General features: G+C 41.4%; 38 protein-coding genes (1 of these 38 running past the window's edge). 14 read left to right on the forward strand and 24 right to left on the reverse strand.

Annotated elements, in window-relative coordinates; all coding sequences use genetic code 11:
• The first annotated feature begins 615 nt into the window (after positions 1-615).
• The 12 genes from DWX84_RS11735 (at position 616) to DWX84_RS11790 (ending at position 15493) form a co-directional block, all read left to right on the forward strand.
• Positions 616-1152 (forward strand): DUF4255 domain-containing protein, encoded by a 537-nt coding sequence (locus DWX84_RS11735; RefSeq protein WP_022191828.1) that lies wholly within the window; start codon positions 616-618, stop codon positions 1150-1152.
• A gap of 90 nt (positions 1153-1242) precedes the next feature.
• Entirely contained in the window at positions 1243-1998 is a 756-nt protein-coding gene (locus DWX84_RS11740; RefSeq protein WP_005867037.1) for a hypothetical protein, read from the forward strand.
• 19 nt (positions 1999-2017) lie between these two features.
• Entirely contained in the window at positions 2018-3526 is a 1509-nt protein-coding gene (locus tag DWX84_RS11745) for a phage tail sheath C-terminal domain-containing protein (protein WP_005867035.1), read from the forward strand.
• Between the two features lie 37 nt (positions 3527-3563).
• Entirely contained in the window at positions 3564-4016 is a 453-nt protein-coding gene (locus DWX84_RS11750) for a phage tail protein (protein ID WP_005861441.1), read from the forward strand.
• A complete protein-coding gene (locus DWX84_RS11755; protein ID WP_005861439.1) occupies positions 4016-4519 on the forward strand; it encodes a phage tail protein in 504 nt (167 codons plus the stop codon). The genes DWX84_RS11750 and DWX84_RS11755 overlap by 1 nt, the downstream gene beginning before the upstream one ends.
• Before the next feature lie 161 nt (positions 4520-4680).
• Positions 4681-5337: a hypothetical protein gene (locus tag DWX84_RS11760; protein ID WP_005867031.1), complete on the forward strand. Its 657-nt coding sequence runs from the start codon at positions 4681-4683 to the stop codon at positions 5335-5337.
• A gap of 5 nt (positions 5338-5342) precedes the next feature.
• Positions 5343-7100, forward strand: coding sequence for a type VI secretion system tip protein VgrG (gene vgrG, locus DWX84_RS11765; RefSeq protein WP_005867030.1), 1758 nt, complete (start codon positions 5343-5345; stop codon positions 7098-7100).
• Between the two features lie 12 nt (positions 7101-7112).
• Positions 7113-7517: a GPW/gp25 family protein gene (locus tag DWX84_RS11770; protein ID WP_005867028.1), complete on the forward strand. Its 405-nt coding sequence runs from the start codon at positions 7113-7115 to the stop codon at positions 7515-7517.
• Positions 7514-10885 carry a hypothetical protein gene (locus DWX84_RS11775; protein WP_048927986.1) on the forward strand — a complete coding sequence of 1124 codons (3372 nt, stop codon included), beginning with the start codon at positions 7514-7516 and terminating at the stop codon, positions 10883-10885. Before DWX84_RS11770 ends, DWX84_RS11775 begins: the two co-directional genes overlap by 4 nt.
• 63 nt (positions 10886-10948) lie before the next feature.
• Positions 10949-11638 (forward strand): hypothetical protein, encoded by a 690-nt coding sequence (locus DWX84_RS11780; RefSeq protein WP_226766670.1) that lies wholly within the window; start codon positions 10949-10951, stop codon positions 11636-11638.
• Between the two features lie 2 nt (positions 11639-11640).
• Positions 11641-13359 carry a hypothetical protein gene (locus DWX84_RS11785; RefSeq protein ID WP_048927985.1) on the forward strand — a complete coding sequence of 573 codons (1719 nt, stop codon included), beginning with the start codon at positions 11641-11643 and terminating at the stop codon, positions 13357-13359.
• 10 nt (positions 13360-13369) lie between these two features.
• The gene (locus DWX84_RS11790) at positions 13370-15493 is read left to right on the forward strand and encodes a hypothetical protein (RefSeq protein ID WP_121961342.1); all 2124 of its coding nucleotides are present in this window, start codon (positions 13370-13372) and stop codon (positions 15491-15493) included.
• A gap of 1 nt (position 15494) precedes the next feature.
• Here the strand turns inward: DWX84_RS11790 and DWX84_RS11795 are convergent, their stop codons facing one another.
• From DWX84_RS11795 to DWX84_RS11860, 12 genes are all read right to left on the reverse strand, one after another.
• Complete coding sequence (locus DWX84_RS11795) at positions 15495-16802, reverse strand: ATP-binding protein (RefSeq protein ID WP_048927984.1); 1308 nt, start codon at positions 16800-16802, stop codon at positions 15495-15497.
• Entirely contained in the window at positions 16799-17386 is a 588-nt protein-coding gene (locus DWX84_RS11800; RefSeq protein WP_005867018.1) for a DUF4157 domain-containing protein, read from the reverse strand. Before DWX84_RS11800 ends, DWX84_RS11795 begins: the two co-directional genes overlap by 4 nt.
• A 21-nt stretch (positions 17387-17407) precedes the next feature.
• Entirely contained in the window at positions 17408-20536 is a 3129-nt protein-coding gene (locus tag DWX84_RS11805; protein WP_048927983.1) for a contractile injection system tape measure protein, read from the reverse strand.
• Positions 20537-21154: 618 nt separating this feature from the next.
• Positions 21155-21964, reverse strand: a complete 810-nt coding sequence (locus tag DWX84_RS11810) for a hypothetical protein (RefSeq protein ID WP_117678478.1) — start codon at positions 21962-21964, stop codon at positions 21155-21157.
• A gap of 1 nt (position 21965) precedes the next feature.
• Positions 21966-23126: a hypothetical protein gene (locus DWX84_RS11815; protein ID WP_018697426.1), complete on the reverse strand. Its 1161-nt coding sequence runs from the start codon at positions 23124-23126 to the stop codon at positions 21966-21968.
• A 22-nt stretch (positions 23127-23148) separates the two neighbouring features.
• The gene (locus DWX84_RS11820) at positions 23149-26034 is read right to left on the reverse strand and encodes a PD-(D/E)XK nuclease family protein (protein WP_117678479.1); all 2886 of its coding nucleotides are present in this window, start codon (positions 26032-26034) and stop codon (positions 23149-23151) included.
• Positions 26035-26318: 284 nt separating this feature from the next.
• Entirely contained in the window at positions 26319-27626 is a 1308-nt protein-coding gene (gene mobV / locus DWX84_RS11830) for a MobV family relaxase (RefSeq protein WP_018697421.1), read from the reverse strand.
• Positions 27627-27892: 266 nt separating this feature from the next.
• Entirely contained in the window at positions 27893-28864 is a 972-nt protein-coding gene (locus DWX84_RS11835; RefSeq protein WP_018697420.1) for a toprim domain-containing protein, read from the reverse strand.
• A 251-nt stretch (positions 28865-29115) separates the two neighbouring features.
• The gene (locus tag DWX84_RS11845; RefSeq protein WP_026318661.1) at positions 29116-30357 is read right to left on the reverse strand and encodes a primase-helicase family protein; all 1242 of its coding nucleotides are present in this window, start codon (positions 30355-30357) and stop codon (positions 29116-29118) included.
• Positions 30358-30634: 277 nt separating this feature from the next.
• Positions 30635-31018 (reverse strand): hypothetical protein, encoded by a 384-nt coding sequence (locus tag DWX84_RS11850; protein WP_117721561.1) that lies wholly within the window; start codon positions 31016-31018, stop codon positions 30635-30637.
• 12 nt (positions 31019-31030) lie between these two features.
• The gene (locus tag DWX84_RS11855) at positions 31031-32251 is read right to left on the reverse strand and encodes a site-specific integrase (protein WP_122377519.1); all 1221 of its coding nucleotides are present in this window, start codon (positions 32249-32251) and stop codon (positions 31031-31033) included.
• Positions 32252-32350: 99 nt separating this feature from the next.
• Entirely contained in the window at positions 32351-32530 is a 180-nt protein-coding gene (locus DWX84_RS11860) for a hypothetical protein (protein ID WP_122377520.1), read from the reverse strand.
• A 36-nt stretch (positions 32531-32566) separates the two neighbouring features.
• Here DWX84_RS11860 and DWX84_RS11865 point away from each other — a divergent pair, with 36 nt between their 5' ends.
• The gene (locus DWX84_RS11865) at positions 32567-33859 is read left to right on the forward strand and encodes a DUF1080 domain-containing protein (protein ID WP_048927982.1); all 1293 of its coding nucleotides are present in this window, start codon (positions 32567-32569) and stop codon (positions 33857-33859) included.
• A gap of 104 nt (positions 33860-33963) precedes the next feature.
• Positions 33964-36780, forward strand: coding sequence for an NPCBM/NEW2 domain-containing protein (locus tag DWX84_RS11870; protein WP_048927981.1), 2817 nt, complete (start codon positions 33964-33966; stop codon positions 36778-36780).
• Between the two features lie 57 nt (positions 36781-36837).
• Here the strand turns inward: DWX84_RS11870 and DWX84_RS11875 are convergent, their stop codons facing one another.
• The 12 genes from DWX84_RS11875 to DWX84_RS11930 form a co-directional block, all read right to left on the reverse strand.
• Positions 36838-37221 carry a hypothetical protein gene (locus tag DWX84_RS11875; RefSeq protein ID WP_005861419.1) on the reverse strand — a complete coding sequence of 128 codons (384 nt, stop codon included), beginning with the start codon at positions 37219-37221 and terminating at the stop codon, positions 36838-36840.
• A gap of 121 nt (positions 37222-37342) precedes the next feature.
• Positions 37343-38521 (reverse strand): glycoside hydrolase family 172 protein, encoded by a 1179-nt coding sequence (locus DWX84_RS11880; protein WP_048927980.1) that lies wholly within the window; start codon positions 38519-38521, stop codon positions 37343-37345.
• A gap of 33 nt (positions 38522-38554) precedes the next feature.
• Complete coding sequence (locus DWX84_RS11885; RefSeq protein ID WP_048927979.1) at positions 38555-39970, reverse strand: glycoside hydrolase family 140 protein; 1416 nt, start codon at positions 39968-39970, stop codon at positions 38555-38557.
• Between the two features lie 17 nt (positions 39971-39987).
• Entirely contained in the window at positions 39988-41328 is a 1341-nt protein-coding gene (locus DWX84_RS11890) for a glycoside hydrolase family 28 protein (RefSeq protein ID WP_005861413.1), read from the reverse strand.
• A 111-nt stretch (positions 41329-41439) separates the two neighbouring features.
• Entirely contained in the window at positions 41440-43029 is a 1590-nt protein-coding gene (locus tag DWX84_RS11895; RefSeq protein WP_044546750.1) for a RagB/SusD family nutrient uptake outer membrane protein, read from the reverse strand.
• 12 nt (positions 43030-43041) lie between these two features.
• Positions 43042-46218: a TonB-dependent receptor gene (locus DWX84_RS11900; RefSeq protein WP_229103496.1), complete on the reverse strand. Its 3177-nt coding sequence runs from the start codon at positions 46216-46218 to the stop codon at positions 43042-43044.
• Between the two features lie 282 nt (positions 46219-46500).
• Positions 46501-47511, reverse strand: coding sequence for a FecR family protein (locus tag DWX84_RS11905; protein ID WP_048927977.1), 1011 nt, complete (start codon positions 47509-47511; stop codon positions 46501-46503).
• A 68-nt stretch (positions 47512-47579) separates the two neighbouring features.
• Positions 47580-48152, reverse strand: coding sequence for an RNA polymerase sigma factor (locus DWX84_RS11910; RefSeq protein ID WP_048927997.1), 573 nt, complete (start codon positions 48150-48152; stop codon positions 47580-47582).
• 121 nt (positions 48153-48273) lie between these two features.
• Entirely contained in the window at positions 48274-51408 is a 3135-nt protein-coding gene (locus DWX84_RS11915) for a glycosyl hydrolase (protein ID WP_048927976.1), read from the reverse strand.
• Positions 51405-53777 (reverse strand): family 78 glycoside hydrolase catalytic domain, encoded by a 2373-nt coding sequence (locus DWX84_RS11920; protein ID WP_048927975.1) that lies wholly within the window; start codon positions 53775-53777, stop codon positions 51405-51407. Before DWX84_RS11920 ends, DWX84_RS11915 begins: the two co-directional genes overlap by 4 nt.
• 17 nt (positions 53778-53794) lie before the next feature.
• On the reverse strand, positions 53795-57367 hold the full coding sequence (locus DWX84_RS11925; protein WP_048927996.1) for a glycosyl hydrolase: 3573 nt from the start codon (positions 57365-57367) through the stop codon (positions 53795-53797).
• A 118-nt stretch (positions 57368-57485) separates the two neighbouring features.
• On the reverse strand, positions 57486-57671 hold the 3' portion of the coding sequence (locus tag DWX84_RS11930) for a RagB/SusD family nutrient uptake outer membrane protein (protein WP_036632352.1). Its footprint extends 1335 nt past the window's final position; the window shows 186 of its 1521 coding nt (coding positions 1336-1521); its start codon lies beyond the right edge, outside the window; its stop codon occupies positions 57486-57488.

Consider the following 57671-nt stretch of genomic DNA (forward strand, 5'->3'; position numbering starts at 1 on the left):
GGTGCAAAAGTAGTGCTATAAAACATAACTACCAAACATTTTCAGTATTATTTTTCAAGTTTTTTTTCAAGACTTAACAAGTTATATAATGTACGTGTGATAAAGCCATACTACTCGATTCTCACCCTATTGGAGACATCCTGTTATAGAGACATAGCATGCCGCACTTCTACATGGAGGTATATTATGATTTATTGAGTGGCGATGTGATAATTTTCCATACAATAAGTGCGTGAATGATACAAAAATATAAATCACTGAACATTAACAGTTTAAAAATACGATTATGTTTTACCGGAAAGTCGTACATGTTTATGAGAAAAGTCGTACGTGTTTTCGAAAAAAGTCGTACGTGTTTTTCCGAAGTCACATAATAGAAAATAAGAGTAGATAAAAAATACACAATAAGCATAGCCCAATCTCAGGATCAACATTTCTTTCAATCTTTTTCAGGAAACCGCCAAGACGTAATTATCTATGATAATCAAAAAACGATTTTAATTCTTATCACGAATCGAAACGAAGGTAATTTGCTAGAAAGAATTCAGACAATGAAATTATAAAGCTGAAAAACAAATTTATTCCTTACCTTTAGCACAAATAAAGCAAAAGACCATGATACACGTATTAATAAACACACTCGCAGAGAAAATGAACGAATTTCTTTCCAGCTATTATGAACGGGCAGAAATTATAGTGGAAGCCGGAAGTATTGATGCGACTCCAAATGAGGATCAATCGGATAAAATCATACTTTCTATCGTGAATATAGAGCGAGAGACAGCAATGGGAATCTCTGCCCCCTATAGGAACACAAAAAATAACACATTCCAACAAACATCTCCACCATGGTACTTGAATATATATATTATGGTTGCCGCTGTTTTTTCATCTAAAAGATACTTAGAATCTATACAAATATTATCGGATTCAATCTCCTTCTTACAACAAAATTCCATTCTTAAATTACCAGACCAAGGTACCATAACGCTCGAACCCGTAACAATTAGTATGCAAGAGCTCAGCAATATATGGAGTATATTAGGAGGGCATTATTATCCATCAATCCTATGTAAAGCACGAATCATATCTTTTGACGGAACAGAAATCAAGGATATAAAACAACGAATATCAAGTCAAAAAATAAATTAGAAATAATGTTATCAAACATATAGCATTTAATATCATGCCATATTCTTTTTATCTACTTTTGGAATATTATAACTATAAAACAAACCAATGATGAAATTTGACTTTTTAATTAACATTATATTTAGCCATGAATATTATAATGAATGTATTCCTTCTGAAATCTTCGAGATAGAACCCAGGAGAACGAATAGAGTCGTATTAGGAGGACCTAAATATCCTTTTAGGCAAACGGGTCGAAATCAATATGCACTAATTGGAGATCGAGAAGAGCTTCTTGATCACCTTTCAACCTCCCCGGATGGTCTCAACCTTGAGTTTCAAGCACATTCAAAAGATCCGAATTTTTTACTGTATACACAATCCCTGCTACCGGAAGAGCTAAATGATTCAGATATACAATTAAGTGTTATCGATAACCGACTGAATCGGCTCAATGTGATCATTCATGTTACCAAAGAATTATTAAAAACGAAATGCCCAATACAGAAAGAAATCCATTATCACACAAAAGAAGCCTATTGGGATTTTATCTTGATACCTCGTAATCCAGAAAATGCGTCAATGGATATTTTTATGGAGGATAATGGACCGGAAAATATTAGCTTCAAGAATCCCGAGCAAATCCGTTTCATGGATAAGGACGTTTTTCGTATCAGCACAGAATATCCGATAAAGATTAAGGAAGAGTCTTATTACCAAAGAAGATCAGATATCACGATTTACGAGAAAAGAGAATATGCTAAAAGAATGCTATTAAGGCATGTTCCTGTTCCCTCTTTGGGACGTTTTCTTATAAAGGAATTACAATCTACCGAGAATTCTATTATACAAATTCTTTATATCTAAATCCTTAAAAAAATAACGTATGGCACAAATGAAAACCCCTGGCGTTTATATCATAGAGAAAAACGCTTTTCCTAATTCAGTCGTAGAAGTCGCTACCGCCATCCCTGCCTTTATCGGGCATACCCAATTCGCACGGGACGGTAACAAGGATTTGACCGGTATCCCTTTCCGTATATCTTCTATGGCTGAGTTCCATTCGTTCTTCGGTTTCGCTCCCACCTTGCGATTCGGAATTCGTCCGGAAGATTCCGAGAGTGAGGACACCACCAATGACATAAACGTATTATTCCCCGACGGAAGTTGCCAGCTTACTTTGCCAAAAACGTTCTATGCTTTATATTATAATATGTTGTTGTTCTACGCTAACGGTGGAGGACCGTGCTATATCGTCTCCGTAGGAGATTATGAGCATGACTTTAAAAGCATAGACTTTACAAATGCGCTCTTAGCCTTAAAAAAAGAACAGGAGCCCACGTTGGTCGTCGTTCCGGAAGCCGTATATATGGAGGAAGGCGATTGTTACAAAGTTCAAACTGCCGCTTTGATGCACTGTGGTAACGATATGAAAAATCGCTTTGCCATATTAGATGTTTTCAACGGATACAAAGATGAAAACGGTGCGGTTATCAAAAGTTTCCGAGAAAATATAGGTAGCAATTTCCTTGCGTACTGTGCCTCCTATTATCCATGGATAAATACATCTATCGTCACCGAGAAAGATATCACTTTTTATAATATAGAAAAGGATAGTTTAGAGAAATTGGAGGAACTGATCTTGAACGAATTCTCAAAGAAGTCCGGTGTAACGAATGAGGCTGTCAATGAACTTATGGACAAGTTCAAGCTTTTGCTTACCATGAAAGAGGACGAGGCGGAACGTTTCCATACCTTATTATACCAAGTCAGTTCCGTATACCGCTCCATTTTGAGAGAGATTCGCTTGAGGATCAATTTACTTCCGCCTTCAGCTTCGATGGCCGGTCTTTATACTATGGTAGATAACACCCGGGGAGTATGGAAAGCCCCTGCGAATATTTCCATCAATAACGTAGTCACACCCGCACTCTCGATCACAAATGCCGAGCAAGAAGATCTGAACGTACCGATGAACGGAAAAGCCGTAAACGCAATCCGTAGCTTCCCCGGTGAAGGAATCAAGGTTTGGGGTGCCCGCACGATGGATGGTAACTCGTTAGACTGGCGTTATATTAACGTAAGGCGTACGATGATCTTCCTAGAGGAATCGATCAAGAACGCCGCCCGTGCCTATGTATTCGAACCGAATGTAGCAAATACATGGGTAAATATGCGTAGTATGATAGACGGATTCTTACGGGGCGTATGGAAACGAGGTGGATTAGCAGGAACTTCCCCCGAAGACGCATATAGCATTCATATCGGATTGGGAGACACGATGACTCCCGAGGATATTCTGGAAGGTATCCTCAGGATATCCGTATTCGTGGCTATTACCAGACCTGCGGAATTTATCGAGATCACATTCCAACAACAAATGCAAAAAAGCTGATAATTTAAGAATTAAAACCTATTAAAGAAATACGAATATGGCAGGAGAAGCACAAGATAATGTATGGCCGTTACCCAGTTTTTATTTTAAGGTAGAATTAGGTAGCCTCGGGGAAATCGCTTTTAAAGAGGTATCTGGTCTGGATATGGAAGCCCAAGTAATTGAGTACCGACATGGTAATAGCCCGGTTTTCTCAAATATCAAGATGCCGGGACTGAAGAAGACGAGCAATGTCAGTCTAAAGAAAGGGGTTTTCAAAGCGGATAACAAATTATTTGATTGGTTTAACAAGATAAAAATGAACACAATACAGCGAGAAGATGTAACAATCAGCTTACTGGATGAAGCAGGAAGCCCTACAATGGTTTGGAAATTATCGAACGCATGGCCGACTAAGGTTACCGGTGTCAGCTTAAAATCCGATGGAAACGAGGCTGCCATCGAAACCTTAGATTTAGCGCATGAAGGATTGACCATAGAAAACGCTTAATGCTAAGGTTTGATCATATTGTCCCTCCTCCGGTAGCGTTTTATTTCAACGTGACTTTCGAAGGATTGATCGAGACCTCTTTCCAAGAGGTCTCGGGACTACAACTTGAAATGGAGACGGAAACGATTAAAGAAGGGGGAGAAAACAGTTTCAGCTATCAGGTGCCTACCCGACGAAAGCACGGTAACCTTGTGTTGAAACGTTCTTTAATGCCTTTGCCTCATGTGCTAGAGACATATGTGGTTAAAGTATTGGAAAATAATGGAAGTGCCCAGATCGTTCCCGTCAATTTAACTATATCATTGCTGGATGCCGGGCATTTTCCCCTAAATAATTGGTCTGTGCTCAATGCTTACCCTGTAAAATGGGACATTAGCGCATTGAATTCCCAAAAGAATGAGTTGGTGATTGAAACATTGGAGATGGCTTATACTAATTTGATCCGTATGTCGATAAGAGATACAGAAGATACGAAAAAAGAACAATTTAAGCAATGGCTATAACTATAAAAGAAATCCAAGTGTCCGCAAAAGTGACACAACAGAAAAAGGAACCCGACCTCCCTCTCTCCCGTGATTTGATACAACAAATCAAAGAGGAGATAATTCGTGAGGCCAAGAAAGATTTGTCTAACCTTTTTTCTTGTAGAAAGGAGCGGTAAAACATGAACCAAAAGTTGATCATCGAGGCATATAAATCAATTGAATACAAAGGTGGCGAGAAATTGGGTAATATCACCGTCCAAATCAATCCGGATAGCTATAAGTTAAGCAAATCTACCTCCTATAAGAAAGACGAAAGCATAAAAGAGGATAAGCAACTACCGGAGTATAAACACACCAACCCCTCCACTCTCTCTTTTGATATACACTTCGATGGTACCGGTATTATCCCGACGGGGAAAAAAACCGTGACAGAAAGGATCAAGGATTTGGAGAATATCATTTTTCTACCTAGCGCAGAGATCGATCCACCCAGCCCTTGCTTCCTTAAAGTAATTTGGGGGAGTCTCATTTTCAAGGGGAGATTAACCAGCCTAAATTGGGATTACACCTTATTCTCGCCCAATGGCAATCCTTTACGAGCTAAAGGCTCCTTGTCACTAACAGAGGCGATTAGTAGTAGAGAGACACAAGCAAAAAAGAAAAATCAAAAAGCTGAGGGTAAATTCGTTACTTTTAAACAAGGAGACAGTCTAATCGGGTTATGCGCAAAAGAATATAAAAATTCTGGTTACGCTCCAATGATTGCCTCCATTAATAACCTAATCAGCTTTAGAGATATAAAACCCGGAACTCAATTATGGTTCCCTAAAATATAATGAATATGGATAATTCATTTATAATCAAACTATTCCTAAATGGTAAAGATGTAACGGAGCAATACTCCGTAATCAATGCAAAAATATACAGAGCATGTAATAAGATCGATAAAGCAACGATCTCCATCAGCGCTGATATTATCGACAACAGCCAATTTGAAATACCAGACAACAAAATATTCAATCCGGGTACGGAGCTTAAGTTTCAAGCGGGTCCAACAGATAAGGTCAGCACCTTATTTGAGGGATGCGTTACAACCCATCAGTTAAAAATCAATAGCGAACAACAAACTCTATTTGTTTTAGAATGTAGGGGGTTCGCATATCCTGCAACCTTTGGACGTAAAAATAATGTATATGAAAATAGTAAAGATGATGCCGTTATCAAGAAGATTCTGGGACAATACGGGCTTTCTGCCAAAGTAGATAGTACCGGTATAGAAATTCCACAACTGGTACAATATTATTGTACAGATTGGGATTTTGTACTCACACGAGCACAAAATAACGGATTAGTCGTTATCACTGACGGTAAACAAGTCAAGGTATGTAAACCGAATGTATCTGCCTCCCCGGTCTTAACCATCACCTATGGAGATAATTTAATCGCTTTCGATGGTTCTATATCCGCTTCCGAGCAATACACAGATACAAAAGCCTGCGCTTGGGACGTGAGCCGTCAACAAATTATCAAAGCCACCGCCAGCAAACCTTCTCTCAATGCCCAAGGCGATATCGCCGCAAAGGATCTATCCGGTCTGGCAAATGAAGTGATGCTTTATCAAACCAACGCTCCCATCGGCGACGCTTCTTTACATGCTTGGGCCGATGCGCAAGCTTTATGGAGCGGTCTGGCACGTTTTCAAGGCTCCATCACAATTTACGGGAATGCGTCTATTATTCCGGGCTGTATTATCAAATTAGAAGGATTAAGCAAACATTATAGTGGAAACGCATTTGTTCAATCAGTAGAACATACACTACAAGGAGGCGAATGGAAGACACAAGTCTATATGGGTTTCAATCCGGTAGTCATTACCGAAGAGCCCGATGTAGTGGCTCCCGCAGCTAGTGGTTTCTTGCCCGGCATACGAGGATTACAAATAGGGATCGTTAAAAAGATCGGAGATAATAAAGATTTCGAGAATTTTATATTAGTCGATATACCCTTGTTACAATGTGAGAAGACGGAGATATGGGCTCGGCCGGTCAGTCCGTACGCAAGCAATGGGGTCGGCATGTTATTTCTACCGGAAGTCGATGATGAGGTAGTCCTGCAATTCATCAATGAGGACCCCTGCCACCCTGTGATTATCGGAAGTTTGTACAGTCGCAAACGAAAAACGCCGGTTTCTTTAGATCCAAAAAATAATTTAAAGACAATTGTTACAAAAAACCAGTTGAAAATTACTTTGGACGATGATAAAAAGATTATCACAATAGGGACTCCCGGAGAGAACACGCTCATATTGGATGATGACAAAAAGCAAATTCTGTTATCCGATGCTAATAAGAACAAGGTCTGTATGGATAAAAACGGAATTATGGTAGAATCCGGCAAAGATCTCATATTTAAGGCAAGAGGGAATGTCAAGACAGAAGGAATGGGTATCGAATCCAAGTCTAAGCAAGATACCAAGATAAATGGCTTGAATATCGAGGTTTCCGCACAAATGGGAGTTAAAGTAAAAGGGTCTGCCACCGCCGAAATATCCGCATCCGGCCAAACCGTTGTAAAAGGAGGCGTTGTAATGATTAATTAAATCGAATGATTTATGCAGAACAAAAATAGTTTTTTAGGTAAAGGATGGGCATTCCCCCCAGAATTCAGCCATAATGATAATCCCACCCGCATGTCTAATTATGAAGAAGACATCCGGCAAAGCTTGATCATCCTTCTCTCCACTCGCACAGGGGAGCGAATACATCGTCCGGATTACGGTACGGAACTATATCGTTATCAGTTTGAACAATTAGATCTTACCATGGAGACCATGATTAAAAGCGCTATCGAGAAAGCTGTTCTCTTATACGAGCCTAGAGTCTCGCTTGATCGCATAGAAATTAATAAGGCTTCGATTCAAGATGGCATTCTGATTATCGAACTTTATTATACGATACGTATGAATAATGTCCAACAAGAATTGACCTATCCTATCTATTTTGATTCTAACCGATGAATAAACAATGGAATAAAGATGGATTGACAAGAAAAAAATTGGAGAATGATTTCCGGATACATGAGCCTTTTCAAGTACTCGAGAAAAATCTCTCCAATTTATTGGCTCGTGCCTTTTCGAAATCATCCTTTTTATATCATTACCAATCCTTAGCCATACTCAATGAGATCAAGCAAACAGATACAATCGGGATCGAACAGAGTTTCATTTTGTGGCAAAATGAGAACTCACCGGAAAGTAACAGAGAAATCACCTATCTAAGAAACGCTCTATACCATAAGTTCTCTGATTGGTATCAAAGATTGAATCATCGGATCTTTAGAGATTCCATGTCCGATTTATTTCTGGATATGGAGAAATATAACCAGAGACTTCAGCTAATAACCCTATCCAATCCTAAAACGGTTCGTAGAAGTCTCTACCTATTATTACGTATCCTCCGTAATTTACAAAACAAACGAGAGATTTACATCCAAGAAATCGCTAAAAGCGGAGAGACCGATCCCTCATTAGCTGTTTTAATCGCTTTCTTGAAAAACTATCAATATCTGGTAGATCAGTTCAATAAACGCTGGGAAGCTTATCCGTTATTTTATGTCAACCAAATATTGAAGGAATCTCCCCAAAAAGCGATTATTCCTTCCGCTTGGTTTATCGCCGTGAAGAATAATACCGCACAGCAAGCCCAGTTACCCAAAGGTACAGGTATTATAACACAGGTACCATTTCCTGCGCAAGATATCCAATTTTGTTATCGTACGGACGAAGATTATTCGGTCAATGACATGAAAATAACGAGTATACATTCGTTACTATTGGAAAAAGATCCGAAAAAATATCCAGCGAGCCGATTAGGCTTCGTTACGTCCATCTGGCAAAAACAGTTGAATGACAGGATCGGAAACGTTCCTTCTAAGAAGCCCAATCTGGACTCAGAGCTAATCTTTGAGAACCAATCCTCTATACAAGCTGGACTGATGATCGAATCTCCCATGTTATTACTTCGGGAAGGACATCGGGATATACATATCACATTCGGATTAGAAGAAGACTCCATATCATATTTCAAAGAATTAATCGCTACCACGGAACAATCTTCCCACGAAACCGGGCGTGTATTAAACGACGCTTTCCTATTGGAGTTAAGCACAGAGAAAGGTTGGGCCCCGATATACGCCTACACCTTGACATTCATCAACGAAAACTCCTTTTATCTGAAATTCGTCCTTAATGAGAAATTCGACCCTACAACACCTTGCTCTGAAGCTCATGGTTGCCAAACACGGAACCCAGCGCTCCGTATATTGATGAACACGGATGCTTGGTTATTCCCCTACTCTTGGGTACACCGTATTTTTATTACTAGCTTAAAGATAAAGGTACATGTATCCGGCATGTCATCCTTGAAAATCTATAATCCTCTGGGAGAAGTAGACGCAAGCGTACATTTCCCTTTATTCGGGTTAGAAGCTCAAAAAGGCTCATGGTTCGCATTCGGTAATTATGAGATAGCGATCAAGCCTATCCAATCCATGGGTATTACTTTGCAATGGGCGGATCTACCTTATTCGGAAGGAGGTTTCTATGATTTGTATCAAGCATATAAGACACCTATCGATAATACCACCTTCAAAATTGAATGGGAAAAACTAACAGACCAGAAATGGGTAAAATTACCGGGAAGTACATCTTGTCTTTTCAATACGAAAAACAAGCATACTTCCCCTAGGGGAAAGCTCTCGGAGTACAGCGAGATCGTTTACGACAAACCGTTCAAAAACATTACGGTCTCCACGGAAGAAGAGCAATATCAATATACGAAAACCCAGCAAGGCTTCTTCAGGATTAGACTCACAGATCCGAACGGCGGATTTGGGCAGACGGAGTACCGGATGCTCTTTGCGGATATCATGATAAGAAACAGCCATACCCGTAAACAGACCCCGGTGCCCAAACCTCCTTACAACCCTATGATTGAAAGTATAGGTATCGGTTATAGCGCCGAGGAAGAATACTTTTTCAATGGCGATACCCCAAGAGATAGATGCCGTATCTATCATATCCATCCATTGAGGCAAAAGGAATTACATGAAATCGATCTACGTCATCCGTTCCCAATGGTGGAAGTTCCCACAGAAGATGGGATTATTCTATTCGGTATTGGTAACTCGATCGGTAACGACCAGATCCGTTTATTCTTCGAGATGGCTGCCTTGAAACGGGAAATCGGAAAAGAATATCTTCCTTGCGTACAATGGTCTTTCTTCAACGGCAAGCAATGGGAGTTTATCAAACCGGGTAATTTACTTTCCGATACAACCGGGAATCTGTTGAATACAGGTTTGGTAGACGTCCTGCTTCCCTCACCTATTAGCGAGGAAATGCTAGACATAAATGGAGATTTCTGGCTTTCGGCAAAAGTATCTTGCCACACGCAAAATTGTTCATCCATACGAAATGTCTATCTAAACCCAGTGAAAGCCCGGTTAGAAATCCCCGAAGAAATGGAAGCCCTGATCAGTGAGGAACTCGAAAGCTTCACGGGACTCGTTTCTTTCGAGAAAAGTATGCCGGGACTTACGGATATTTACCAAATCATACCCGCTAAAGGAGGACGTTCGCCGGAAACGCCAGAGGATATGCGGCTCCGGATCACCCAAGAGATGTCCCATCGGAACCGGGCTGTATTGCCTAGGGATTACGAGCAAATAACATTGGCTCAGTTCCCCGAAGTTGAAAAAGTACTTTGCTTGCCCGGAATAGACAGTAAAGCTCAAAACAGGAGCCCGATCGTAACATTGGTCGTGATGCAAAAGGAGAAAGATAAAAAGATCTTGCCTTTATGCGAACATAGGCTACTCATGCGAATCGAAGATTATATAGGTGACAAGACAAGTCCGTTCATTACCGTTGACGCTATCACTCCGGTCTACGAGGAAGTAACCGTTTGCTGTAACCTCCGGATAAAGCCCGGATATCCCGTAGGAGATATACTCCGCCAGACAGAGGCACGCATTAATAATTGTATCGCGCCTTGGCGAGATAAGGAAGAGATCCCGGTATTTGGGCTTTCGTTCTCATCGACAGATCTTTATAACTCCATACGAGAGTGTGAAGCCATCGTGGACATTGATATATTAAGCGTAGCGCATGTCGTATATACGGCAAAAGACCAACAAAAGAGCTATTATCTAAACCGCTACCCGGAAGAGGCAAGGCAAAATTTCAACGTTAGCCCTTCCCAACCTTGGTGCATATTAGTTCCTTCTGATAGGCATTTGCTATATATTGACCAAAAAGACGAACTACTGGAACAACTCGGACTCGGATATTTAGGAGTTGGAAGTAATTTTATTATTAACAAATAAAACAAACCGGATATGCCTCGTACAAACAGAAATACACTAAAAGAATACTTTAAGCGCGGAAGTATGCCCAACCAAAAGCATTTCTACGAATTAATCGATTCCATGGTCAATATTTCCGACGACGGGATCGATAAAAATCCGGATGATGGCTTACGGTTAGCTCCTTCCAAGGAAAACAGTCCCGTCATCAGCTTATTCACGAACATACAAGACAATATTCCAGAGTGGAAAATATACCTAGGTAACAATAGCCAACTCCATATCATACGTCAAGGGCAAGATGAACCGATACTATCGCTTCATCCAAACGGTCGCATCGAGATGAACCAACCCGGTATGGATATACGTATCAACGGCAGTCTTTCCGCAACCCGCTTCGACGGTGCGATACGGGGTAAATTTCCCGCAGATGGCGAATGGCATACCCTGCAAATACCAACGGAAGGATGTCGTGCCTACCGCATCATGGCTGGATGCGGTAAGTTAAAAAGCGGACAATACGCATTAGTGGAAGCCACGGCTATCCATTGTTACGGAAAACATCGAAAAATCCGTACGAATCAATCCTGGTTCGGTTCCTTTTTTAACAAGATCAAATTCCGTTGGTACGGCCCCGGACAAAAATGCAAGTTGCAAATACGTAGCGGACGGGATTATGGAGACAACATCTTTGTTTGTTTCCAGATAACCGATTTATGGAAAGATTACCGGATGGACGCCTCCGACCGGAGAAACACCTTTAATCAAGAATAGCCATGGATGATCTGCCCAACCTGCAAGAGCTAAAAAAGGAGGAATCCATATTCGATAGCCTCCAAAAGAATGCCTTGGAAACAATCCGGGAGCTTTCAGGGCAACTGTGGACAGACCATGCCCCACACGACCCGGGAATCACGACTCTGGACATCTTAAATTACGCCTTAAGCGAATTGGATTACCAAATGAGTTTCCCATTAGAACAATATCTCACCGGATCGGATAATCGTTTCAATCCGGAGGATTACGGCTTGTTCAGTCCTGAACGGGTTTCCGGGATGGCCCCTGTGACACCCAAAGATTACCGAGACCATTTTTTAGATCAATTAGATAACACTGACTTCTTAGTTAACTTATCGGACATACAAATCCATCCCTATAGATCCAATGATCAGATCTGTCACGGATGGTTCGACATATTTATAGAACTCTCGTCCTTTATCTCAGAAGATCAACACAAACAGGAAGAAAAGAAAATCAAGGAAAAGATTAAGAAACTATATCACGCAAACCGGAATTTAGGTGAACACCTACACGCAATCCATTTCGTAAGAAGGAAACCTTTATTACTCATTGGAAATATCGATATAGACGGTAGCATCTCTCCGGAAAAAACCTTGATCGCCATTTATACGGAGGCGATTCAATTATTCGCACCGGGAAGTCATTATACAGGTAGCGCACTTCCCATATACAAGCTTTTCAAAGGGATCAAGCAGATACAAGGGGTTCTATCGATACACTCTTTGGAATTTCAAGGTTTTGAAGAGGGTGAATACGCCTATACATTGGCATTATCTTCCCCTGAGCAAATCAAGATACGACTTTACCAAAACCAACAAGCGGTAGAGATTAATGCCACAAAAGTATTGAATCGTTTGCATTCGCGGAATAATATCAACCATGCAATACGAGAACAGAAAAAACAAGCCAAATCGATCCTCATGGACAGTCGCCATATCCATCTGAATGATTATAGCGTCACAAATGATTTCCCGATTTGCTACAAGGACTCGTTTACCGATTCATTCAAGGCATATCTTTCTATATTCGACCATCTCTTTTCGGAGGGACATGAAGAAATGAATCACCTAAAAGATTGGATGGCCTTAAATATGGAAACACCCGGTTCCGCTTCTATGGAACAAAACAAAGATCTGCTATTGGATACGTTGGATAAAATCTACGGAGAAAATAGCAACCTGCCTTTTCTCCGCTACTCCCATAAAGAGATAAACCGTCAACGAAGAGTCCGGTTCCTGCGACAACTACCGGAACTTATCCGGGACCGGTATCTGGGCTGTAATCTATTCGACGCAGACTCCCTTTCCGGATTGGAAAGATATCTCTATTCCATACTCGGATGGGAAGATGCGGAAGAGCAAATTTTCATTCTGGAAAACATACTCCTGCATTCACCGGAGGCGACTGATCATCCAGTCCCCTCCCGGGAATTTACCTTAACGGCAATCCTCTCGCAAACAGAACGTACGCAGCAACGGCCGGATTTTCAGCTTCGTCTTGAAGAATTCTTGCGAGAGAAGATACCGGCACATCTACGATTCACGGTTCATTGGCTTCCTCCGAAAGAGCTAGCCCTATTTGTCAAGGACTATAAGGCATGGAGAAAAGCTTGGGCCGATAATGACGACAAAGAGATTGGCCGCACTGGAGAAGTCTTAAAGAATAATCTGATACGAATAAATATCGAACTTTAAATTTACCCTTATGTCAACCAGATATCGAACTACCTACCACGGCATTTTATTGGGCTTATTGCTTCATGTAATCATGGCACAAGCCGTTAACGCCCAAAGAAGTCTCTCGGAGCGATTGGATTATTTCCGGAGTTTAGGAGAGCGGAACGAGTTAGAACTGGAAGAGATTCGTACCCCGATCGTCTCTTACCAGACTCTTATGGACTCGATCACCCAGCGTATCTTAACGGAACAATGCGGTTATATCGTTTATCCCGCTGAATTGGGGAATGCTTTCACTTTCGTAACAAACCCGGACGCAAACCAAGCGATCTCACGTTTGGGTTATTTACAGTCCCCAAGTTCTTTATTACCCGATCATGTAGAGCAATGCGCATATACACCTTGGCTGTTCGGAAACGAGTTATTAACCGCATCCAAGAATAAAGCCAATGCGGATCCTCTCTGCCGCTTCTTCGATGAAAAGCTTGGCCCAGTCAAAGTAACGCAAGCTTTGTGGTATTATTTCAATAAAAGAGAACCGGAAAAGATCTTGCCTCCCCCTACCGTCGAGAATATGTATTTCTTCAAAGGTAAAACCGGAGATCTGGATAATATGCAATCGTTGCTCAACTCCGATAAACAAGGCTATATCATTTGTCCCGTATGGACAGAAGATGTTACAGGTGTTCTGGACAACCCGGACGAGAATCCTTCTATCAGAGGAAGCGGAACGATTGAGTTTTTCATCAAGGAAGCTCCCCTTTCCATCGCCCTCAACATCACGCCTTGGGAAGAAGACGCCATTGGATACCGAGAAACCGATTTCATCCCATTCGTTTACGACACCACTTACACGCAAGCCGTAAAGAACTGGTTGCTATCCGTGCGTGAGCTGCGTCCCTCCACGATTCGTACGTTCTTCTGTTATTTCGATAAACGTAGCAAAGAAGAGATCGCCGCACAAAAGAAAAAGGGAAATTGCAGTATTCCCGTATTCAAGGTAGATGGCGCATCATCAGAAACCAAACGCCTATCCGAACGCCTAAGTCAATACAACCAACGAGCTTTTCCCATCGTGCCGTATTGGTTGCAATCCGTATACGAGCAATTACCGGCAGACCTTATCCGGAAATTCAGCCGGATGGAATATCTAGGGTATGTAGTGGATACAGAAAGCGGGCAACCTAGCCAAGTAAGCGACTGGCAACAACAGGAGTGCTTGATAGATATGCCCGTTTATTCGGATACACCCGTCGATTTACTAGTCCTATTCCGAAACTCAAAAGCGACGAATGATTTCTTAAGATCGAAAGAATCCCAGATGGCTCTTTTAAATAACTTATTCACAAAGGGTACCGGTACGATCAACCGAAACCCGTCTCTCCGGAAACTCAACGGATTGACTCTTTACTTCCCTGATTTCGATTTTAAACTGGAGAACCGGAGAGAACTTGTACAATTCGTGAAGTCCACTAGTTTCGTAATCGATTCCTTTTGCGTGGATGGTAATAAAATATATAAAAACTACGATCTAAATGTCATATTCCCTATCAAGGAGAAAAAGCATATCGGTTATCTATCCATTCTATTGAAATACCAATTGGTAGACCGCCTTTGTTTCGTCGATTACGATGAAATGGGCGTTCCCGTAACTACTTGCGAAAATCGAGAGAATAAGCAAGAACCAGTACTCAAGATGGTCATGTATGAGGAAGAATGCGAGGTATCCTTACTAGATAATCTTTTCAACTCTTTATTCTATTTGCTAAATCCTTTTCCGCAAGGCGAGCAACTCACCTGTTGCTCCGATGATCTGGCGCAACTGGCAAATACGGAATTCTCCAACCCGATGCTTATTTATTTCGTATTGGGTGATATATTCCTATTTCTCATACTATTAATCCTAATCACCCTGTATATGACATCCAGTAAGTTCTACATGTTGGCACAACATTATAAGCGATATGTCTTGCCTCTATTACTGGTATTCATATCCGAGATCGTATTGGTATTATACCTAATCACCAATATCGTATCCTCGCGGGAAACTTTCGACATATGGACCCAAATGATACTGTTGGCGCTCCCACTCTTCTTTTTTCTCTTAATCATCGTACCGATCGGGCACCGGGAAAGAGAGCCGTTGCCTTAAATCACCACCGGCCCTCTTTATTCAATTCCCGGCGGATCGCCATAGATAAGATATCGGAATCTAGCCGGGGAGTGTCTTGCTTTAGCAACCGAAGGGCACAACGCCGGATCACATTCGAGATGGAGCCACCCGATAACTCATAAGTAGCTGCCATACGGATCATTTTGTCCGCATCCGCAGGTAGCCAAGAAGAGGGAAGCATTCTACGCCATAATTCCTCACGTAAGTCTTGATCCGGCATCGGGAAATAGATAATAGACTGGAAACGACGGGAGAAAGCTTCATCAATATTACTCTTTAAGTTTGTGGCTAAAACAACGGTTCCCGGGAAATCCTCGATCCGTTGCAGCAAATAAGCGATCTCTTGATTCGAATGGCGATCATTAGAAGTGTTCGTCGAGGTTCGTTTACCGAATAAGGCATCCGCCTCATCGAAAAAGAGAATCCAATTTCGGTTTTCCGCTTGGTCGAATACATTCGCAAGGTTCTTTTCAGTCTCGCCGATATATTTGGAGACAATCATGGAAAGATCGATACGATATACATCCATCCCGTTCTTCTTGCCGATCAAGGTTGCGCAAAGCGTCTTACCCGTTCCCGGCGGGCCATAAAACAAAGTGCGGTAACCGGCCTTCAAAAAACGACTCAATCCCCAGTCCGAAAGGATGACCCGATGCCCCGTAATCCAATTATTTATCTCCTCCAACTCCTCACGCACATAATAAGGCAATACGGCATCTTCCCAATTCAAAGCCGTACTAATCCGTTTGGCCGGAAAACCCATATTATAGTCCGGCTTATATTCTCCCTCAAAAGATAAACGGTACAAGAAATCCTCCGATATACGCAGTTGTCCGCTCAAGAACGGTTCACCATTCCCGGCTCCTTCCAAGCCAACGACGTGATACATATGGAACCAATGCTCCTCACGAAATAGACGAACCACTTCCAGACGGCGTTCCACACGATCGCCCGCCAACAGGAAAACGGCCGTCTCGCCCGTTGGCAAGAATCCTCCGTGCGATAGTCCTTTCCAACCGCCAAATTCCGTATAAGGACGGTCAAAATTCTTATTATGCACAAAAAAAATATCCAACATCTGCGGAGAAAGATGAGGCATTAAGGCCAACATCAACACCATCCACTCGTCGAAAGTAGGATCGACCTGTTCCGGCAACAACGCCTTCCAAAGCGGTCCTGCCTTCGGGAGTGGGATATCATAGACGGAAGATAAATCGCACTCCTGCCGGAAATACAAACGAATGGAGACATCCAATACCCGCTGGAACCAATCGATCCACTCGTTCATAAGACAGAAGCAGCTTTAGCACCCATCACATCCGCCTCGTGTTCCAAGGATAAATCATCGTTAACGGCCATTCCACCTACCTCGGTAGTAGGCTGTACACGTCCCTCGGCTTGCTGGATGACGTGTGTCAACTCATGTCCCAATAGCTGCTGTCCGGCAGACGTATCCGGTTTGAATTGTCCCGGGGCGAAATGGATATCCGTACCTTGCGTATATGCCAAAGCCCCAACCTCCGGCGCTTTCGATGAATCCGGGTGTACACGTACCGAGGAGAAATCCGTCCCGAAGGAAGACTCCATGCCTTGGATTACATGATCCGGAATCCCTGTCTGGTTCTTAGTTTGCCGTTGGGCCACAAATTTTCCTTGAAGAAGCTCATCCTCATCTTCCACATCCCGCTGAACGGCGAACTTACCTTGCAGCAAATCATCCTCATCCATTGCGTCACGTTGCATAGTTTCCACCATTTTAGCCTGCAAGGCAGATTGTACCCGGTTATCTTCCATCAATTGTGTTGATTCACCTTTACGGTTTTGAAAGACCCGCGAAGGTCCTTCTTGAATCTGTATCCGATCCGCATTCATAATGTTATCTTTTAATGTTATTTACCGCCACTTTACTCTAAGTATTTTTTCCATCCATGGAGTTTTAATGAACCTGAAGTTCCAAGCAATCGAATCTAATAAGACGTCAAAAGCTCTCTCCTCGACCGTTAGCGTCCAATTATTCTTCTCCATCTTTAACACTCCCTTTCTCCGGATAAAAGTACTTTGAAGACCTTCCCAGCTCGTATTCCTCATCTTATCCCAATTCATAAGTACCGCTTTCTTCAATTGCTCTATCATCTCTAATTCATTCTCAGTTAAATCACACGAGCGAGGAAGCGGTTCCGGACTATCATAGCCCGTCAAGACTTTGTTTAAGAATAATTCTGGCTCCGGGATTTCCTTCTCATCCGTTACAAAACGTTGAGACGCAAAAATGGCCTTCACTTGGCATTCTCTCGATTTAAAGCCACGTCTGTCATCACTCAAGTAGCCTAACCTATGAAAAAGTATTGGCAGATAGACGGCTATGATCGTCAAGCCCGCATTGTTAATAGACACGCCATGATCTTCTAACTGGCCATTCAAAACATCCATATCCATATTATTTTTAAGTTGATATATAAAAACTGACAATTCAGATAAATTAGTTGTATGTCGACATATAAAAGTCTCTATCTTATGTAATTCCTCCTCTGACACAGACTCCCTCAAATGCTGCCAAAAGAGGAACAACAATCCATCTTTGGAGTAATTCCGGTAAACGTTGCCGGAAAGAGCCTGTAACCACCCCAACCAAACGTTCTCTTCCAACCCGAAGTTATTGAGACGAAACAAGCGGATTACCTCCTCGACAAGCAAACGCAAAGCGGGAGTCGCCCCTGTATATAATTCCTCCAATAATTCCATCTTTTGAGAATTGAACGGATAGATAGCGGGAGAAATCGTACGGATGGGAAGCTCGGGCACTTTCCCCTGTTTCATACCCAGTAAAGCTTCCATAGTACGTGCGAACGCATCCATATCCTCCAACATACACTCATGTAATAATAAGCGCAACCGAGCGGCATCCCCAAAAGTACGGTTCTCTTTTACATTCGTAAGATATTGGATCAAGGATACTTGATTCGGAAAAGCCAGACCGTATTCACGGATGACAAACAGTAATAAGGAAGCGAAGATACGAGCGGCCTCTATCGGCTCTTCAACCCTTATTCCGGATGAAGGAATATCCTTCAATTGCCGTAATTGGTTCAGTAAGATTTTCGGGTTCGTCTTCTCCAAACCACTCACGTACTCGAATAGATCGCCCAGCGGTTCATCGGAACGGCCTGTGATTATAAATTGTCCCAACCGATACGCTTTCCTCTCCTCATTCAACCAAACAGAGAATAAAAGCTCGGGAGATTCCTTATCCATATCCTCGTACAGCAGGTCTATTATCTCACGTAACTCTTCCGGAACCCACGGATATTCCCCATGTGTTCCCTCATGAAAATAGGAGATCAACTCCCGCACCGTGATATTATAATGAGCAGAGAACTGTCCCAACACCGAACGTACGAATTGTTTCCGGCTAAAAGCGGTTAATGGCCCGCTAAACAGTACCAGAAAAATAAACTCCCATTTCAACAGCCGGAACTCGCCGCCCACCCTTCCTTCCAAACGCCCTTGCTCTTTCCCCTTATCCAGCGTCTGCGCATACCGGATAATGAAATGGCTTTCCACCGGAACGATTTGCCTAACCACCGAATAGATTTGCTCCTCGCGCAAGGAACGGATAAAGCGACGGCACAAACCGGAATTAGACAACCGATCTTTCAAATCTTCCGGGTAATAAACGGATATATCGGAGGGAGAATCATCGAGAGCATTCAAGTACAAAGCAATGATCAATTCCCGAACGGCTGGATAAGCCGTTAGCAGCCCACTTGCCAAGGTACGGTAAAAATATCCCAACAACTCCATTACCGTCAGATTGTAATGCGCCGCCAATTCCTTTAACACGGAGAAGGCGAACTGATGGCGGGAAAATACGCTCCCCCCCCTACCGAGAATAACCTCGAAGATAAACACCCATTTCAGTATCCTGAAATCATTCCCGGCTTTCCCTTCGAGCATACCCAATTCCTTCTCCTTATCCAACGCTCTCGCATAGTCGATGACAAACGGACTCTCCGCAGGGATCACCTGTTCCACGATCTGGTAAATCTGTTCCTCATTATACCCGGATAAGAAAGTCAAGCTCTTCTCCCGCCGCACGAGCAAAGCCTTCAATTCTTCCAGAGAAAAAAGAGAGAGATTTTTAGTGAATTCCTTTTCCGATAATGTCTCTAGCCGGATATCCTTCAAGAGCGACAATAACTCGGGCATGAACAAGCGGGTAGAGGCGAACTTATCTAAATCATACGTCAGCATCCCCAGTAAATCCACAAAAGAAATGGAATAATAGCCGGATAATTCCCGCAGCGTGTACGTCACCATTTGTTTCCGGTTGAAATAGCCTTGATCCTGAGATAATAAATATCCCCATAGGATTATCCAGATAGCGTTTCTGTAATCATTCTTCCCTATCTCCGGACGCTTTATCTCGGGATAAGAGTCTTGCAAGAAACGGGCATAAGCGTTTATAAACGAGCTTTCCGAGGGTGCCACCACATGTACCAAACGTTCTTGATAGATATCATCCAATTGAAAGACCAGACGTTTACGAATGGTAAGCGCCTTTCCCTTCTCACGCAGGAAATGACTTAATTCTATCGGGGATATTCGTACTAATTTATCTAGAAGTTCCGGTAAGGTGAGCCTCTCCTCTTCCAGCCAAGGCCAATATCCGTGCGACATATAATAGGTAAATACTTCCAGCCAAGATTGCTTGATGGGAACAACAGCGATTCGGTCGGGATGCTCTTCCTTACTTCGCAAATAAGAAGCGAAAGTCTCGTCCAGTCTCTCCGCCAGTCTACGGGGGAATTGCTCATAGAATTCATCTTCTTCTAGCCCACCTAGATCCAAGTCTAAACTCTCGATCCGGATCAACTCATCTTCCGTATCATAACGGCTTAAAATCTCATCCACGATCCCTTCTAAAGAGGTTCGGTTAAAGGTATCCCAACGACCATATAAATCATGAACGAAAGGTTCCCGATCCGCAACTAAATCTAGTTTTAAGGTGCCTATTGTTATCATATGGTTTGCAGGGTATTTCAGTCTTTATTAGATGCATGCAATATCTATATTATTCTTCGATTAAACAAGTATTATCCAGATTCTTTTCCACAAAAACATATAAAAGTTGATTGTGCCAGAATAAAACTTATGCGTACCTATAGGTAAGCCTGATCGGTACCTATTCTATTCTTAAATTATCGCCACTGATTTTACAATCAGCGGCGGCATTTGTATATTCAGCGGCTGTGAATATAAATTCAGCGCCGCCAAATTAAGAAATAGAGCTTATTCGACAAAGAATATATAGGCTCTTGGAGAAGTATTTCCTAGGGAGAGAAGCGTTTTTCCTCCAACAGAGAGAGATATCAAAGATATTTACGTAATTCTGGAAAACTTTCGTTAGTGCCTTATACAAAGGACTTTGGGAGAATTACCCATTTTTGAGGTAATGACTTGGCAACTGTGCAATCTGCTGCGTTCTACCTTGAATTGCTTACAAGGAACTCTTATTTTGTTGCAAAGATACGAATTTTACTTATATATAAAAAGCACTGTACTATTTATTATGTCCCTTAGATAGTACAGCACTTGAATATTTGTCTAATTTCTTTTGATATAGAAAAAATGTTTTAAAGGCTATTCTTTGTGATAAGAAACCATATCTCCCTTATCATTTCGATACATCTCTATATAATCCAAACAACTTGGCTTTAATGCGCCATTAAAGTGGAAAACAAATGTTCTTCTTCCATCATTTGATTCACAACGTAGAGTTGATTCATCTTGTTTTGTTACACGTCCTACAACAAGAGGATTGTATGGTGGTATCATAAATTCAAACGTGCCCTTGCTAAATTTGTAGTAGATGTCTCGTTGGGTTGGACTATCTATAGTTTTTTCTCCATTTCTCCATAAACAGTTTCTTGGTGAACTAAAGTGATTATAATCTTGCCCTGAACCGATTTTATGTGCTCTTATAAAATAGCTCTTCACATAACTACCATAATCAGAACACATTTGAATATTCATTTTATAACCATTAATACCATAATCCCGTTCTTCTACTCCATAGTGTCCTTCTCCATATTTTACCATGTATGAAAACACCTTATCAGCAACATTGAAGTTTCTTGATGGGATCTTATCAATAAGACCTTCCGAGAAGTAATCTAATTCAAAGTCAATCTGATAAGAACCTTTCAGATAAAGATATGCTGCAAGATAAATAGCTTCTGCTTCAAGGTCTTTTGTATTAAGAGGCATGTGTTTTTTCAGGTCTGTTACACTTTCCTTTACATATTGTTCTATAGGGTCCATAGATGGAGCTTCTGATTGCAGAACTGACTTTATCGTAGATTCAGACTTACAATTGTTTACACTTGAAGATGATTGTGAACTCACATTTTTATCTTCCTTTTTACCGAATAAAAATTCAAAAAAATCCATGTTATTTGTATGATTTAAAGTTTAACACTCTTTTTCTTGTTTCTTTGTAATTGTACCTACATTCATATTGTAATATCTTAAATAAAGATTCAATATTACGACTTGTTAATTTGCCATCCTCCGCACAGATTCCTGTATAAAACAACAAAGCTATTGATTTTGCCTGCTCGTGTTTTGCTGATACAATTTCATTATATGTTTTTTCTTCAATATCAACATATCCTCCCGTATCATTAGGTTTAATAGATGCGTGTTGATAATAGGTAAGTGATTTCATATTATACTTCCATCCCGAAGATATTGATATTTGGGTTGCTAATTCATTACAATAATGCGCATAGTACATATCAGAAATGTACAACAAGTCAGGATTGATATTTATTGGAATTATATACCTTGCCATAGAATCCATAGCAATAGATGCCCTATTTACATAAGCTTCCTGTTGAAAGATTTCATCATTTGTTGTACAGGCTAATTTTGTCAAATATAGATAATCATATGAATAAATCTTTCTATATAGTTCCATATGGTTTTTAGGGCACATCAATAGTAATAATCTAAAAGTATTTGCTGCCCCAGCTAATCCATAATCACTATTCCAATATCGATTCGGGAACATTGCAAGTTGATTTATACTTCGATAAAGATAATTTAGCCCTTCTTCGAACTTTTGCCCATACATATACATACCTGCTATATCAGCAAGTATATATGGATGCTCTGTATCTTTAAATTCAAATATGATAGAATTTAATACAAAAGTAGGAATTTCATATAATGCTAATGAAATTCCCCTTGTACGCCAAGGAGAATTTAAATCTTTGAATTTAGGCTTGTCATTTTGTGCATTTTGAACTTTGAGGACATAATTATCCACAAACGAATCATCTATGCACAAACTTCTATCAATCATAGTAATTTCAGACATTTCATAATTCTTACATTTATTGTGTAGATACAGTCCCAACTCTTTAAGTAAAGATATGATATACTCATTGTGTATTTTATTCACATAAAAATCAAACATCATAGGAAAGAGCCAATTGCCCTTTTTCTCTTGAAAACAAATGGGATGTTCATGTGCAAATTGACTGAACGATTTTGGGTCAGCAGACTCAATTTTCTCAAGGAGAGTTTTGATGTAATAATTATCTTCCATACAAAAAACTTAATTATCAATGTTATGATAGATTTTCTCCCTGTAATGTTATCAACCGCTTCTTAACAGTCCCGTTCTTACAGGATTTTACTATAGAAATTATGACTTCATCCATACGTGGCACTTCCAATTTTCTGTATTCATTTGTATCATCACAGAAAACCACAAGATACATCTTTTCGATAATTATGTCATAATTTCTTTCGAGAATATAGCGATATAGGTTCTGTTGAATACAATAATGCCAATATGGCGTATCCTCAATTTGATTGAGTTCACCTAACCCTTTCTCGCCATAGTTGTTTACCGCAATCGGTTTACCCCAAAAATCGACAATGCGATGACTACGTTTCCAATCATATATGTCAAAAACATCTCCACGTTTATGTATCATATCTATTGTACCAGCAATTTTTAGTTCGTCATCATATATAGCCCATTCTGTTCTAAACGGTTTAAATTTGTGGTTTTCGAGAAACTCTATGAATTGCATATATTCAAGTTCAAGAGAAATTTGTTCTTCTATGTGAACATATTTTCCGTCATATTTGAAAGAGAATTCTTGTTGATATGGAAGTCCCTTATAATAGTTTTCTATTTGTTGGTGCATAAAAGTTCCGACATCACGTGAACACGCACCTTTTGAATCCCATTCTTCAAGAATCTGTCCTTGTGATATATTTCGTTGATTAGCTTTATATTCTGACCAATAGTATGAATCAAATGGCTTAAAGAAACAAGATATCACACTGCTGACAGGAATAAATTGTTCCTGTCCATCATATAGATAAATATGTTCTTGTGGATAGAATTGAATATGAACGTCTTTTTCGCAAAAAACAGGTTCTCCTATTTTATAGTTTACTTTTCTATTTGAAGAAAACACCAATGGTTTCATTCTCTTGGCACAAACCCTTTCTTTTTCCGTTTGTGTTATGTCTGCAATTTCAAGTTTCTCATTGTCAACAATACCAAATTCATGGTTCAAGTATTTCTCGCGAGTATTTTCACTTGCCATAACTTTGGCTTCGATTTCTGTCCATCGTTCAATTTCCTTTGGAGTAGAACATGAGAGAAAATCGATTGGTAAAACCATAGAGGGTTGTATATAATGAAGAACTTGTGCTATAAAAGCCGCACATCCCTTAGGATTGGAAAAAACTTGATATTCAGTAAAACGAATAACAATCCATCCGATATTATTCAGAAGTGCATCACGAAAATCATCTCCACATCCTATATAATGTATAGGTTTTCGTGTAAATGCAGCATATGGTTCGTCTATTTCAATGTCTATTCTTATAGATGGGTGCTTTTTGCATATAATCGCTATATCTGGTTCAAAAGGCCTGTTATCTTCTACAGGAAGTATATTGCAATCACCGAGTATAAGTAAATCACATCCCCTGAAAGTATCTTGTAGATAATTTTGGAATTTAGCTTCACTGAACCCTCTTCTTGCTATAGCTTTTCTTCTGTATGGAAAAACAATACAGCCATCTTCAGGATATTTAGTTACTGGATATTTCCAGTTACTCTTATCTTGGACAACTGATGGCATCAAATAATCAACATATTGAACATCAAAATCATCAACCACTCCAACAGCATAATCACTTTCTATTTTTTTCTCTGTTTTGCAAATGACATCTATCAATTCTTTATCTACGCTTTTAGACAAAGCAAAATCTTTAACCTTCTTGACTTTTTCTTTTGCCGTCTCAATATCAGCAGACTTTAATGCATTAGAAATAGAATTGATTTCATCTTTTATTTGTTTTTGTTGCTGCACTTCTATGTTCTTTTTATCAATGAGTTTTTGCATCTCTTCCCGAGAAAACTCTTTCATTAAAGAAATATAAACAATACAGGGCTTTTGATGCTTAAATTTCTGTATTACAGATTCGCATCTTTTTACAAACAAGTCTTGTGTTGTTACTCCATCAATAATAACAACATAGTTTGAAGATAATTCATCTATATGATGGAGAGCACATGATTGAAATCCAAGTACAGCCAAATCAAGAGTTAAAAACTGAACTTGAAGATTTTCATCGAATTCAGCCCCATATGCGATTACTTGCACAGGGACACCCAATGATTTTATAAAGTTACTAATCTCTATGTTGATATAAGAAGGGGTATTTATTTTTCCCTCCTTATATTTATCTATATTAATGTTATTCTCTTGCGTCTGTTTAAAATGAGTGTAATCTAAATCGGTTGCAGTGCAAAAACTTGAAAAAAAGAATTGCCATATGCGATATTCTCCTTGTATGATATTTCCTTTATAGTCGGTTTTTTGAAAATTCATGTTATAAAAATAGCAACCAGAATGTGGCGTTGTAGATTTTTTGCTACGACATAACTTACTAAAAGCTATTTGTGCCTTTTCCCATTCTTCGGTACTTAAAAACTCTTTTTGCCGCCTATCGAAATCTATTATTTCCGTAATATTACTTATTATTATTGATTTGTTTGCAGAAGGATGTTCTTTTTGCCAACAAGTAAGTCCATCTGAATAGTTGGCTTTAATCATATTATATTCAGTTGATACCTGCTTTTCTCGTTGTATTCTTTCCAATTCGAGCTTTTCTCTCTTTTCCCATTCAACTTTAGGGAATGAGAGGAATTTATTTATATCTTGTTTTGTAAGATTGTTTTCAGACTGGAATATTCGTAATTCTTTTCGAAAGAAAGAGTATGCATTAGGATATATATCTTTTTGATGCTTAAATTTCTTTATTAAACGCTTGGTTGATAAATTTGATATAAATATAAAAGCTATAAGAATGGCTATTAAAATTCCTATAATTATGCATACGACTTTAAAACCTTGAGTAAGTCCCCAAGTTATAAGTGCTAGTAGGGCATATCCAATACAACCCCATTTTTTTTCTGAATCCATAATTCTTACTTATAAATATATAAAGCGTGAACTGCACAGCCACGTCTTTATTTGGAGGTCGTAGGAAACCTTGCATACAGATGTAGTAATAGCAGCCCACGCTATAGCGTGAGAACCACTATGCCATCTGAGTATGCAATTTGAAAATTTCCTACGTTTCCAAATACTTGATGCGCATAACGCTTCTTTCTTATCTAATATGTTTTGGAAAGAGTTACCTCAATCCGATACAAAGGTAAGAAAAATCCGTGATCTGCCATTCAAACATCACGGATTTTTTTGATTTACAGTTTCATACTCCTATTCTGTCTTGGTTTCGGTATTCCGATAGCTTCTCTAAACTCATTCATTTTCTTTCTGAACCAGTTCACGTGTGAAACCCCGTCTATCTTGAAATCGAATCTACCGTTTTCGTCCTGTCTGATGGAACAGACGGAGTGTCGGGTATCAAAACTTCGGTTAAATTCGGAAGAATAGAGTTCGCCTTTTATCCCGACCTCCTTGAACTCGCACAGTCTTCTGATTATTCCGTCATTGAACCCCAATCGGTCACGCAGGAAGTTTATTACAGGCATCAGCTTCTCCACATACGGGAAATAGCGTCTGACAAAATCCGTAAACTCCGACAGCTTGCGGTGCTGTTGCTCGTAAGCGTTTCTTATCTCCTGTATCTGTTCGGCTTGTTGCCGTTCCCGTTGTCGGGCTTCGTCTTCAAGTTCAAGGATGCGGTCTTGCAAGTCCTCGTTCCTGCGTTCCAACGATTTCATTCTTCCACTTCCGAAAAGAGAACCCACACTGCTTGCAAGGGCGGTTGCCGTATCGGTGGCTGCGCTTTTGAGCTTGTCGGTGCGGATTTCCGCTTTTACCTGTTTCAGTTCCTCCTGCGCCTCGGCTTTCTTCTCCTGTAACAGTCTGGTTTCGGTTTCAAGGGTTTCATTTTTCTTTTTCAAGTCCCGATAATACTGCATGGTGGTAGTGTGCCGTGCTTCCGAGCCCCGTACCCCACGTTGCAATCCGTATTTCGTCATCACCCTTGCGTAATTGTCGTGGTAGGCAATCAGGGTCTGGCGGTTGAACAGGTCATCGGCACACAAACGGACGGAATTTGTTTTCTTGCGGTACTTGCGCTTACCGTCCGTCTGTTCTTTCTTGGCTTTGCGCCTTTCACCCGTCACGATAGGAACAACGGCTGCGTGGATGTGCGGAGTCTTCTCGTCCATGTGCAGATGGGCGGCAACCACATTGTCTTTGCCGAATGTGGCTTGCAGCCATTGGATGCTGTCGTTGCACCATTCGTCGAGCTTTCCTTTTTCCTGTATGTTCATCATGTCCTCGTGCGTACCCGACAAAACCACCCGGACAACGCGGACTTGGTCGTGCGTGATTTTCCGTCTGATGCCTGCCGTGTTCAGCCTGTGGGCAATCGCTTCATCCCTGCCGTGAACGCCATCAGGGTATTCGACAAGCACCCTGTTCAGATGTGTTCTTGTCGGGTCTGCGTTTTTAGGTATTATCTTTCTCTCTATATGGTCGGACTGCGTGGTGTCCGATGTACCCTTTGCCTTCTTAATGTCCAATGAAAAATATCCCATATCATTACTGTTTTTGCGGTTATCGTTATGTTTCTTCTCTCTGCCTGTGGCATCGGCTCACAGGGTTTATTATGCAAATGAACCATTGCAGCACTCGGCATAATCCAAACGAGTTTGGCTTCTGCTCTCGTTTGCACAGGGTTTCCAAAGGGATTTCCCTTTGGCTCGATAGGGTGTTTTTAGCGTTACGGAGTAATGCGTGAAGAAAACGCCCTATTGAGCTATGGTATTTCTGTCTAAATACCTTGGGAGAGCGGACGTGCATATTACAGATGAAATCCCCCTTTCTTTTTCGGTGGCTGCATCATCCGCCTTGCGGATTGGACTTGCTTCTTCTCCTTTATCGGCTCTGCCGATTGGGACAAGGGCTTACCGCACAGGTAGTCGTTCAAGTCCTTATAATCACGATAGTACATTGACTTGTCAAGCATCCGTTCCCCGAACTTCTCTTTCAGCTTCTTGCAGGTGCTCCGTCCAGCCGTGTCGTTGTCAAGGAAACAGCCGATTTGGGTGTAGGTTTCCAATAAGCTTTCCGCTTTCGCAAGATTGGAAACGGAGTTCAGTATGACATAGTCCTGTGTGTCCAATCGCGGGTGTTGCGGATTGTTTCTTACTCGGATGGTAAGGAATGAGAGGTAATCCATGAACCCCTCGAACAGGTAACACATACATCGTTGTCCGTCCTGCTGTCGGATATGAGTGATGTCTTTCGGGGCGACACATCCCTTGAAGTATCTGTTGCGCACTTCATATCCTCCTGCCATGTTCGGAAAGCCGATGGCAAAATAGGGTTTGTCGGCATTCATAAACCGAAGCTCCCTGCATTCTCTTTTGGCAAGTCCGATGTTTATTCCCCTTTCTTGCAGATAGGCTATAAGAGCAGGAGAGGACAACTCACCAACCCTTAATCCCTGATAAGGCTGATTGTCGGAATGCTGTCTGCCAAAAGAGAACGATGCAGGGCGGATGTATGCTGTCTGCTCCTCTATGCGTTTCAGCAGATAGGCTACATCTTCCGAACGGTAGAGTTCCGCTGCCAATGCAATGATATTACCGCCTTTGCCGATGCCGAAGTCGTACCATTTTTCAAGCTCGGTGTTTACCTTGAACGATGCGTCCGTTTCTTCCCGTAACGGTGATTTGTACCACAGGTTCCTGCCTTGTTGCTTTACAGGCGTATAGCCCAGACTTTGCAGATAGTCTGCCAGTTTGATTTGCTTTACATCTTGGATTGTCATATTACATATGGTTTTGAAGTTGATGAAAATTTGTTGATTTGATGAATTGTCAATGTAATATATTTATATACAGCCTCGTAACCTCTCAACATCTTCTCAACAAACCACTCGCCAAAAGAAAAATCAACAAACGGGTGTCGGTGGTCTCTCAACTTCTCTTTTGGCTTGTTGAGATTTTGTTGAGAATGTATATCGTTTATTGTCAGTGTATTTATACCCATATTCAACAATTCAACAGAAAAATGATAATATTACAGGGATTCAAGTTGCTCCCTTGTGACGGTGTAGAAGCGTCCCACTCTCCTTATCGGCTCATACCGACACTCCCGATTGCAGTTGAACTGGTAGGTGGTATAAGTCAGTCCGTTTGGCGCAGGGGTCAGTTTCCAACATTCCTGCAACACTTTTCGGACTTGGTGTTTCTCCACCTTTACCTGTGAGTGTACCAGCAAAAGAAGAATGTCGCTGTAACAGAAAGAGAATGTATCCGTGCCGACACTGTCCATGATGTCAAGGACAAGTTCGTGCATCTCTATCTCCAATCGGTTGCGGTTGCTGCGGATAATCTTCTGCAAGGCTTCTGTATGCAGCAATGTGGGGTTGAACCACATCCGGCTTTCCTTATCGGTGGATAGCTGTCTGTATTGCAGGAAATGGAGAAAGGCGGGTATCTCCGCTTTCAGTTTTTGCAGGAAGTCGGTGTCATCGGACTGCAAGCGGTCTATTTTGCGCACCCAATAGCGTGTTTCCCCTGCGTCTATGATTACGGGCAGATACTCGTTGTTGGAGCACAGCACGAATTTGGCGAAGAATGCAATCTCGTCACGGTCTTTGCCTTTGGCTTCCACCTTGTAGGATAAGGTAGTGCTGAGGTTTTTCAACCGTTCGCTGTCCTCCCTGCGGTTGAGCAACACCTCATCCACCACGATAAGGAGTTTACCCGCCCAATCGGAATTGAACTGGCTGCGGAAATCCTCGTTGGTGTTGAAAGTCACATTGTTCTGAAAAAGGGCTTTCAGAAAGTTCAGGAAGGTGCTTTTGCCCGTGTTGCGTTCTTCCGACACCAACAGCAGGATAGGCAACTTCTGAATCGGTTGCAGGTAGAGCAGTTGCAGATAGTCCATCCCCAACTCGTATTGTTCCCCGAAGATGTGATGCAGCAATGAACGGATAGAGGGGAAATCCCCTTGTCGGGGTACATGGTCTATCGGTTCGTAGAGGTTAAGGAATTTGCCGACCACGGAACGGTAGCCGATGTGTTCGGGTACTGTGCAGAAGCCGTCATACTTGGGAACGCTGCCGATGTAATCCTTGCCGTAATCCTGTCGCAGGGTCTCGTTGTTCCATGCGATGCGTTTCTTCACATACCCTCCGTTCAGTCTCGGTTGCTCCACAATCTTGTAGAGCATTGTCCCGACACGGATAAATTCTTCCTTTGCCATGCCGCCATCCGATGGCGGTCTGTGGCTGTCCTGTTGTTCGATAGCTGACATAATCAAATGGTTTTAAGTTTGAAAATTACCAGCTGCAAAAATATAATCAATTATCGGATAGGTTGTTATGCAAAACACAGCAGAATGGTGACAAATAGCCCCCGAAACAAAAACTTTCAATGGTTTGAGGCAGGAAACGGGTTGTGCAAACGGAAAAACTCCCGAAAAGCGAATGTCGGATTACGCTTTTCGGGAGAAAAAGTCAGAGCGTCTGTCGTTCTGTCGTACTGACTTAATGAATTACTGACTTACCGAGTGAATAATGTCAGGCATTCAGCTACGAGAAGTATTCGGATTTGGATATACCGTTGGTATTCAGCGAGAAGAAGATGCTTGTTTTCTCTTTTCGCAGGTACAGTCTTTCAAGAACGGCATTACGTACCTGTTCCGCTCCGAATGTGCCGATATGGAAAGCGAGGGCGACTATCGCTTCAAGGTTGTAAACCTCCATACTGCAATTATCGGATACCCGTATGCTTCGCCTTATCCCATATTCCCTTAAAACTCCGCTCTTGCAAAGAGCCTTCAGTCCTGCACGGAATGTCGGGGCGGTTACTCCGAACAGGTCGCAAAGTTCCCATTCGCTCATGGCGGTTGCGCCTATATCGGTCGGCAAGGTGATGTTGCCATTGCCGTCCGTTGTGATGATGCTTCGCTTCATGGCTATGCTTGGTTATGGGGTTACACTTCCGAACGATGCGTTCAGTTTGTTGCCGAACATCGACAGGTCATTGTCAAGTTTCTGTGTGGTTATCTTCGCATAGATTTGAGTCGTGACAATGTTCGTGTGTCCCAGAACACGGCTCACGCTTTCAATGGGCATCCCCTTGCTAAGAGCCAGTGTTCCAAATGTATGACGTGCGCAATGGTAGGAGATTTGCTTCTCTATTCCGCATTCCGCCATTACCTTTTTCAGTTGTTTGCACATCGTCCAATAGTTGATTTTCCCGAAAACCAGCCTGTCTTCCGACAGATACTTGTACCGTTCGATTATCTGCAAGGGAATATCCAGCAGCTTCACTTGGAACGGGACATTTGTCTTGTGCCGTTTCGACAATATCCATTTCTCACCGTTCACCTCCACTATTTCGTCCGTTGTGAGTTCTTTCATATCCACGAAAGACAAGGCGGTGAAGCAGGCGAAAATGAACAGGTCTCGCACCAATGCGAGGGTGGGGTTGTCAAACTCGTGCGCCATGATTCTTTTGATTTCGTCCTCTGTCAGATATTCCCGTTCCTTAACATTCGGGCTGATATGGAACTGCGCAAACGGATTTCTCGGTATCAGTCCGTTATAGTGCGCACGCATGATCACGCCTTTCAGCCACATGCAGTTCAGCCAGATGGTGGCGTTTTTCAGTCCCCGTTCAGCCGTAAGATAAGCCGCAAACTCCTTGATGAAGTCGGGCGTAAGTTCCAGCATGGACATGTCCGTCCGTCTGTAGAATGACTTGATAAAGGCTGCGACATAGTTCCTTGCCCTTACCATGACCTTATATGTGCCGATGCTGCGGTCTTTGCCGACACGTTTCAGGAAGTTGGCGCAATCCTTGTCAAAAGCCTTTATCAGTGTCTCATACTCGCTTCCGACCCCTTGGTAGGCATTGCGCACCATTTCAGCCGTTACGTATGCCTCTCGGTCGGATATGCGCTGATAGTGCTTGATGATTTGCGCCTTGATGTTGTCCAATGCCAGATTGACGTTCCGTGCTTCGGCACTCTTGCCTTTGGCTCGGTTGCCTTTCGCATCCCAAAGGGTTTTCGGGATGGTCTGCTTGCAACTGAACTGCGCCACAGTACCGTTGATTGTCACTCGTCCCATGATGGGGACAATACCGTTTTTCTCCTTGCTGCCGTTCACGTAGAACAGCACTTTGAATGTACTTCTTGCCATACTCGTTTTTTTTGTTTGCAAAGTTAAATATCAACGAGTTAGACCTTGATACGCAAATCGGTGACAAACGGTGCAATAGCATCTCTCATATGTTAAATCTTACTCTTTTACGGGTAATGATTTGCAAACCATTCTTCTTCTTAAATCCGCTTTTCTTTGCGTTTTCCGATTTTTCGGCTTGTCATCATTTGACATCGTAACAACTCTGATATTAAGTCGTTTAGCGTCATTTCTCCCGTTTTTCGAGGTTATTCCAGAGATTTTCGCTAAATTTGCCATTCAGTTACAATTTATCAACCTAAATTCTTTATTTACATGGAATCTGTAATGAAAAAAACAGCCGCCACAAGCTTGTTAGCCTCTTGTGCGGTATCGCTGGCCTTGTTTTCCTCTTGTGCCAGTCAAGAACAAAACACACTTACTCCCGAGGAAATCGCCGACGGATGGGTTCTGCTTTTTGATGGAAAGACATTGGATGGTTGGAAAGATTACAACGGGACTACATTGACACAGCCTTGGCATGTAGTGGATGGTTGTATACAAGCCAAAGGAGATGGCAGCGACGCTAGTGGCTACATCGTAACCGATAAAGAGTATGAGAACTTCGAGCTTTCTTGGGACTGGAAATTGTCCAAGGGTGGCAATAGCGGTATGTTGTACCATGTGGTAGAGCGTCCCCAATTCGCTGTTCCTTACGTAACGGGGCCGGAGTATCAATTGATCGACGAGCCGAACTTCCCGGACCCATTGGAAGAGTGGCAGAAATTAGGTGTGGATTACGCGATGCATTTGCCGGATAAATCCAAGATGAAGGTGAATCCGCAAGGCGAATGGAACAACTCCAAGATCATATTCGATAATGGACATGTGGAACATTGGTTGAACGGACAAAAGATCCTAGAGTTCGAGGCATGGACAGACGATTGGCACGCTAAGAAAAATAGCGGCAAATGGGCCAATGCACCGGAATACGGATTGGCGAAAAAAGGTGTGCTTTGCTTGCAAGATCATGGTTATCCCGCATCTTTCCGTAACTTGAAGATCAAAGAACTTCCTCGTAAGGCCGGTAAGGAAGTGAACTTGTTCAACGGCGTGGATTTGACGGGATGGGAACCATACGGTACGGAGAAATGGTACGTAAAAGACGGTTTATTGGTTTGCGAAAGTGGTCCCGATAAGCAATACGGTTATCTCGCTACCCGTGATTATTATGATGATTTTGATCTGACCGTAGAGTTTAAGCAAGAGGCTGACGGAAACTCCGGCGTATTCATCCGCTCTTTCGTTGAGGAAGGCGTGAAAGTAAACGGCTGGCAGGTAGAAGTAGCTCCGAAGGGTCACGATACAGGTGGTATCTATGAGTCGTACGGACGTGGCTGGTTGGTTCAGATTCCGGATGAGAAAGAGAATATCTTGAAAGAAGGCGATTGGAACACGATGCGTATCAAAGTACAAGGCGATAACGTACAGACTTGGCTGAACGGACAGGAAATGGTAAACTTGAATGATGAGAAGATCGGAGCGGGTAAAGGCCGCATCGCCCTTCAGATTCACGACGGTGGAGGCATCAAGGTTCTTTGGCGAAATTTAAAACTTACGACATTATAATAGAACGAAGCTAGATTATAAACCAAATAAGGTGTTTCAAAAGAAGTCTTTTTGAAGCACCTTATTTTTATCATTGATAACACCCTCTTTTATCACTGCATTTTATGAATAAACTTATCTTTACAGCTATCCTTTCGGGATTTGCCGGCCTCTACGCCATGGGCCAGAACGAGATCCGGCTTATGGACATGGACCTAAATAAATCCTACCAAACTTACGGTGGCGCCGTCAAAGGGAAATCAGTTACCAACGAGCCCGCCTCTATACAAGGAAAAACGTATGATGACGTGATCGGGGTACAAGCCAAAAGTCATATCAAGATCGATTTACACAAGAATGCGTCACGCTTTCAAGCGCAGGTCGGGATCGCCGACTCACATATCGATTATACGGATAAAAGCCTCACGGTTATCCCTTTTGTTGACGGAACGAAAATGTATTTCGATACCCGAAAAAACGCCAAGACATTTGTTGGTCTAGAAGGTAAAGACGGAAAAGTACATCCGGGCTCGGCCTTATTTATCTTGAAAGGAGATGACAAGGAGCTTTATAACAGCGGTATCATCAAACTTGGCGATGCCCCGAAAACAATCGATATCCCCCTAAATGGCATAAAGATATTGGATCTTATCGTAGAGCCTACCGACGATGGACCTAGCGGAGATCATGCCTTATGGATCACGCCCCAAATAGAGTATATGGAGATCATCCCCTCGATCGTCTCCACGAGCTATCAAGGGAAAGGACCGGAAGTATCATCCGGTACGGAGAAGAAATTACTTGATAAAATCAAGCAATTACCCCAACAAGGGCTTCCTTTGGAAAACACCTCTTTCGACTGGCTTTTACAACCCTCACGATCAAAAGCCGGCATATATGCGACTCCAGATGGCAAAAGCATCTTATTGTCAAACGGAATGGTAGCACGTATGTTCCGTGTCTTGCCCAATCTTTCCACTCTCGATATCTTTAACCGGATGACCGGAGAAAGTATGCTTCGTGCCGTAAGTAGCGAAGGTAGTTTGACGATTGACGGGAAACGTTGGGAACTTGGCGGGCTGGCCGGCCAGCCCGAGCGCGGATACTTCCAAATGGAATGGGTCGACCAGATGACTACTCGCCCCGGTTCTTTTCTCATTGAGGATTTCCGCATAGAAGAGCTGCAGGAAGATATCAAATGGGCCAGAAGCCGCTGGGCACTGAATAAGAACGTACCCACAGGGAAAAGACTGACTTTCGTATTGAAAGGAGAGAAAGAAACAGAAGGTGTCACCGTAGAACTCCATTACGACTTATACGATCACATCCCGGTTATCCGGAAAAGTATGGAGGTTACCAACAATACCCCGCAGTCCATAGATATCGATGCCTTTCAATTGGAATATCTGGCATTCGCCGAACCGGAGTCGCCCGGCGGTGGAGATCCCTCTAAATTCAGGCTCCCGAACATACATGTAGAAAGCGATTATGCTTGTGGCGGAGAGTTTACCGAGCGGGAAACCGATATCACGGAGAAATGGGTGGCCGATCCGGAATATACCTCCCAACGCAATTATCCTTTGCTAACACCTTGTATATTAGATATATCGCCCAAGATAGGTCCTGATTATACCCTAGCGGCGGGCCAGAAATTCAAATCTTTTAGCGTATACGAGATGCCGTTCGACAGCGGTGATCGGGAACGAAAGGGTTTGTTTAAACGACGCTTACATTATACGGTAGCTCCATGGGCTACGGAGAATCCGATCTTCATGCACCTTACCTCTTCCGATCCGGATGTTATTCGTACCGCTATCGATCAATGCGCTACCGTTGGATACGAGATGGTTATCATCAGCTTTGGATCCGGATTGAACGCCGAGGATATCTCAGAAGAAAATATCGCCAAATATAAATCTTTGGTGGATTACGCCCGCAACAAAGGTGTAGAGTTAGGGTGTTACTCCCTCTTATCAAGCCGTTGGATCAGCGACGAGGTAGATGTTATCAATCCCAAGACAGGTAAACGAGGGGGGATGCGTTTCGGTAGCGCTCCCTGCCTTTGCAGCGATTGGGGATATGAGTATTTTCATCATATACGAACCTTCTTCGAGCGTACGGGCATGCGTTGCTTCGAGCACGACGGCTCCTATCCCGGCGACGTATGCGCATCTACCCACCATACCTATCATAAAGGGCTGGAAGATTCCCAATGGAATCAGTTCCATAAGATAACCGATCTCTATCGTTGGATGTGCGAGAATGGCATTTATATCAATGTTCCCGATTTCTATTTCTTGAACGGGTCTACCAAGACAGGCATTGGTTACCGTGAAGCCAACTGGTCGCTTCCCCGGGATCGACAGATCATCCATGCCCGCCAATTGAATTATGATGGTACATGGGATCGGATGGCTTCGGCATGCTGGAGCTTTGTTCCTCTCGTGGAGTATCAAGGAGGAGGAGAGGCCGCTACCTTGGAGCCCCTCCACGAACACTTGTTCGAATACAAAACACATATGATGCAAAATTACGGAGCTGGTGTCCAAGCTTGCTATCGAGGCCCACGTCTGTATGATACCCCGGAGACCCAAGCGGCCGTAACCGAGGTTATTCAATGGTATAAGAAATACCGCGATATACTCAACAGCGATATGATCCATTTACGCCGACCGGACGCACGAGACTGGGACGGGTTCATACACGTCAATCCTCACAAGAAGGAGAAAGGTCTAGCCATGTTCTTCAATCCGACCCATCAAGAGATCACCCGTACGATCCATATCCCACTCTATTATACCGGCCTGACACAAACAGCCCGCATCCGGGAAAAAGAGCAAAAGCCTGTCACCTACAAACTGAACCGGGACTATACAGTGGAGCTTACGGTTAAAATCCCTGCCAACGGATATACTTGGTATGTGGTTGAAGCAGCCGATTAGAACTAAAATGGCCGGGATAATCGCTACCCCGGCCATTTTATCTATCTATAGACTTCTTTATCTACGTCCGTTACCTAGATGTTTTCTGCCATGTTTATTCCCTTTAGGCTGCTGTTTCTCCAGATATTGTTTGTATTGTTCCTCCGTCAATATCTTTTTCATCTGGGCGTTCTTATCCTCACGCATGGCCAACATCTTTTCCCGTTGCTTCTCACGCTCAGCCTTCATCGCCTCACGTTCTTTCTGAGCCTTTTCCATATACTCTTTTTGAAGTTTACGGAACTCCACCGCTTGTTTCTCATCTAACTTCAAGTCGGCGATCATCTTCTCGCAACGTGCGGACGGATCCATCTTACGCTTGTCCATACGCCTGTTCTCACGAGCGAACACAGAAGTTGAACTCAACAATACAACCAAACACAATCCTATTACCTTTTTCATAAACTACTACTTATTACTTTTATTATAAATTACCTGTTTATGAAGCGCTTCGAAAAAATAGACATCGATAAAAAGGAAAGGTTTAATCAGAAATAACATTTAACATTTTACCACAGGCCATTTACCATCTCGGAATCTCCAAATCATCCTTACTGGGCAATGCCGGGAATTTAGCGTGTGGTTCCGCCTGATACCAGAAAGTAGTCGATGAGATATCCGACTTTTGATTATTATACCTACCATCGTGCCGCCAACCCAAATCTTGAATCGTAACCTTCAGATCCTTTTCAAAACGAACCGGGTCCAAGATATGCCAGCGATACAAGCCGAACGCCGTAACAGCCCGATATAGGCCATCCGGACGGATCACTTGGTGCATTCCCGCATAAGGAGTGGTGAATTCTTGGTATTGATGTGTTTTCTGATTCTCGAAGTTATACGAACCGCAGAAATAATCCTCCGTACCTGTTCCACAGATTGTCGGGTATTCCTTGTCGCCATCCATATAGAACTTGATCTCTCCTTCACCCCACCAACAGTTATCATTGACACGCCAAGCTAAATAAGTTCCGACATATTGTCCCTTTCCCTTGATTCCATCCACCAACGTATGGATAGAGCCTTGTGTCGGGTTGGAACGGCGGAACTGCGCATGGAAATATCCCTCATCCTCCGGCACTTCCGTCAAGGTATAATTAATCTGGTAATACAAACGCATCTCTTCCGCATTATTAATATTCTCCAACGTTATGCGTGCTTTCTTACGGAACGGCATCTTCCAGTAGCAATTGAAAGCGCTCCCGGGATTTACACAGACCGCCAACGAGGAAAGTTGGGCATACTCATTAAAAGCACTGGCGAAGAAATCCCCGACCGGACATTCAACCGAAGGCTCTTTCTCGTCGTCCCAATACATACGGAGTATCGAGAATCGCCAGTTGCCAGTGGGAGTCATCCATATCTGCTGGATAGCCCCCGGGCCATCAATCTCCGCGATAGTAACTGTCTCCCCCGGTTTCACGATAATAAAAGGATTTACTTTCCAGCCTTTCCCCAAATCTTTCGCTGGGCCAGCTGCATTCGCCTTATTCCGGACATCCTTATCTCTCACGGGATCAGCCATCGCTCCTTTCCCTTTCTCCCCCGTAAAATTCTCCGGACTGATCGAACGACTCTGCGCATTCGACAAACGAGAAAGGTTTCCCATATTCATATCCAACCCGTTAAAAGGATACTGCTGGGCATTCGCCCAAAAACTTAACAGCAAAAAGGCTAACAGCAAAACATTGATCTTCTTCATAATGACTTTTATTATTTAAAATTTATACATCGTCTACCTATCATCCGCCTCCAAAATTAAGATCCAATCATTTCCCCTCTCTCCCGCTTCTCCGGGCGCATTGAATGTACGAATTCCCTTATTCTCGACCGCTCCGATCAAAGTTCTCGCCCCATTCCTCGGATTGAACCAATAAGCTTTACCAAAAGATCGCAATTTACTCATTTGTATTCTTACATCCTGCCCTTGACTCAAATAAACTAAAATAAAAGTCTTATCTTTTGCTAAAACGGGAGTGATATAGCTTGCGTCATTGTAATTAATTCCGAACAGGACGGATAGATCCGGACGGAAACGATCTAACGGATACATCGTAAACAAAGACTTTACATAGCGCATACATTCGGCTCCCGGCCTATCCAACGCACCATCCCAAAACGTAAGGCATGGTACATGATATTTACCACCCGGCTTATACATTTGCCAAATAGCGTTATTCCCATATGTATATCCGGCAGCTCCAGAGAAATAAGTCCAATAAGCCTGCATACGAATATCATAGTCATCGTAAATTCCATCCGTAAAATAAGTCGTATCCTTAATCAATCCGTTATCACCTATTATGTCCTCCTTTTTCTTCCCGAACTTAGCATAATCAAAATATTCCCAGAAACGAACCGGTATGTCCTCGTATGAAGGTTCCGCGTTTACAAACGGTTTAATCGGGTTCAATTGAGCATACATACCCGAAAAACGATATACCGGATCCATCCGGCGGTAATGCCCGCTTTGGAGAATATTGAATGATAGCCAAGACTCATTGTGGAACCAATAATGCGAGGAAATCTCTCCCGTCGGATGATAGGACATTAGTTGTGTTCCTCCATTTCCCTCCTGAATTCCTTTCGCCATAGATTGCCAGATCTCGAACTCCTTATCCGTAACCACATTTCTATCACCACCAAGAATCCATATTACAGCTTCATTTTTATATCGGGTTCCCAGTATTTTCCCGTATGTATACGCATTATCTGGATTAAACAATGCTGGATTTCCGTCTTTCTCTACCACATTGTTTGCCCAAGTAGGTAGAAGCCCTATATACATTCCTCGTTTGCCGGCCTCTCGAATCACAAAATCCACCAACTCAAAGTACCCTTCCGTGATTTGGGTAGGGTCTTTATCAACCAAGGGCAAATATCCATACGCATTCGGTTTATCCAAACCATCCAGTTCAGATAAGATAACAGCCTGTATTACCGTAAAGCCCTTTTCTTGCCGGTTATCCAGATAATGAACGATCTCCTCCTTATCCAATACATGAAATAACTCCCAAGCCGTATCCCCCAGCCATAAAAAGGCACCGCCCTCTTTCTTATAAATAATAGGATCGTTCGGACGGACAATCAAATCTTGAGCCAAACAACCCAATACACAAAAAGCTAGACAAAACAAAAGATATTTTCGCATACTAATTCTTTTTAAGATTAAAAACTTACATTATAAATCTCCACGGACCCCACATTATCGAAACAAGAGGCTGGGCCAACTTTCCCATTCTCACAATCTAACCGAACATTCCGTAAAATCACTCGATCTAAATTATGAAGGTAAAGCCCCCAGCAAGGGAGCGCACGATAATCGGTCAATGGCTTCGAGGGAGTACGTCCTACTATTTCTTGATCTTTGTTTCCAACATACGATAAGGAAACATCCGAAAGCCGGACATCTTTCAAACTACTATCTCCCCAACTCTCTACCGAGGCGGCCGCTTTCATTAAACGTGTACCTCTTATATGCTCCAGACAGATCCGCTCTCCCCGGTTCCCCTCATTCAATGTGACTAGAAACGGATTATCCAATTGATCAAAAGAACAGCTAGATATCAATATATCCTTTACTTCCCCAAACGCAGGGAACCATGCGCCCGGTTGGAGCAATATCCCAGAAAGCATATTCCTACGTTTTTGTTCACCGGAAGTCCGATGTGGATATTTTCCCGGACCTCTAAATTCACAATCAACGATCTTTAAACCAGTAGCCGGCATTATCAACCTTATCCCATTGCACGATGAGTTCATATAGCAATTCTCTATTACCATATTCTTCCATAGCCCACCCGCAACAGCATCATCACCCGTATAAAAACGGCAATTTCGGATACGGATATCTTTTCCGCCACGAATATGAATCCCATCCCATCCTTCCTCCACTAAAAGATTATCGAAAGAAGCCCTTTCAATATCATAACTCATAAAAGCATAGTTCGACGCTCTTCGTAGTTTAACTCCCGATATCTTAATCCCTTTCGATCTCGACAAAAAGAGAATATGAGGGCCTCTCATCCCTTCTTCACCTTTTTTATCTTGAATATGGGCACCATCGATTACCCCCTCTCCTGTAATTGACACACCTTCAACTTGATCTCCTAAAAGCAATGCCTTGTTCCAATTCCGGGGTTTTACTTTATAATAAGCCTCATCTTGATTAAGATCGGATATAGAACGGTACTTTTCCAGATTATTTATGCCTTTCACTACGGCATTACTTTCTAAAAATAAGTTTACTTTACTTTTCAGCAGAATACTTCCTGTCAAAAACGTTCCCTCCGGAATGATAACCGTTCCTCCCCCTCTCAAGGAACAAGCTTCTATTGTCCTGTTGATGAACTGGGTATTGTCTGTTATTCCATCTCCTTTAGCTCCAAAATCCACGATATTATAGGTGCTATCATCATTTGAGGCCCAACCTATCCGCATAAAGAGCATAAGCAATACAAAGAGACTCCCCCGAAAGACTCTTACTTTCGATACATCTATCATCTTCATTATTCAATAAGATTTAATATGATCATAAAGGAATAAAAAAAGAATAGGATTAGCGATCCCAAGAGAACCATCCTATTCCTTTTCTTTGATGAACTTTTCAACAAGTTATATCTACTCGTTCTCGTAACCTATGCTTTGTGTCATATTCGGATTATTCTCCATTTCAACCTTGGGTATCGGGAAATACAAATCTTTCGCATCATAATGCGGATTACCAACACGTGTCTTTCCATACCAACGGCTAATCTCCTCATCCAAGACCTTCCAGCGGCAAACATCTTGCCAATGTTGTACGCCCTCACCGCAGAACTCCATGAAACGTTCCTCCCGAATCGCATCTCTCAAATCTTCTCCACTAGCCGTTATATCATGGGAACTATCTCCATTATAAGCTCTTCTTCTTACCAGATTCATATAGTTCCGGGCATTTACCTCATCTCCCGTAGCCTGACAAGCTTCCGCATACATCAAATATACATCCGCCAAACGCATCAAATACATATTAATACCAACCCCTAAATTCAACTCATTCACCGTACTTTTCAACGGATTGTATTTTCGCATGCTCCAACCTTGAATGTCAGCCTCCGTATCCTTATATTTCAGAACCTGCGTCTGCTGTCCATTCATAATAACAGGAGTTCCCGGACGCAAAGCGGCGATATCCAAACGAGGATCTCCATTAAAACGTTTAATATTCGCATCATGAAAGAAAATATTACCCCAACCGGCCGCCTCAACATCTCCACTTGCGTTCTGGAAACATAAGGCAGCGATCAATCCATATTGAGAACCTTCTCCATACCAAAAATATCCGGAAGTGTCCCCATTACGGAAATTAATCTCTAAGATCGATTCTCTATTAAATTTCTCCTGATCCTCATTAAACATCTTCGCATATTCATTGAAAGGGAGCAATTCTTTTCCGGAAGAATCAATAACCTCTTTCAACGCTTTCTTTGCCGCATCATAATTACCCATATACAAATTCGCTTGCCCGATGTAACTAGTAACGGCAACAGAGGTTGGACGTGGATAGTCCGCCCGCTCTTCCCATACGGCAGGTAGCAAAAGTTTGGCTGCCTCATAATCTTTCAAGATCTGATCGTAAACCTCGGCCACCGTGCTACGTTCTATATTTAGCATATCCGGAGTCGATGCTACCTGTAAACGAACTGGTACACCTTTTCTATCGCCCTCCCCGTTGCAAGGATATCCCTCTCCAAAAAACGCTACTAACTGTTGGTGTGCCCAACCTCTCCAAAACAAAGCTTCTCCCTTCATCTGCGAAAGCCTTACTAAATCCGCATCTGTAAACTTCTCCTTGTCGATTCTTTCCAATTGCTCCAATACGGTATTCGCACAAGAAATCATTTTATAATAACCAATCCATAACGTCCCAATGTAAGCATTATCAGAAGTCACTTGATTGGTCGCCAACTGGTTCCAGTTGGCGTCACCAGTCCAAGCCATATCTACCGTATGATCCACACAGAATGTCCCTTTCGCCATAACCCTTTTTCCATACAAAGGCACAGCGACCATATTCGCATAAACTGAAGTTACGATAGTCTCCATATCCGCCATAGATTTAGGGTAGACACTTGGAGATAACGCACTGGGATTTGATAAATCCAGAAAACTATCCGAACAACTATTAAAAGTTAACGCAGCAGCTAATAATATAACTAATTTCTTCATCTTCCTATTAATTTAGAGGGTTAAACTTAAACCGCCCATAATGGTGCGGGTGGAGGGAGCCCGTTTCACAGAATACATATTTCGTTCCAAATATCCACCACCCAATTCAGGATCTCCTTGGAACTTTGTGATAATAAATAAATTATCGCAGTTAATATAAAACTTCAAACCTTCTATCTTCAAATGAGAAAGTATTGATTTCGGTAAATTATAGCCGAAATGTAAATTCTTCAATTTAAAGAAAGAACCATCCTCCACAAAATAAGAGGAGACATTCTTGAAGTTTCCATTCGGATCCTCTTTCGTTACTCGAGGATGTGAAGTAGCCCGGTTCGTCGGACTCCACGCCTCATATACCTTATAAGTCGTATTATAGTCGCCATAGAAACTTCTTTCATAAAGCTTAGCGCTATTAAAGACATCAACACCTGCGTTTCCTAACCAGCCCATACTTAAATCAAAGCCTTTCCATGACAAATTTATATTCAATCCATACATCAAATCCGGCCAAGGATTACCGATATATGTCTTATCCTCATTCGTCACCTTTCCGTCTCCATTTAAATCCTTATATTTCAAATCACCCGGAGCCGTACCTGCTTGTTGGTACAATCCATCCGGAGATTGAGCGTTTAAGGCATCGATTTCCGCTTGGTCTTGAATAATACCATCCACGACATATCCATACATCTGTCCCATCGGTTGTCCATTTTCCGTACGATAAATAGAACTATTCAAAGCCGCATCGCTTCCAGCCCAAATGATCGGATTCACTTGGTCACTTAACTTTACCACTTTGTTCTTGTTGGTAGACAACGTAAAAGCCACGTCATACCTGAAATCTTTATAGGAATCCCTCCATTGAACCATCCATTCGAAACCTCTATTGCTTATCTTTCCGATATTAGCCCGATAAGAAGAGGTCTCGCTAAATGGTTCCGAAGAAGGCCCGGCAGAAGGTGGCACACCTACTGAATACAGCATATCGGAAGTTTTCTTATCATAATACTCGATTGTCGTATTCAAGCGATTATCCAGAAAACTTGCGTCAACACCTATATTCCATTGGGCCACGTCTTCCCATTTAATCGTAGCATTCGCAACATTTGAATACCAGAATCCTCTCTGCGTATTTTGCCCATCATATGAATAATATAGATAATTATTCGTAAAAGAAGGTTCATACAAGAATTGAGGAATTGTATTGTTACCAATTTTACCATAACTTCCTCTCAGTTTTAATTGAGACATCCATGTTATATTATCCTTTACAAAGCTCTCTTTTCCCACATTCCAACCAACAGAAGCCGAAGGAAACACACCAAACCGATTCTCTGGACCAAAGTTATCATAACCATCCCGACGAATACTAGCCTCTAGCAAATACCTGTCATCATAAGCATAGTTTACACGAGCGAACTGGGATAAACTACGACCTTCCGTTTTCGTTCCGGATACATCTTTATCTCCCGTACCTAAACTAATATCATCCGAAGGCTGAACCAAGAAGCCGTTTTTCCAACCACCTGCCGAAGAAGCCGTCGCCCGATAAGCCTCGTAGCCAACCATACCTTTTACATAGTGTTTCTCCCCAAAAGTATGATCATAAGTCAATGTATATAACATACGTAAATCATAACCGGAGCCATAATCTTTCGAGTAATAATCCTGTTGAGACAAAGATCCCAAATTCCATGATTCTAAGAACAAATTATTCGCATGGGAGTCAAAATTGGCAGAGAAATTCGCTTGGAATTTTAAATCATTGATAATCTCCCAATCCAAAATCGCATTTGCCCGGGCCCAAAACCTACGTTCATTCGCATGATGCGACATTAGTGTAGCCACATGATTAGGTCCCTCGTAGTAACCACCTGCCGGATGTTTCCCCCAACCTCCACCAGCTTCGTTGGTATTATCATAAGGCACCATCGTAGGAACTTGGCGGTAATAAACATAATCATTATTCGTCTGCCCATACAAATGGGGATCCGTATTATTAAAACCAACAGTCAGGATCTCAGAAAATTTCACACGTTTACTTATATTTGTCTGGCTAGCCACACGAAAATTACCCGCATCCTCAAATGAATAACGTTCGATAAACTGATTCTTGTAGAACTCCGCAGACATATTAAATGTAGTTTTCTCATTACCACCTGTCATCTGTAAAAAATAGTTTTGCCTAAAAGCATTACGCCAAACCAGATTTTCCCAGTCTGTATCTGGTAGCGAAGCGGGATTATCCCAGCCGGAATTGGGATTATTAGGGAAGCCTGCCGCCAGTTTCCGGTCAATAAAGTCTGCGGTATGCAGCATATCCGGCAAATCGATCGGAGTCTCTATTCCAAAGCTTACTCTCGCATTAATAGAAAGTTTCCCTATCTTTCCTTTTTTAGTGGTAACAAGGATCACACCACCTGCTCCCCGGGCACCATAAATAGCAGTAGAAGCCGCATCCTTCAAGATCTCGATAGATTCTATATCATTAAAATTAGGAGCGCTACCCGGCACTCCATCCACGATCCACAACGGATCCGCGCCATTGATAGAAGCCGCTCCACGAATGATAATGTTCCCATTGGAAACATTGACACCAGCCACACGTCCTTGAATAACATGCGACACATCCATATTTAAATCATTAAAATCATCCGTCTTAATAGAAGCCACAGATCCCGTTACATTCGACTTCTTCTGCACGCCATAACCAACAACGACTACCTCATCCAGTTTTTGAGTATCTTCCTTCAAGTTTATCATTAAACTTGATTTTCCGTTCACTGCTACATCTTGAGTATTAAACCCAATATACGAGATCTGTAAAATACCGGTATCATCTATATTTAATGAGAAATTTCCCGAGATATCCGTTACCGTTCCATTCGTAGTCCCTTTCTCAACAACATTCGCTCCGATAATCGGTTCGCCGTTACTATCCACCACAGTACCAGATACCTGCTTTACTTTACCTGCAGTCTTTAAAGTTACGACAATTGAATGGCCTGTCATCGTATATTGCAAGTCCCTTTGATGCAATACATCATCCAACAAACGCTGAATCGGCTGATTCGTCACGTTTAAAGTTACCTCCTTCTTTCCTTCCACTATAGCATCCCGATAAGAGAATATATATGTGGTTTGCTTCTCTACAGCCTCAAAAAATTGCTTTAATGTAGCATTCTTCATGGAAAGAGTGACACTTCCTGTCTGAGCTAATACCAAAATAGGATTAAAAAACAGAAATAGAGCCAAAAAAATTATATAGCTACATTGATTTTTTCTACTTTTGAACATATATTATTTTTTTAAATTGATACAATCCGTTTTATGGCCTAATCGCCATTCTCGTAAATGGAGTATTAATTGGGGAACCGGAAAATCTCGACCATTTTTCGGTTCCGTTTTTATTATGAAGAATCTTGTCGCATAAGAACTGATTTAAGGTTGTACATTTTTATTTTCACTCGCTCAAGGATGTATAAAGATATCATCTCCTCGTACATCATATGTAAAGTCATAATGCCTCTCTAAAAGGTCCATTACCTCTACGATATATTCACTATCAAAATTTCCGGTAAATAAGTCATTCGCTAAAGAAGAATCATTCAAATGGATATTCACGCCATATCTACGCTCTAGTTTAGCCAAGACATCACTTAATGTCGTTGATCGGAAAACGAGATCTCCTCTTAACCATGCCGTTTCAAATCGATTATCTGTTTTCTCCACGGTTATAATACCCGATTCTTTATTGAACAATGCTTTTTCATTCGGTTTTAGATAAACGACACGAGAAGGCTCTGAACAAGTCTGTATCTTGATCCGTCCCGATATCAAGGCCATTTCCATGACATTCTCCCGTTCATACGAATACACATTAAAACTTGTGCCCAACACTTCTATATCCAGATATTTTGTATGTACCACGAAAGGTTTATCCTCATTCCGAGTCACCTCAAAATAGGCCTCTCCCTCTAAATTAACTTGTCGAAGCTCTCGACCGAAATCGTGAGTGTAACTTAAGCTCGATTCCGCATTTAGTTTTACTTGTGTTCCATCCGGTAAAGTCACCCCCGATCTTTCCCCTCTATCGGCATGAACCACTAAATTGCCAATGCTACCCTTCTGATCGACTGGATTGAAATATAAATAACCAGACAATATACTTAATAAAGGTATTAATAGTATTGCGGCGATACGAGCCAGTTTCCTAAACACCATAACGAATCGTTCTTTTCTCGTTCGATTTTGAATCTCACTGAACATATCTCGTATGATTCTCTCATCAATCTCTTCAAAGGGTCGCCCATTTTCCCATAAATGAGACAATGACAGCGATAATTCATCATCATCAGACAAATTAACCAAAAGCCGTAGTGTTTTCAACTCTTCCGTAGAGATCGTATGATCCATGTACTTTGAGAGCAAATAATATGTATGTGATTCCTGCATAATATCCTTTTTATAAGGTATACACATGAGCCGTTAATTTATAACATGCCTTTTTAGATGTTATAAAACATAATAATATTATTTTTCAATTTTATTTATCCGATAAAGAAAAGAGAGAACAGCAAAGCATACTTACCGAGCTCCTTTCTTAAAACATGTAAGGCTTGCGATAACTGGTTACGCACAGATTGTTCTGAAATTAAGGCTTTAGCCGCTATTTCTGTTATAGTTATACCTTGTTCCTTATTTAACTCAAACAGTTCTCGTTGGCGAGGTGTCAACTTTTGTTTCGCTATTTCCAGTCTATGGTTAAATTCCTCAAAAGATAATTTACGTTCAATCGCTGTTTCCTCTCCATCTCCAGACTCATTCAGTACAACATCTTCCAAAAAAAGCGGACTATTTGCCTGCCTACGAAACTCATTCAATAATTGGTTCTTGGCCATCGTAAATAGGAAAGCATTAAAAGACATATCTAAATCAATTTGTTCTCTCCGCACCCACACTTTGATAAATGTCTCTTGTACAATATCTTTTGCAAGAGCATCAGAATGAGTCAAGTGCAATGCGAACGCATATAGGCGTGAAGCGTATGATTCATACAGTTTCGTAAAGTCTCTGTATGAACCGCTTCGTAATCGTTCTAGGTATATCCGTTCTACATCCATCTCCTCTAGCACATATTGACCGAACAAATATAAAATAAAAAAATAAGAAGAGGTTATTTCCTCTTGAAAAGAAATAACCTCTATCTACTACAAATGGTGCTTAGCCTCATTTTTCATTGATCTATAAATCTTCAATTTTCACTTGCTTGAAGGACCTGATTTTTACCGGTCCCAAAAGCCCTGACGTTCGTAAATATTTTTCAGAATCTGGAGCATCGAACTTTACGATATTCGTTTTAGTTCTTCTCTCTTGTTTAGGCAATTTACTATCTCCGATAAGGCGATTAGGCCATAAGTTGACAATCTCTATTGATAAAGTATTTTGACCTTCCTTTACATAAGGAGTGATATCAACCTCAAAAGGAGCCGACCAAGAAACAGGGAAGACATGATCATTAACTTTAATCACAGCTAGATCTTGAACATTCCCTAAGTCTAATTTCATCTTTTTATCCCTTAACTGTTCAGTCTTTATATAAAATGTATTTTCATAAATCGCTTTTCCTGAAAAATAACGGATCTCCGGATCTTCTGAATCTGTCCATGAATATAATTTATTGAAAATGACAGGTTCACTTTTACCCCAACAAGAATCAAAGCGTACAACCCAATTCCCCATTATGACATACTCCTCTATTTTCTCACTGCTTCCTATAGATAAAACACTTCCATTATTCCAATAAATTTTATAATTCCCGGGATCATATATGTTAGCGACAATATTATCTTTTTTGGTTTCAAATTCAATTGGAGGATATTGGCCAGCCTCTAAATCATCTGGGAATATTGCAGAACTACAACGCTCCACTTTCACGATATGATTATTCGTCTTCTCTGCATTCCTAAATACTACAAAAATAGAGCCTTCTGGATTAAAATGCAAAGGAATAACCGTAGTTCCGTTCTCTTCATAATAATTTAAAACAGGCCTTATGTCTCCTGTTTGTGGATTCCATAATTCAGGAACCTTTCCTGTTACCCTAAATTTGCAATTCACAAATTCATAACGATCTGGTAAAGAAGGCATATACCGATAGAAATAATCATTAATGCCATTTACAGCATACCGATTTGTTACAAAATAAATATCTTGTTCCTCTGTTCTTCGATGAATATAATCCAATAACGTTCCCGATCGACGGCTTGTATATGATAAATCAGGCTTCACCGACATAGACATTAGCACATTATTTATATCTTGCCCCCAAATTACACGCCCTTTACCATAGGTTTGTTCCGTTCTATTTACTCCATCTAGCCATCCCCACATACGATTCCGAATTTCATACAACTCTTTATCACCCTCCGGATAATTGGTTAGGCCACTCGTTCTAAGAGGAGGCTCACCAATCACAGTCATACCTTGTAATACCAACTGTTCTATTTTTCTTAAGACTTCCAAATCAATTGTCTTGTGAGGAGGTAATATTAATACTTGATACGACATTCCATCCGGCAAACGTATTTTCCCTTCAGAAAAAGAAAGCCTATTTAAAATCACATCTTTTGAGCATTTATCCCAGTCATACCCAAAATTTAGATTGTCTACCTCCTCTTTCAGAAAAACCATATTAGGGACATCATCTCCTGTATAATAAAGAACATCTGCCACAAATAATCCTTGTTGAAGCAAATAAGAACACCGATCTATATAATCTACAAAATCTCCAGCCTGCTCCCACCAAGTTACATTTGGATTTAAATGTGTTCCCGCAAAATATTCATTTCCGGGCACGCCATACTCTTTTGGAGAGGAAACAAACGCATGCCAAACTAAACGATTAACCCCTGAACAAAAAATTCGATCTAGAATTCCCTTTAAATCTTTAGGGGATCGTTCCCATTGGGGGCCAATACTCGTTGGTCCTTCAGCTTCCACAAATCTCTTTCCATTCGTATGTGCTACACAAGCACTTTGTCTAACTGATAGTCTCGCTCCCTCAGACGCAACATGAGAAATAGATCGTGCCCAATATTCACCATGAGGTATATCGCTAATACTCATTATCTGTAACGCATCAACAGGAGTATAACAAGGGCCTCCCGATTCCGGGTCAATCATCATTCCATGTTTATGAGCCAACTCTTTGAATAACATATAATGATTCTCATAGATACAATCACTCACAGTTCTTCGAAGGTCTTGTAAAAAACGATTTGAAAGTTCTGGACTCTCTACAATGCGACCAGTCATAACCGGAAGATAAGGAAATATATCATATCCTCGATATTTCTTAAATTCTTCGGGGAAACGATTTGTCCAATTCACGACTCCCATCTCCCAGCTATCCGTTTGAAGAAAACGAACACTATTACCGGCCTCTTTCGCCGTATAAATCAATGGTTCTATGACAGTTTTACTGAATACATCAAAAGCTTCCGCACTTAAGTGATCTACCGATAGACCTTCCCACCCATCACTTGTTGTCGAAGTACGCACCCCCGTACAAGTCCAGCCATACCGTATAATAGTCCAATTACCTTCTGGAGCATCCCAATTTAGAGTTTCTCCATCAAAAGAATCTGTCAAATCCAGAATTTCACTTTTCTTTATTACTTCTGCATTTGAGTCAAAAAGGAATCCCTCCCTCAATTTATCTAGCGGGAATATTTCTTGGAAACCAAGCCCTGAGTTAAATGATTTAGCAGACCAATAAGGAATTGCCTCATCCTTTATCGGTGTGCCTTCTGGCAACTGTTTCACTGCTTGAACACAAACATCACGATACAAAAGATTTGATTCTGGAAGTGCTAATTTTATATGAAGTATCTTTCCACCGCTGATATTACACTCAGAATATGTTAACTTTTTCAATGCATGTTCCGGGGTTATGGAAGGTCCTCCCGGATTCCAACCACTTTGTACATTGACACACAAACTTATCCCCAGTCGATCAGCCTCTCGTACCGCATGTTTATATAAACCCATCCAATCAGGAGACATAAATACTGGTCCATGTGCTGTTTTCGTAGCGATCTCGTAACTAGAGCTTCCCGCATCAATTAATGTAGCGGAACCATATCCCTTAGCTTTCATTTCTTCAAGATCTCTTGTTATAGACTCTTTGGTCGCCATACTATTTATCCACCACCAATAACAAGACATCCGAGCTTCCCCCGGTGGGGATTTAAACTTCTCCATAAGTGTATTATCATCTATTCGCAGAATAGGTGCCAATCCAAAATCCGACTGTCCCATCGTATCTTGTATATAGAACAATCCTAATATTATCAAATAATTAATTTTCATATTCATAGATCTATCAGATTTTGTCCAGAATGAAGAATTAGGGTTTGTTTATTCCAGAAGAAACGACCAGACAAACCTTCCGGTAATACAATTTTACCATTAATGCCTTTATTTTCCCTTTCTAACATTATAGAAATATTTCCTAATGGATGAGGTATTTTTCCCTCTACTCTATTCAAATAACCTAAATGGGGCTCTATTTTTACAGAACGGAAACCTGCTTCTGCCGGCTCCACTCCACAAATTGTCGCTAGAAAATCAAAAACAGGACTTGCGCTCCAAGCATGGCAATCCGAACGGCTAGGTTCCGGATTCTCCGCAAAAGTGGTCAATCCCATACCTAACATATCTTGCCAAGGTTTCAACATAGATACATATTGATCAGCCAAGCCCACTTTCTTTAAAGCCCGAAACAAATAAAAACGATAATAGAAAGTTGCTTGAATTAAAGAAGAAGTCGTATCTAAGCGTGTCAATAAGTCTTGCTGGAACTTAGCAGGAACAGCATCAGACAATATTCCCATTATGTTAGCATGTTGGCTATAACTTGTTTTCAATATATCATCACATAACAATTGCTTTTTTTCAACCCAGCAATGCTTCCATGTATTTTCACATAAAGAAATCCGTAATGAGTCATATTGAACGGCCAAATCTTTCTCACCAAAATGATCCAGCAACTCCACAGCATCTTTTAATGTATAAGCTAATTGCAAAGTAAGGATAGAGGAGCCGCCAGTCATTCCTCCCGGAGGAACCCCACCAGTCGGTTTATCTTTGCTCCATGGCCATTGAGTTGGCCAATCCACAAAATTCCAATGAGGAATAGCCCCTAGCATCCCTGTTCCCTTATCCACTTTATCCACAAACCACTCCAGTATTGTTTTCACCCCTGAAATACAGTTTCTCACAAAAGCTGGATCATCACGATACATCCAATAATCATGTACCATATTAATCCAGTATAAAGAAAATGGTGGAATATATTGAGGAACACGGCTCGGATAACGACTTGTCGTAATTCCCTCATAAGAACGAGAATAATCGTACATCTTAATTGCTTTTCGCATTAAACGATCATCCCCATCTACGTAAAGAGAAATAAGAGCTTGAATACGTGTATCTCCCACATATTGTAACTGCTCATAATATGGACAATCAAAATAAGTTTCGTGTGCACATAGACGTGCTGTACGCCAACCAGTGTCCCAAATTTGTTTCATAAAATCCTGATCGCAATCAAAAGAAGCATTTTCTTTAAATGGATATCCAGTATACATACCATACAAATCATGGAGAACTAAAGGCTCATCCTTAGTCTCGATATCTAGTTTAATATACCGATAAGTCCTGAACCATAAAGGACGAAAAAGACGATTCGAGCCCCCATCCGGATAAAATTTATCCACAAACCCTATGACATCCCGTCCATCAATCTCATTTCTGTTCGCTTTTTCTCCGTCCTTAAACATAGCTTCACTATAAGTAAACTTCACTAGACTATTCTTCCCCCCTGAAACAATCAATTCAGGATAAGCCGTTGTCAAAAAATCCTGATCAATCAAAAGAGATACCTTCTGATTTGCTGGGACTTTAAGCTCCGCTTTACCTTTTAAGAAATCAGAAGGCAAATCAATCCCTTCCGCCCTACGTATTCGGTTCATGCGTAATAAAGATTCTTCCATAAATGGAATATCTCTTTTGCATAGTATCCAATCATATCCAGAACCTATTCCATAAGGTTGTCCACGGCCTATCGTACGAGCCTCTATCCAGTCGGCATCATTATAATCCAAATTTTCCCAGCCCCATGGATATAATGACGCATTTAAAATATCACTGCATCCAACATCTTGTAAATACTCTATAGAGGGAGAATAAGCAGGATCATGATAAACTTTCCAAGATTTATCCGTGTTTGCTTGTGCCTCCAAAGAAGTGTTTCCTTGTACAATCAAACCAGTCTTCAGAGTCATCTGTGCTCCCGGAGTATAATTTCCAAAGTTCCAAACCAATACAGCTAATACATTTTTCCCGGGTCTCAACAACGGCGCAATATCTACCGTATCAAAATACCAGTGATAAATATCCCCCCTTGCCGGTCCCCAACAAACCGGCCTCCCATTTACAAACAAACGATATCTATTATCTGCGGATATATTTATAATAAAAGAATCTAGTCGACTATTTAATGTCAATGTTTTCCTAAAGTGATAAACACCGTAATCATATAACGAACTTTCCGGACAAGTAATCCATTCTGCTTCCCAACGTTCTTTTAACAATACAGGAGATGGTTCCGCACTATATTGATTTTGTCCTTTCACAAATACCGAACAACATAGCAAAATCAGTGATAATATAAAATATTTCATTGTACAATCCTTTTAAATTAATTAAAAATCAACAAAGATATCGGGCCTATAAGTCCGGCTTTAGGGTCTCCACGATAGGGCGTTGGCTGAGTTTGATAATGATTAGCTAATGTACTATAAACCAACACCTCTATTTCATTTTCACCTTCCTTTAGGAAGTGGCTTATCTCCACTTTGTATGGAGGACTCATTAAAATCCCAGCAGAATGGCCATTAACCTTTATCTCACAAGTAGCTACCACATCCCCTAAATCCAATAAAACTTTTTTATCTGAGCATTTCTTTGGTAAACGAATATTTTGTTTATAAATCATACCTCCAGAATAGCAACGCAGAGCTCCCGTTTTTGCCCAATTTCCTCTCAAAAGCAGACCTGTTCCTGTTTTCAATTTTACAGGTTCTGCCAATACCGCTGTCCCTTGATTACCTATGTGAGCTGCGATTGAAAAAGCGATAGTTCCTATTCTTTGCCTTTTCTCCGGAAAAATCACCTTGTATCGGTTAATACCATCCAGACTCATCTCATTCAGAAGATGTATAGCAGAATCCGGAAGCGCCTTTCCATCAACCCATACTTTCAAATCTCTACCCCTAATCGCAAAATCCATTTCCTGTAATCCCGGAACTGATTGAAAACGGTAATTCCATCTATTATACTTTCTTTGGTACGGATCAAAAAACAAATGTTCCGTTTTAGCCCAACACATCGATATTTCATCCGAATAAGCAGATGGTTTTATTGGTTTTGCTACTTTCTCAGGTAACAGAACTACGGCTCCTCGAGGACGATCATCATGGTAAGCTCCAGTTTGAGATTTATATTCTATTTTACAAGTATTCGCATACTCAACGAGCAAAGAATGCCATCCCTGCGTCAATTCTATTTTTTCATGGGCAAATGCACCGTCTATTAAAACAACATCCGCTAATGTCCCAATCTGCTCCACCCGATAAGTACCACTCTCCTTTACATACACATAAGTCCTAAACCTTTGTAATCCTCCTCGATCCAAGATAAAGAAGCCATCACTAATTTTACCTTTCAGCCCATGATATCCTTGAGCACCCGGATTATCCCATACTCCATACTGCCAAGAAAACGAAACGGTTTTCCAATCGGGGAATGAATCCGAACAAGTCTCATATTGAGGTCCATATCCATAAATTCCTTCTTCCCAATCCTCATCCTTAAAATCTTTTTCCATCCAAGACTTAGGAGCTTGATTCTCTGCCATAAAACGAAAGACACGAGCTTCAGCTCCAATATATTCATTGGATGCGGGTAGACGAAAATCACCCCATTTATTATTTAATGTCGGCAACAAATTGACAGTCCATTCTCCATCTAATAAAATTTCAGAGTCAAGGGATTCTTTCTTTTCCAAAATATTTTCTAGAATAGGTGTCCCCGGTGAGAATACAATTAAATAAGAATTGGTATATTCTTTTTTCAATTTCAACCAAGTACCTTTTTCATTCTGGCGAAGAACAGGATAAGGGTGTATCGTCCCATTTTGAGCATCCCACAATTCCACTTTGCCTGTATTACGGAAAAAACACTCAGAGTTCTTATCCACATTCATTACCATATAAATATCTCGATCACCAACTTTTCGATGCAACACTTTACCTCCATTTTCATTAGGAATAAAATCTGGTGTAATCAATTGAGGGATACATTTCTCAATCGAACCATCTGAAATATACCACCCAATTCCATTTGCCACATTTCTTTGCATTTGCCCCGTTTTACCTGAACGAGCCTCCATCGCAGTCAAACCGAATATCTCTTTTACTATTTCGTCGACCTCCTTATCTTGTTCACCTTTTCTACTACTAGCAGAGGGTAACTCCCCTGTTGCCAGAATAATGCCACCAGCCCTGTAATAATCCCTAAGTTTTTGCAAAGAAGAAAAATGCATCGCTTTCATTCCTGCTATAACCATTACTTTATACTTCTCATTCATTATATGCAACGAACTTTTGTCAAAAGAGGCTTGCCTTAAAGAACGAAAATCAATAAAGTCATAATCCAATCCAGCAGCACTTAACTTCATAGCCAAATTAAATGTTGTATCGGCTGTCATATCTGGATATGCTTGCATGGATTCAGTCGGATACATGAGGGCTATATCACAAACATGCTCTCCTTGACTCAACAGATAACTCATTCTTTCCGTATATTTCAACCAAGTTTTCATATGAGGCCAATAAGGCATACGAAAATGGAAACAAGGCGGAGCCCATTCCCACCAACCACCATGAGTTGAATAATACAAACCATGCATACAAACTAAATTACCACCAGCCATAAAATGATGATCTATTTGTTGAGTCAACCATGCACCGGAGCTCCCCCAACCCATACTATGAAAAGCTTCTAGCCAAGTTCTTGGACGATTATATAAATGCGCTATAGAACTCGAAACTTTCGTCTCCAAAAAGCTGGAACCCATAGATGGAGCATCATTTCCCGGAGCAGTAAACCAACTGATCGCACGGAAATAATCAACATAAGATAATGGATTTCGTCCACGTCCTAAATTATCGCAGCCATATATTAGCCCTCTCTTAGCATGCCATTCATAAATTGGTTGGTAATAACGTTCTTCAGACAAATCCATTAAAACCTCTGCATAATCTAATCGAATCTTGGGAGTAATCGGGCCTATATATTCTTTCAATGCGGGTAGATACGGGGTTATGTCATATCCTTTTCGTTTTTGAAACTCCGACTGAAAATCATCAGACCAAGACATCATACTGATTGGATATGATAATTCATCCTGAAAAAAGTAATTCATGCCAGCCTTTCCCACAGAGTCCATCTTATTTTCAAAACGATTAAAATAGACATCAACCAAAGTCTTCCCATAATCCGGATGAAGGACATATTTATTCTTTGCCTTAATAACATAGACATTCACATCCTCTCTTATAGGAGATTTCCAAATAATCTGCCCATTCTTAATGCTAGTTTCGAGATTAATCTTACCGGGCCAAGCGACAACAGCCACTAAATCCGCCGGAACATCATATTGGAAAACCTCATCCTTTTTTACAGGAATTGCATTTATCTCCAACTCTCCTTTATATCCTTTAAAGATATCCATAGTATCCAATTCATCCGGATAATAGCCGTTTCCAATCCAGCCAACTGTATAATCATCTAGTCCAATCCCTAATCCACGTTGAGCGCATTCTCCCGAAAACCATTTCCAGATATTCCACCACTCATCTGAAAATACAGCAGGTTCACCGGGCTCAGTCCGTCCATATAGGCCATACCCGTCTTTATTGAACAAGGTATCCACTTTCGGATCTGTATGTATATAACTAACCGCAAAGCCGTCTGTCGCAGAAGAAGAAAGGATATCCAATTGTTCTTTTAACCGCTCTTTATCCAAACGGTCTCCATTCCACCAATAGAAAGGAACATTCCCATATCCTTTAGGGGGATTCTGAAAGCCGGATAAGACATCAATATCTCCTCCCCGTCTTGGATATCCCTTATACTTTTGAGATTGTGCAAAATTTATGGAAGGCATAAGAAATGGTAAACAGAACAGTAAGAAAAGTCGTTGTTTCATAAACTTTAAATAATTAGTAGCCCCTAGAGACCTTTCAGTTAACAAATAATGGTAAAGATAGTATTTCTATTCGTTCCGGAGAACAAAGCGTCTCCGGAACAAATTCATTTTTCACTAATCAATATCCCGTGTTTTGCTCAAGCAAAGAATTAATTTGAAGTTCACGATAAGGTATCGGGAACACTAATTTTTCTTTTGTTACCTGATAAGTTCTTTCTGTTAAATACGGATATAAAGACTTCATACGTTTTCCATATTCAGACATTACTTCTATAGCCTTTCCTGTACGGAGTAAATCCTGCCA

The organism is Parabacteroides sp. AF21-43, from assembly GCF_003635435.1.
Classification (GTDB): Bacteria; Bacteroidota; Bacteroidia; order Bacteroidales; family Tannerellaceae; genus Parabacteroides; species Parabacteroides distasonis.

Excerpts from the sequence above, each read along its gene's own strand:
- DWX84_RS11745 (WP_005867035.1), top strand. The coding sequence starts at position 2,018 with ATGGCACAAATGAAAACCCCTGGCGTTTATATCATAGAGAAAAACGCT.
- DWX84_RS11785 (WP_048927985.1), top strand. The coding sequence starts at position 11,641 with ATGGATGATCTGCCCAACCTGCAAGAGCTAAAAAAGGAGGAATCCATA.
- DWX84_RS11865 (WP_048927982.1), top strand. The coding sequence starts at position 32,567 with ATGGAATCTGTAATGAAAAAAACAGCCGCCACAAGCTTGTTAGCCTCT.
- DWX84_RS11890 (WP_005861413.1), bottom strand. The coding sequence starts at position 41,328 with ATGAAGATGATAGATGTATCGAAAGTAAGAGTCTTTCGGGGGAGTCTC.
- DWX84_RS11800 (WP_005867018.1), bottom strand. The coding sequence starts at position 17,386 with ATGAATGCGGATCGGATACAGATTCAAGAAGGACCTTCGCGGGTCTTT.
- DWX84_RS11835 (WP_018697420.1), bottom strand. The coding sequence starts at position 28,864 with ATGACAATCCAAGATGTAAAGCAAATCAAACTGGCAGACTATCTGCAA.
- DWX84_RS11850 (WP_117721561.1), bottom strand. The coding sequence starts at position 31,018 with ATGAAGCGAAGCATCATCACAACGGACGGCAATGGCAACATCACCTTG.
- DWX84_RS11760 (WP_005867031.1), top strand. The coding sequence starts at position 4,681 with ATGAACCAAAAGTTGATCATCGAGGCATATAAATCAATTGAATACAAA.
- DWX84_RS11860 (WP_122377520.1), bottom strand. The coding sequence starts at position 32,530 with ATGGCAAATTTAGCGAAAATCTCTGGAATAACCTCGAAAAACGGGAGA.
- DWX84_RS11910 (WP_048927997.1), bottom strand. The coding sequence starts at position 48,152 with ATGGATGTAGAACGGATATACCTAGAACGATTACGAAGCGGTTCATAC.
- DWX84_RS11755 (WP_005861439.1), top strand. The coding sequence starts at position 4,016 with ATGCTAAGGTTTGATCATATTGTCCCTCCTCCGGTAGCGTTTTATTTC.
- DWX84_RS11735 (WP_022191828.1), top strand. The coding sequence starts at position 616 with ATGATACACGTATTAATAAACACACTCGCAGAGAAAATGAACGAATTT.
- DWX84_RS11885 (WP_048927979.1), bottom strand. The coding sequence starts at position 39,970 with ATGCGAAAATATCTTTTGTTTTGTCTAGCTTTTTGTGTATTGGGTTGT.
- DWX84_RS11875 (WP_005861419.1), bottom strand. The coding sequence starts at position 37,221 with ATGAAAAAGGTAATAGGATTGTGTTTGGTTGTATTGTTGAGTTCAACT.
- DWX84_RS11750 (WP_005861441.1), top strand. The coding sequence starts at position 3,564 with ATGGCAGGAGAAGCACAAGATAATGTATGGCCGTTACCCAGTTTTTAT.
- DWX84_RS11820 (WP_117678479.1), bottom strand. The coding sequence starts at position 26,034 with ATGGATTCAGAAAAAAAATGGGGTTGTATTGGATATGCCCTACTAGCA.
- DWX84_RS11805 (WP_048927983.1), bottom strand. The coding sequence starts at position 20,536 with ATGATAACAATAGGCACCTTAAAACTAGATTTAGTTGCGGATCGGGAA.
- DWX84_RS11925 (WP_048927996.1), bottom strand. The coding sequence starts at position 57,367 with ATGAAACAACGACTTTTCTTACTGTTCTGTTTACCATTTCTTATGCCT.
- DWX84_RS11920 (WP_048927975.1), bottom strand. The coding sequence starts at position 53,777 with ATGAAATATTTTATATTATCACTGATTTTGCTATGTTGTTCGGTATTT.
- DWX84_RS11815 (WP_018697426.1), bottom strand. The coding sequence starts at position 23,126 with ATGGAAGATAATTATTACATCAAAACTCTCCTTGAGAAAATTGAGTCT.
- vgrG (WP_005867030.1), top strand. The coding sequence starts at position 5,343 with ATGGATAATTCATTTATAATCAAACTATTCCTAAATGGTAAAGATGTA.
- DWX84_RS11900 (WP_229103496.1), bottom strand. The coding sequence starts at position 46,218 with ATGAAGAATGCTACATTAAAGCAATTTTTTGAGGCTGTAGAGAAGCAA.
- DWX84_RS11780 (WP_226766670.1), top strand. The coding sequence starts at position 10,949 with ATGCCCAACCAAAAGCATTTCTACGAATTAATCGATTCCATGGTCAAT.
- DWX84_RS11905 (WP_048927977.1), bottom strand. The coding sequence starts at position 47,511 with ATGTGTATACCTTATAAAAAGGATATTATGCAGGAATCACATACATAT.
- DWX84_RS11790 (WP_121961342.1), top strand. The coding sequence starts at position 13,370 with ATGTCAACCAGATATCGAACTACCTACCACGGCATTTTATTGGGCTTA.
- DWX84_RS11845 (WP_026318661.1), bottom strand. The coding sequence starts at position 30,357 with ATGTCAGCTATCGAACAACAGGACAGCCACAGACCGCCATCGGATGGC.
- DWX84_RS11855 (WP_122377519.1), bottom strand. The coding sequence starts at position 32,251 with ATGGCAAGAAGTACATTCAAAGTGCTGTTCTACGTGAACGGCAGCAAG.
- DWX84_RS11915 (WP_048927976.1), bottom strand. The coding sequence starts at position 51,408 with ATGAATATGAAAATTAATTATTTGATAATATTAGGATTGTTCTATATA.
- DWX84_RS11870 (WP_048927981.1), top strand. The coding sequence starts at position 33,964 with ATGAATAAACTTATCTTTACAGCTATCCTTTCGGGATTTGCCGGCCTC.
- DWX84_RS11775 (WP_048927986.1), top strand. The coding sequence starts at position 7,514 with ATGAATAAACAATGGAATAAAGATGGATTGACAAGAAAAAAATTGGAG.
- DWX84_RS11795 (WP_048927984.1), bottom strand. The coding sequence starts at position 16,802 with ATGAACGAGTGGATCGATTGGTTCCAGCGGGTATTGGATGTCTCCATT.
- DWX84_RS11880 (WP_048927980.1), bottom strand. The coding sequence starts at position 38,521 with ATGAAGAAGATCAATGTTTTGCTGTTAGCCTTTTTGCTGTTAAGTTTT.
- DWX84_RS11810 (WP_117678478.1), bottom strand. The coding sequence starts at position 21,964 with ATGGATTTTTTTGAATTTTTATTCGGTAAAAAGGAAGATAAAAATGTG.
- DWX84_RS11740 (WP_005867037.1), top strand. The coding sequence starts at position 1,243 with ATGAAATTTGACTTTTTAATTAACATTATATTTAGCCATGAATATTAT.
- mobV (WP_018697421.1), bottom strand. The coding sequence starts at position 27,626 with ATGGGATATTTTTCATTGGACATTAAGAAGGCAAAGGGTACATCGGAC.
- DWX84_RS11895 (WP_044546750.1), bottom strand. The coding sequence starts at position 43,029 with ATGAAGAAATTAGTTATATTATTAGCTGCTGCGTTAACTTTTAATAGT.
- DWX84_RS11770 (WP_005867028.1), top strand. The coding sequence starts at position 7,113 with ATGCAGAACAAAAATAGTTTTTTAGGTAAAGGATGGGCATTCCCCCCA.